The 57449-nt window shown below is 44.5% G+C and carries 60 protein-coding genes, 2 tRNA genes and 4 pseudogenes (2 of these 66 only partly in view); 27 read left to right on the top strand and 39 right to left on the bottom strand.

What is annotated here, in order from left to right; all coding sequences use genetic code 11:
- Window positions 1-282 carry the 5' end (the start) of a riboflavin biosynthesis protein RibF gene (ribF, locus tag DX073_RS13505; protein ID WP_115008588.1) on the bottom strand. The gene continues 684 nt to the left of window position 1, outside the view, so the window shows 282 of its 966 coding nt (coding positions 1-282); the start codon lies at window positions 280-282; the stop codon falls past the left edge of the window.
- 111 nt (window positions 283-393) lie between these two features.
- On the opposite strand from ribF, the gene DX073_RS13510 reads away from it, so the two are divergent.
- Window positions 394-774, top strand: coding sequence for a VanZ family protein (locus tag DX073_RS13510; protein WP_115008509.1), 381 nt, complete (start codon window positions 394-396; stop codon window positions 772-774).
- A gap of 130 nt (window positions 775-904) precedes the next feature.
- Here DX073_RS13510 and rlmH read toward each other — a convergent pair whose 3' ends face one another.
- On the bottom strand, window positions 905-1384 hold the full coding sequence (rlmH, locus tag DX073_RS13515; RefSeq protein ID WP_029103865.1) for a 23S rRNA (pseudouridine(1915)-N(3))-methyltransferase RlmH: 480 nt from the start codon (window positions 1382-1384) through the stop codon (window positions 905-907).
- Window positions 1385-1458: 74 nt separating this feature from the next.
- Here rlmH and DX073_RS13520 point away from each other — a divergent pair, with 74 nt between their 5' ends.
- From DX073_RS13520 to murA, 4 genes are all read left to right on the top strand, one after another.
- Complete coding sequence (locus tag DX073_RS13520; protein ID WP_115008510.1) at window positions 1459-1944, top strand: YraN family protein; 486 nt, start codon at window positions 1459-1461, stop codon at window positions 1942-1944.
- A gap of 28 nt (window positions 1945-1972) precedes the next feature.
- Entirely contained in the window at window positions 1973-2968 is a 996-nt protein-coding gene (locus tag DX073_RS13525; RefSeq protein WP_115008511.1) for a BON domain-containing protein, read from the top strand.
- Between the two features lie 259 nt (window positions 2969-3227).
- Window positions 3228-3470 carry a BolA family protein gene (locus tag DX073_RS13530; protein ID WP_029103864.1) on the top strand — a complete coding sequence of 81 codons (243 nt, stop codon included), beginning with the start codon at window positions 3228-3230 and terminating at the stop codon, window positions 3468-3470.
- 2 nt (window positions 3471-3472) lie between these two features.
- Complete coding sequence (murA, locus tag DX073_RS13535; protein ID WP_115008512.1) at window positions 3473-4735, top strand: UDP-N-acetylglucosamine 1-carboxyvinyltransferase; 1263 nt, start codon at window positions 3473-3475, stop codon at window positions 4733-4735.
- Window positions 4736-4930: 195 nt separating this feature from the next.
- Here murA and DX073_RS15100 read toward each other — a convergent pair.
- The 3 genes and pseudogenes from DX073_RS15100 to DX073_RS13555 form a co-directional block, all read right to left on the bottom strand.
- Window positions 4931-6025, bottom strand: a pseudogene (locus DX073_RS15100) (tRNA dihydrouridine synthase); the annotation flags it as partial.
- A gap of 17 nt (window positions 6026-6042) precedes the next feature.
- Window positions 6043-6624: an aminoacyl-tRNA hydrolase gene (pth, locus tag DX073_RS13550; protein ID WP_258556979.1), complete on the bottom strand. Its 582-nt coding sequence runs from the start codon at window positions 6622-6624 to the stop codon at window positions 6043-6045.
- 69 nt (window positions 6625-6693) lie between these two features.
- Entirely contained in the window at window positions 6694-7314 is a 621-nt protein-coding gene (locus DX073_RS13555) for a 50S ribosomal protein L25/general stress protein Ctc (protein WP_115008515.1), read from the bottom strand.
- Between the two features lie 11 nt (window positions 7315-7325).
- Between DX073_RS13555 and DX073_RS14575 the strand changes: the two genes are divergently transcribed.
- Window positions 7326-7547 (top strand): hypothetical protein, encoded by a 222-nt coding sequence (locus DX073_RS14575; RefSeq protein ID WP_220186772.1) that lies wholly within the window; start codon window positions 7326-7328, stop codon window positions 7545-7547.
- On the opposite strand, the pseudogene DX073_RS13560 reads toward DX073_RS14575, so the two are convergent.
- Window positions 7459-7785 (bottom strand): annotated as a pseudogene (locus tag DX073_RS13560) (RNA-guided endonuclease InsQ/TnpB family protein); the annotation flags it as partial. The gene DX073_RS14575 and the pseudogene DX073_RS13560 sit on opposite strands and share 89 nt — an antisense overlap.
- 7 nt (window positions 7786-7792) lie before the next feature.
- Window positions 7793-8071: pseudogene (locus DX073_RS13565) on the bottom strand (IS30 family transposase); the annotation flags it as partial.
- Window positions 8072-8426: 355 nt separating this feature from the next.
- On the opposite strand from DX073_RS13565, the gene DX073_RS13570 reads away from it, so the two are divergent.
- The 4 genes and pseudogenes from DX073_RS13570 (at window position 8427) to DX073_RS13590 (ending at window position 10127) form a co-directional block, all read left to right on the top strand.
- Window positions 8427-8675, top strand: coding sequence for an HNH endonuclease (locus DX073_RS13570; RefSeq protein ID WP_220186767.1), 249 nt, complete (start codon window positions 8427-8429; stop codon window positions 8673-8675).
- A 3-nt stretch (window positions 8676-8678) separates the two neighbouring features.
- Window positions 8679-9155 (top strand): annotated as a pseudogene (locus DX073_RS14845) (SMI1/KNR4 family protein).
- Between the two features lie 118 nt (window positions 9156-9273).
- Window positions 9274-9678, top strand: coding sequence for an SMI1/KNR4 family protein (locus DX073_RS13585; protein ID WP_115008520.1), 405 nt, complete (start codon window positions 9274-9276; stop codon window positions 9676-9678).
- A gap of 104 nt (window positions 9679-9782) precedes the next feature.
- On the top strand, window positions 9783-10127 hold the full coding sequence (locus tag DX073_RS13590; RefSeq protein ID WP_115008521.1) for a hypothetical protein: 345 nt from the start codon (window positions 9783-9785) through the stop codon (window positions 10125-10127).
- Between the two features lie 328 nt (window positions 10128-10455).
- On the opposite strand, the gene DX073_RS13595 is transcribed toward DX073_RS13590, so the two are convergent.
- Window positions 10456-10626, bottom strand: coding sequence for a transposase family protein (locus DX073_RS13595; protein ID WP_115008522.1), 171 nt, complete (start codon window positions 10624-10626; stop codon window positions 10456-10458).
- Window positions 10627-10833: 207 nt separating this feature from the next.
- On the opposite strand from DX073_RS13595, the gene DX073_RS13600 reads away from it, so the two are divergent.
- The 6 genes from DX073_RS13600 (at window position 10834) to DX073_RS13620 (ending at window position 16219) form a co-directional block, all read left to right on the top strand.
- Complete coding sequence (locus DX073_RS13600; RefSeq protein WP_115008523.1) at window positions 10834-11904, top strand: YiiG family protein; 1071 nt, start codon at window positions 10834-10836, stop codon at window positions 11902-11904.
- Window positions 11905-11913: 9 nt separating this feature from the next.
- Window positions 11914-12372, top strand: a complete 459-nt coding sequence (locus DX073_RS13605; protein WP_115008524.1) for a DUF3592 domain-containing protein — start codon at window positions 11914-11916, stop codon at window positions 12370-12372.
- 221 nt (window positions 12373-12593) lie between these two features.
- Entirely contained in the window at window positions 12594-12770 is a 177-nt protein-coding gene (locus DX073_RS14425) for a hypothetical protein (protein WP_181814464.1), read from the top strand.
- A gap of 19 nt (window positions 12771-12789) precedes the next feature.
- Window positions 12790-13062, top strand: coding sequence for a PrpF domain-containing protein (locus DX073_RS13610; RefSeq protein ID WP_115008525.1), 273 nt, complete (start codon window positions 12790-12792; stop codon window positions 13060-13062).
- Between the two features lie 683 nt (window positions 13063-13745).
- Entirely contained in the window at window positions 13746-15254 is a 1509-nt protein-coding gene (gene putP / locus DX073_RS13615; RefSeq protein WP_115008526.1) for a sodium/proline symporter PutP, read from the top strand.
- Between the two features lie 254 nt (window positions 15255-15508).
- Window positions 15509-16219: an SPOR domain-containing protein gene (locus DX073_RS13620; RefSeq protein ID WP_115008527.1), complete on the top strand. Its 711-nt coding sequence runs from the start codon at window positions 15509-15511 to the stop codon at window positions 16217-16219.
- A gap of 58 nt (window positions 16220-16277) precedes the next feature.
- Here the strand turns inward: DX073_RS13620 and DX073_RS13625 are convergent, their stop codons facing one another.
- The 3 genes from DX073_RS13625 to DX073_RS13635 all read right to left on the bottom strand — a co-directional run bounded on the left by DX073_RS13625 (window position 16278) and on the right by DX073_RS13635 (window position 19158).
- Window positions 16278-16676, bottom strand: a complete 399-nt coding sequence (locus DX073_RS13625; RefSeq protein WP_115008528.1) for a hypothetical protein — start codon at window positions 16674-16676, stop codon at window positions 16278-16280.
- A 104-nt stretch (window positions 16677-16780) separates the two neighbouring features.
- Window positions 16781-18082, bottom strand: coding sequence for a homoserine dehydrogenase (locus DX073_RS13630; protein WP_115008529.1), 1302 nt, complete (start codon window positions 18080-18082; stop codon window positions 16781-16783).
- Window positions 18083-18318: 236 nt separating this feature from the next.
- The gene (locus tag DX073_RS13635; protein WP_115008530.1) at window positions 18319-19158 is read right to left on the bottom strand and encodes a DsbC family protein; all 840 of its coding nucleotides are present in this window, start codon (window positions 19156-19158) and stop codon (window positions 18319-18321) included.
- 192 nt (window positions 19159-19350) lie between these two features.
- Between DX073_RS13635 and DX073_RS13640 the strand changes: the two genes are divergently transcribed.
- The 7 genes from DX073_RS13640 (at window position 19351) to DX073_RS13670 (ending at window position 28263) form a co-directional block, all read left to right on the top strand.
- A complete protein-coding gene (locus tag DX073_RS13640) occupies window positions 19351-20262 on the top strand; it encodes a DUF808 domain-containing protein (protein ID WP_115008531.1) in 912 nt (303 codons plus the stop codon).
- Window positions 20263-20418: 156 nt separating this feature from the next.
- Entirely contained in the window at window positions 20419-20634 is a 216-nt protein-coding gene (rpsU, locus tag DX073_RS13645) for a 30S ribosomal protein S21 (protein ID WP_029104045.1), read from the top strand.
- A 194-nt stretch (window positions 20635-20828) separates the two neighbouring features.
- Window positions 20829-21179, top strand: coding sequence for a hypothetical protein (locus DX073_RS13650; protein WP_115008532.1), 351 nt, complete (start codon window positions 20829-20831; stop codon window positions 21177-21179).
- 104 nt (window positions 21180-21283) lie between these two features.
- The gene (gene polA, locus DX073_RS13655; protein ID WP_115008533.1) at window positions 21284-24178 is read left to right on the top strand and encodes a DNA polymerase I; all 2895 of its coding nucleotides are present in this window, start codon (window positions 21284-21286) and stop codon (window positions 24176-24178) included.
- 24 nt (window positions 24179-24202) lie between these two features.
- Window positions 24203-25930, top strand: coding sequence for a SulP family inorganic anion transporter (locus DX073_RS13660; RefSeq protein ID WP_115008534.1), 1728 nt, complete (start codon window positions 24203-24205; stop codon window positions 25928-25930).
- A 409-nt stretch (window positions 25931-26339) separates the two neighbouring features.
- A complete protein-coding gene (locus DX073_RS13665; protein ID WP_065256738.1) occupies window positions 26340-26666 on the top strand; it encodes a protein tyrosine phosphatase family protein in 327 nt (108 codons plus the stop codon).
- Between the two features lie 91 nt (window positions 26667-26757).
- Window positions 26758-28263 (top strand): anthranilate synthase component I family protein, encoded by a 1506-nt coding sequence (locus tag DX073_RS13670; RefSeq protein ID WP_115008535.1) that lies wholly within the window; start codon window positions 26758-26760, stop codon window positions 28261-28263.
- Here DX073_RS13670 and DX073_RS13675 read toward each other — a convergent pair whose 3' ends face one another.
- The 4 genes from DX073_RS13675 to DX073_RS13690 form a co-directional block, all read right to left on the bottom strand.
- Window positions 28264-28521, bottom strand: a complete 258-nt coding sequence (locus DX073_RS13675; protein WP_115008536.1) for a YkgJ family cysteine cluster protein — start codon at window positions 28519-28521, stop codon at window positions 28264-28266.
- The gene (locus DX073_RS13680) at window positions 28514-30148 is read right to left on the bottom strand and encodes a DNA repair protein (RefSeq protein ID WP_115008537.1); all 1635 of its coding nucleotides are present in this window, start codon (window positions 30146-30148) and stop codon (window positions 28514-28516) included. Before DX073_RS13680 ends, DX073_RS13675 begins: the two co-directional genes overlap by 8 nt.
- Before the next feature lie 78 nt (window positions 30149-30226).
- The gene (locus tag DX073_RS13685) at window positions 30227-31096 is read right to left on the bottom strand and encodes a hypothetical protein (protein ID WP_115008538.1); all 870 of its coding nucleotides are present in this window, start codon (window positions 31094-31096) and stop codon (window positions 30227-30229) included.
- Between the two features lie 49 nt (window positions 31097-31145).
- On the bottom strand, window positions 31146-32021 hold the full coding sequence (locus DX073_RS13690) for a helix-turn-helix transcriptional regulator (protein WP_115008539.1): 876 nt from the start codon (window positions 32019-32021) through the stop codon (window positions 31146-31148).
- A gap of 138 nt (window positions 32022-32159) precedes the next feature.
- Between DX073_RS13690 and DX073_RS13695 the strand changes: the two genes are divergently transcribed.
- Window positions 32160-32399 (top strand): helix-turn-helix domain-containing protein, encoded by a 240-nt coding sequence (locus DX073_RS13695; protein WP_029104055.1) that lies wholly within the window; start codon window positions 32160-32162, stop codon window positions 32397-32399.
- 292 nt (window positions 32400-32691) lie between these two features.
- Here the strand turns inward: DX073_RS13695 and DX073_RS13700 are convergent, their stop codons facing one another.
- The 7 genes from DX073_RS13700 to DX073_RS13730 all read right to left on the bottom strand — a co-directional run bounded on the left by DX073_RS13700 (window position 32692) and on the right by DX073_RS13730 (window position 38024).
- The gene (locus DX073_RS13700; protein WP_115008540.1) at window positions 32692-33858 is read right to left on the bottom strand and encodes an AI-2E family transporter; all 1167 of its coding nucleotides are present in this window, start codon (window positions 33856-33858) and stop codon (window positions 32692-32694) included.
- 141 nt (window positions 33859-33999) lie between these two features.
- Window positions 34000-34458, bottom strand: a complete 459-nt coding sequence (locus DX073_RS13705; RefSeq protein WP_115008541.1) for a YaiI/YqxD family protein — start codon at window positions 34456-34458, stop codon at window positions 34000-34002.
- A gap of 3 nt (window positions 34459-34461) precedes the next feature.
- Window positions 34462-34701: a hypothetical protein gene (locus DX073_RS13710; RefSeq protein WP_115008542.1), complete on the bottom strand. Its 240-nt coding sequence runs from the start codon at window positions 34699-34701 to the stop codon at window positions 34462-34464.
- A complete protein-coding gene (locus DX073_RS13715) occupies window positions 34701-35057 on the bottom strand; it encodes a type II toxin-antitoxin system RelE/ParE family toxin (RefSeq protein WP_115008543.1) in 357 nt (118 codons plus the stop codon). Before DX073_RS13715 ends, DX073_RS13710 begins: the two co-directional genes overlap by 1 nt.
- A gap of 19 nt (window positions 35058-35076) precedes the next feature.
- The gene (locus tag DX073_RS13720) at window positions 35077-36240 is read right to left on the bottom strand and encodes a 5-(carboxyamino)imidazole ribonucleotide synthase (protein WP_115008544.1); all 1164 of its coding nucleotides are present in this window, start codon (window positions 36238-36240) and stop codon (window positions 35077-35079) included.
- A gap of 78 nt (window positions 36241-36318) precedes the next feature.
- Window positions 36319-36864: a 5-(carboxyamino)imidazole ribonucleotide mutase gene (gene purE / locus DX073_RS13725; RefSeq protein WP_115008545.1), complete on the bottom strand. Its 546-nt coding sequence runs from the start codon at window positions 36862-36864 to the stop codon at window positions 36319-36321.
- Between the two features lie 236 nt (window positions 36865-37100).
- Window positions 37101-38024: a metallophosphoesterase gene (locus DX073_RS13730; protein WP_115008546.1), complete on the bottom strand. Its 924-nt coding sequence runs from the start codon at window positions 38022-38024 to the stop codon at window positions 37101-37103.
- Window positions 38025-38165: 141 nt separating this feature from the next.
- On the opposite strand from DX073_RS13730, the gene DX073_RS13735 reads away from it, so the two are divergent.
- Window positions 38166-38624, top strand: a complete 459-nt coding sequence (locus DX073_RS13735) for a YcgN family cysteine cluster protein (RefSeq protein WP_115008547.1) — start codon at window positions 38166-38168, stop codon at window positions 38622-38624.
- Window positions 38625-38746: 122 nt separating this feature from the next.
- Here DX073_RS13735 and DX073_RS13740 read toward each other — a convergent pair whose 3' ends face one another.
- Complete coding sequence (locus DX073_RS13740) at window positions 38747-39826, bottom strand: hypothetical protein (protein WP_115008548.1); 1080 nt, start codon at window positions 39824-39826, stop codon at window positions 38747-38749.
- Between the two features lie 193 nt (window positions 39827-40019).
- On the opposite strand from DX073_RS13740, the gene DX073_RS13745 reads away from it, so the two are divergent.
- Window positions 40020-40883, top strand: a complete 864-nt coding sequence (locus tag DX073_RS13745; protein WP_115008549.1) for a transporter associated domain-containing protein — start codon at window positions 40020-40022, stop codon at window positions 40881-40883.
- A gap of 95 nt (window positions 40884-40978) precedes the next feature.
- On the opposite strand, the gene DX073_RS15105 is transcribed toward DX073_RS13745, so the two are convergent.
- The 5 genes from DX073_RS15105 to ampD form a co-directional block, all read right to left on the bottom strand.
- Window positions 40979-41877 (bottom strand): IS630 family transposase gene (locus DX073_RS15105; protein ID WP_404932928.1). Its coding sequence is split into 2 segments (ribosomal slippage): window positions 40979-41562 and window positions 41562-41877, totalling 900 coding nucleotides; the frame shifts between segments, so codons are not numbered across the junction.
- Between the two features lie 117 nt (window positions 41878-41994).
- Window positions 41995-43545, bottom strand: coding sequence for a murein biosynthesis integral membrane protein MurJ (murJ, locus tag DX073_RS13760; RefSeq protein WP_115008550.1), 1551 nt, complete (start codon window positions 43543-43545; stop codon window positions 41995-41997).
- 509 nt (window positions 43546-44054) lie between these two features.
- Window positions 44055-44411 carry an EamA family transporter gene (locus DX073_RS13765; protein ID WP_258556980.1) on the bottom strand — a complete coding sequence of 119 codons (357 nt, stop codon included), beginning with the start codon at window positions 44409-44411 and terminating at the stop codon, window positions 44055-44057.
- Window positions 44317-44931 (bottom strand): EamA family transporter, encoded by a 615-nt coding sequence (locus tag DX073_RS13770; protein ID WP_115008552.1) that lies wholly within the window; start codon window positions 44929-44931, stop codon window positions 44317-44319. The genes DX073_RS13765 and DX073_RS13770 overlap by 95 nt, the downstream gene beginning before the upstream one ends.
- Window positions 44932-45025: 94 nt before the next feature.
- Window positions 45026-45613: a 1,6-anhydro-N-acetylmuramyl-L-alanine amidase AmpD gene (gene ampD, locus DX073_RS13775; RefSeq protein ID WP_115008553.1), complete on the bottom strand. Its 588-nt coding sequence runs from the start codon at window positions 45611-45613 to the stop codon at window positions 45026-45028.
- 72 nt (window positions 45614-45685) lie between these two features.
- Here ampD and DX073_RS13780 point away from each other — a divergent pair, with 72 nt between their 5' ends.
- On the top strand, window positions 45686-47509 hold the full coding sequence (locus DX073_RS13780) for a DUF7840 domain-containing protein (protein WP_115008554.1): 1824 nt from the start codon (window positions 45686-45688) through the stop codon (window positions 47507-47509).
- A 15-nt stretch (window positions 47510-47524) separates the two neighbouring features.
- On the opposite strand, the gene DX073_RS13785 is transcribed toward DX073_RS13780, so the two are convergent.
- The 11 genes from DX073_RS13785 to DX073_RS13840 all read right to left on the bottom strand — a co-directional run.
- Window positions 47525-48313 (bottom strand): TrmH family RNA methyltransferase, encoded by a 789-nt coding sequence (locus tag DX073_RS13785; protein ID WP_115008555.1) that lies wholly within the window; start codon window positions 48311-48313, stop codon window positions 47525-47527.
- A gap of 20 nt (window positions 48314-48333) precedes the next feature.
- Window positions 48334-48762: a hypothetical protein gene (locus tag DX073_RS13790; RefSeq protein WP_147279740.1), complete on the bottom strand. Its 429-nt coding sequence runs from the start codon at window positions 48760-48762 to the stop codon at window positions 48334-48336.
- 68 nt (window positions 48763-48830) lie between these two features.
- A complete protein-coding gene (locus DX073_RS13795) occupies window positions 48831-49844 on the bottom strand; it encodes a class 1 fructose-bisphosphatase (protein ID WP_115008557.1) in 1014 nt (337 codons plus the stop codon).
- Between the two features lie 1047 nt (window positions 49845-50891).
- Window positions 50892-51839 carry a ribose-phosphate pyrophosphokinase gene (locus DX073_RS13800; protein WP_115008558.1) on the bottom strand — a complete coding sequence of 316 codons (948 nt, stop codon included), beginning with the start codon at window positions 51837-51839 and terminating at the stop codon, window positions 50892-50894.
- A gap of 163 nt (window positions 51840-52002) precedes the next feature.
- Window positions 52003-52078 (bottom strand) — tRNA-Gln (locus tag DX073_RS13805).
- A 37-nt stretch (window positions 52079-52115) separates the two neighbouring features.
- Window positions 52116-52191 (bottom strand) — tRNA-Gln (locus tag DX073_RS13810).
- 108 nt (window positions 52192-52299) lie between these two features.
- On the bottom strand, window positions 52300-53169 hold the full coding sequence (gene ispE, locus DX073_RS13815; protein ID WP_115008559.1) for a 4-(cytidine 5'-diphospho)-2-C-methyl-D-erythritol kinase: 870 nt from the start codon (window positions 53167-53169) through the stop codon (window positions 52300-52302).
- Window positions 53170-53173: 4 nt separating this feature from the next.
- Window positions 53174-53749 (bottom strand): lipoprotein insertase outer membrane protein LolB, encoded by a 576-nt coding sequence (gene lolB, locus DX073_RS13820; protein WP_115008560.1) that lies wholly within the window; start codon window positions 53747-53749, stop codon window positions 53174-53176.
- 359 nt (window positions 53750-54108) lie between these two features.
- Entirely contained in the window at window positions 54109-56130 is a 2022-nt protein-coding gene (locus tag DX073_RS13825; RefSeq protein WP_115008561.1) for a tetratricopeptide repeat protein, read from the bottom strand.
- A 337-nt stretch (window positions 56131-56467) separates the two neighbouring features.
- A complete protein-coding gene (locus tag DX073_RS15110; RefSeq protein ID WP_115008562.1) occupies window positions 56468-56674 on the bottom strand; it encodes a transposase in 207 nt (68 codons plus the stop codon).
- Window positions 56675-57022: 348 nt separating this feature from the next.
- On the bottom strand, window positions 57023-57449 hold the 3' end of the coding sequence (locus tag DX073_RS13840) for a CapA family protein (RefSeq protein ID WP_258556974.1). 869 nt of this gene lie beyond the right edge of the window; only the last 427 of its 1296 coding nucleotides appear in the window; its start codon lies beyond the right edge, outside the window; its stop codon occupies window positions 57023-57025.

The following is a 57449-nucleotide window of genomic DNA, read 5'->3' on the forward strand; positions in this document are numbered from 1 at the left end:
GAAATTTGCCTTGATGACAAAATCCACGCCATGACCGTCTAACAAGGCGACTTTTTCGGCAAAGTTTGTCAAGCGGGCAGGGGGGCTTTGTGGGCTAAAAAATTCCCTAGGCTGTGGCTCAAACACCATGACGGCAGTGGCAAGTGATTGCTTGGTGGCGTCTTTGATTAGGGCGTTAAGCATTGCCTGATGTCCCAAATGCACCCCATCAAAGTTGCCAATGGTCAAGGCGTGTGGGGGCAGGGCGGTGGGGGCATGTGGGTCTAAGTTGATGATTTGCATGAAAATGAACAATGGACGGACAAAGGGCATATTATAGGCGAAATTCATCATTTTTTCATAAAAAATTACCATAAAATTTGTTATGATGACCGCTTTGTGTGGTGATGATTGATGATGATAAAATTTTCTGTCAAATGGCTGTGGTTTGCCATATTGGTGTGGTTTGGGCTGTCCTGCTATGGACTTTTTTTGCGTGTGCCAAGCGGTCAAGTGCCAAGCGTGAGCCATTTGGATAAAGTGGCTCATTTTGTGATGTTTTTTGGGCAGTTTTATCTGCTATCGCTGTTATTTAACATCAATACCAAAACCAAAGCGCTCTACCTGTGGGCGGCGGCTTTGGGCTGGGCGGTGGCAAGCGAGCTGATACAAGGCTATTTTACCACACGCACCATGGATGTATGGGACGGCGTGGCGGATATGGTAGGGGCGAGTTTGGCGGTGGGGTGGGGGTATTTATGGCAAAGGGGGTGTTTTAAAGGTATTGTTAATTGACCGTGCTTTTAGATGCATTTGCCCTATAAACGCATTGATTTTTGGATGAATAAATTACCCTGCACGTCTAAATTTTAAAAACATCTCTTTATTGAACAGTACCTATTTCAAATGTGTGTACCCTGTCCACTCACGCCCGATGATAAGGGTGATTATTAATGATACTCATCGCCCGATAGAGTTGTTCTATCAGCACCACTCGCACCAAAGGGTGGGGCAGGGTCAAATCCGACAGCGACCATTTAAAATCCGCCTGCGTTAGTACGTCCGCCGACACCCCGTCCGCCCCGCCAATGACCAAAGCGATGTCGGTGCCGTCCGTCATGGCAGTCTGCAAGCGGTCGGCAAGGCGTTCGGTAGAGAGCATTTTGCCTTTGACTTCTAGCACCCAGAGCTTTTCTTTGGGTAGGCGAGCGGACAAAATGGCTTGTCCCTCTTGGGTTTTGTATTTTTCTATTTCGGCAAATGATGGATTTTTGGCACGTTTGGCAGGGGGTATCTCCACAATCTCGGTACTCATCATTGGCTGTATGCGTTTGGCGTATTCGTCCACGCCTGTCTGTACCCATGCAGGCATTTTGTGTCCGACACTTAGGATTCTTAATTTCATGGCGATTTATCAAAAGCAAAAAGCGTATTATAAATAAAAACCACAAATATTGGTAAAGTTTTATAAAATTTGTTATGCTAGCCCATTTGAGTGAGTACGCCATGAGAACTCTTGGAGATCATTATGAACAGCTCGCCCAAGCGTTTTTGAGACAGCAGGGGCTGACCATCATCACGATCAACTACACCGCACATCGCACAGGCGAGATTGACATCATCGCTTATCATGACGAGCCACAGAAGGCAGGCGGGGTGTGTCCGACGCTTGTGTTTGTGGAAGTCAAAATGCGTAAGATAAGCCCCAATGCTTACTATGGGCAGGCGGTGGAGACGGTAACACGTGCCAAACAAAACAAAATCATCAAGACGGCTGAGCATTTTTTGGCGTATGGCGATGAGTTTTTGCAAAATCTTGGACTCACTACCAGCCAAAAGCAAGCCTTGGCATACCGATTTGATGTGATTGCCTTTGATGTGCCACCAATAGGGCAGGCAGGACAAAAAAGTAATGAAAGTCAGACAAAAACCCATTGGCTAAGAAACGCCTTTTTGGTAGAATGAGAGCCAAACCGATTATTAGGAAGCATCCATGTCGTCTTTACCATCCATTAAAGTGCTTGTGGGCGTGATTGCCACCGCCATGCTCATGACTGCCTGTGCCACCCAAAACGCCAATACCAGCACCAACGCCAGCACAGGCTATTATGGCGTGCCTGCCATGTACCGCACCATCCCCGAGCGTATCAGCGATGAAGCCATCGAACGCACCAGTTATAAGAATCTGACCAACATTAGGGATGTGAGTGAGAACAATGTACGCATTGCCATTGACAGTTTTCGCCGTGAAGTACTGCTGACAGGCGAAGTGCCAAGCCAGCAGGTCAAGGCAGATGTGGCGAATATGGTGGCGTCGATTAATGATGTCAAGCAAGTGTATGACAATCTGACCGTAACCAATACGCCCAAGGCTCAAAGCCACACCCTGCACGAAAACTACCTAAAATCAAAAATCATCGCCAAAATCGTGAGTGCAGGCGGTATCAGGTCGTCGCAGTACAAACTGGTGGTGCGAGACAACATGGCGTATGTGGTCGGGTTTTTGACCGCTCAGCAAGAGCAGACGATTGTTAATATTATCTCATCGGTGCAGGGCATAGAAGGGGTGCGAATGCTCGGCACACGCATAGATGGCGATACATCAGCTCTGCTTGCTTTGACAGGCGAGAATGTCGCCATTGATGATAATCCCAACGCGGGGGGCATGGTCTATGGCGGTAATGCAGTCGTCAATACACCTGCCAGCCCTGTTTATCCGAACGTGCCTACTAACTCTGTACCAACCACGAGCTATCCGCAGAGCATGTACCCTAACACGCAAATTGCATCGACTGTGCCAACTCAGCCAAATACGGGTTATGCACCTGTCAATAATTATCCCATTAATGCCCCTGCAAATAACTATCCTACAAATAATTACCCTGTGAACAATCATGGCACACAAAATCGTGATGTTCCTGTGATCAGAATGGAAGGTAACCCAACATCAAGCTATGTGAATTTGTACAATAATACCAGCAAGCCCTAACCAACAAATTTTAACAATGGGGTGTGCTGCCTTTTGCATTTGTAATAAAAAATGCCTGTTTAAAAAAGCAGGTAATTGCTCATTTTTCATGCAAAAACATCATTTTATTTTTATAATATTTCTAAATTTTAAATTGTGTTATAAAGGTTCGCACGCCCTACTGTAAAAGCGGGAAATTTGATATAATGACCCGTTTTTACTTTTTTATCAGTAACATGATTTGACGGTGATAATACCGCCCAAAATATAGAGATTTTTTATGAATGCAGATGACCTAATCGCCTTATTACGCCCCCATTTTCCAAGTGCTGAGATTCAAGCGGTCAATCAAGGCAATAAATTTGAAGTGCTTATCGTGGATGACAGCTTTGACGGTAAACGTCTGGTGCAACGCCAACAGGCGGTATATGCCATTGCCAATCCACACATCCAAAGCGGAGCGATGCACGCCTTGACCATTCATGCCTTGACACCTGCCGAATACGAAGCCAAAAAGGGATAATCATGGATAAGTTTAAAATCATCGGCAAAACCCGTATCGCAGGCGAAGTTGCCATTTCTGGCTCAAAAAACGCTGCCCTGCCCCTATTGGCAGGTATGCTACTGCCCAATGATGAGACGGTGCTACACAACGTCCCTACCCTAAAAGACACCGACACACTCATCAAGCTTATCGCTGGCATGGGCGTTGCCATCAAAAAAGAAGGCAACACCGTCATCGCAGACGCTCGCCACGTTGCCAACTATTATGCTCCGTATGAGCTGGTGCGTACCATGCGTGCGTCTATCTTGGTGCTTGGGGCGTTGCTTGGGCGGTTTGGTGAAGCCGAAGTCTCCTTACCAGGGGGCTGTTCTATCGGTTCACGCCCTGTTGATCAGCACCTAAAAGCCTTTGAAGCCATGGGAGCAAGCATTAGTGTAGAAAATGGCTATGTCAAAGCCAAAGCCCCTGCTGGCGGACGTCTGATAGGTTGTGATTTTACCTTTGACATGGTAACCGTTGGCGGTACAGAGAATGTCATCATGGCAGCGTCTCTGGCTCGTGGTACAACTCGCCTTGAAAACTGTGCCTGTGAGCCAGAAGTGGTGGATTTGGCAAATATGCTTGTCGCCATGGGAGCAAAGATTGACGGCATTGGTACGCCGACCATGATTATTGAAGGTGTGGAGAGCTTGCACGGTTGTGAATACAGCGTGATTGCTGACCGCATTGAGACAGGTTCATATCTGGCTGGGGCTTTGATGAGTGAAGGCGATGTCTTGACCACCAACACATCGGCTGAGCTGTTGCACCCTGTCTTAAAGAAATTTGAAGCCATGGGGGCAACCATTACCACAGGCGATGACTGGATAAGAGCAGTAATGAAGGGCAGACCCAAAGCGGTGGACATTCGCACCCAAGTCCATCCCGGTTTTCCCACCGATATGCAAGCCCAGCTCATGGCGGTGTGCTGTTTGGCGGACGGCACCAGCACCATCATTGAAAACATCTTTGAAAACCGCTTTATGCACGTCCCTGAGCTAAACCGCATGGGGGCAAATATCCGCATTGACGGACATACCGCCATTGTAACGGGCGTGGATAGCTTTATGCCTGCTCCTGTCATGGCAACCGATTTGCGTGCGTCCATGTCGCTTGTCATGGCGGCGACGTGTGCCGATGGCGAGAGTATTATTGACCGCATTTATCACATTGATAGAGGTTATGATAATGTGGAGAGCAAACTTAAATCGCTTGGGGTGAATATTGAGCGGATTAAGGGTTAAAAACTGTAATTGCTAACAACTTTATTCTCAACTTAAAATAGTAACTTTTTGATTTTTCGGTAATTATTTTTTTGGTTGTAGGGGTGAATTATATTCGCCCTTGATAAATCAATCACTTATACAAAGTTGAGAATGGCGTAATAATAAAATAAAAGGGCGGTCTTGATGATTGCCCTTTTATTTTGGGTTTGTCAGCTAAGCAGGCACCGACTGGGATAAGTGCGAGATAATCTGTGCCTTGCCCTTTTCTTTTTTGACAACATCCCACAGTTTATCTGCTTCATCATAGCCTTTGGTGAGCATACCGAGCCATTGTTTATAGCGACCGATGAGTCCGCTTTGGTTGTCGGTGGTGTCATTCAAAAAAGCGATTTGGTGGGGGATTAGCTCCACCCATGTCAAGGTTTTGTCGGTGTTTTCAATATTTGCCACAAGGTCAGGGCGAGTGACCGCCCCACGCCCAAGCATGAGATGGGGCGTGTTTGCTTGACTGATACAGTCGTGGGCGTGAGCAGCGTTCCAAATCTCGCCATTGGCAATAATGGGCAAACCAAGCTCGGTAAAGGGGGCGATTTTATCCCAATAGGCAGGTGGCTTGTAGCCTTGCACTTTGGTTCGGGCATGGATAGTAAGCCAGCTTGCGTTTGCCTGTTTGACCGCTTGCCCGATGTCGCTCATTTTGCCCATGTCAGTATAGCCCAAACGGATTTTTGCCGATACAGGAATATGAGCGGGGACAGCCCCACGCACGGCAGAGATGATGTCGTACAGCGTATCAGGTTCATCAAGCAGTACCGAACCACCTTTGTGGTTATTGACCGTTTTGGCAGGACAACCAAAATTTGGTATTGTTAATTGAGTATACTTTTCTAGAAAGCCGTTCGTGGTGAGCTTGTCGAACCATAACGGTTTTCCTAGACTTCGACAAGCTCAGTCCGAACGGAAAACCTTAAAATCTATCTTTATTTAACAATACCCAAAATTTAAATCTATCGCACACGCCCCAAGCGATACCGCTGTAACGGCACTTTGGCTCATGGTGTCAGGGTTGTTGCCCAGTAGCTGAACATGAATGGGCGTGCCACTTGCTGTCTTACCGTCCGTGAGTAGCTCTGGCACATATTTATAGAACACATGGGCAGGCAAGGGATAATGCGTGACACGAATAAACTCACTCACTGACCAATCATAAGGGTGACCCAAATCATGAGCAATCTGTGTCAAAATCTGTCTCATGAGTGGGTCGGTTAAGCCTTCCATCGGGGCGAGCAGGCGAACAGGATGGGCGAACAAATGGGCAAAAGCACTCATGTTGGCAGTTTAAACCCATTGGCAAGACTGATGGCTTTTTGTTTATCGCCTTTGATGAGTAGCTCTAAGGCATCCATGCCACACTCTATCGCACTGTCTATATTGGTGCGGTCATCGGACGTGGGTTTTGACAGCACCCAACCGCTGACCTGTGATGAGTGAGCAGGTCTGCCAATGCCAACACGCAGTCGCCAAAAGTCCGCTCCGATATGGGGGACGATGTCCTTTAAGCCGTTGTGTCCGCCATGCCCACCGCCTTTTTTTAGGCGTAGGCTACCTGCCGAGATGTCAAGCTCATCATGAACGATGAGTATCTCGTGGGGGGCGATGTTATAGAATTTGGCAAGGGGAGCGACCGCCATTCCTGAGCGGTTCATGAATGTATCAGGGGTCAGTAGGCGGACATCTTGCCCGTATATCGTGCCACGCCCGACACTGCCATGGAATTTTTTGTCATGGGTGAGCGTGATACCAAATTTGTCGCACAAAGCGTCCACAAACCAAAAGCCTGCGTTATGGCGAGTGTCTTTGTATTCTGCACCGACATTACCCAGACCGACGATGAGTTTTATCATGATTGTCCCATAGATGATGAAATAAACAAAAAGCCAATAGATGACCCATTGGCTTTTGTTAAGAGTGATGGTTTATTCAGCGTCTGTGCTCTCTTCGCTTGCACTTTCTTCACTGTCAGCAGAAACAGTTGGTGCTTGTACGCTAACCACAACACGGTCGGTGGCGTTGCTGTCAAGCTCAACGATGGTAATGCCATCGGCAAGTTTGATGTCAGAGAAGCGTAGTAGGTCGCCGATTTCTAGGTCGGTCACGTCCACTTCGATGGCTTCTGGCAGTTGGCGTGGCAAGCAGTTGATGTGTAGCTCAGTTACGTTGGTTTGTAGGATACCGCCTGCTTTAACACCTTCGGCAGTGCCAGTGAAATGTACAGGCACGGTAAAGTGCATGGTTTGACCACGAACAACACGTTGGAAGTCTACGTGCAGTGGCGTGCCTTTTGAAGGGTGGCGTTGTAGAGCCTTAATGATGACTTCTTGGTCGTTACCATCGATGGCAAGTGTGGTCACGCTTGAAAAGAAGCTCTCGTCTTGTAGGGCTTTGACCAGTTCGTTTAGCTTAACGCTCACAGATAGTGGCTCAGCATCACCGCCATAAACGATGGCAGGGATAAGATTGGCTTTACGCAGGCGGCGGCTCGAACCTTTGCCCTGCTCGTCGGCAGCACGTGCTACCGTAGTTAGAGTATAGCTCATAAGGATTTCCTATGTTAAAAGGCTACAAAAATGATGATTTTCGACCAATCATCATACAAAAGTGCAAAATAGCGAACTATTATAAGCCAGTTTGGGCGATATGGCAAGTGGTTTTTGCAAATCAGCCAAAGCATTTGTTGGTACTCATTGACTTCCTCCCCTCCCTATCGTTCGGGGGATTGCTTCTACAAGACGGTCAAGCCCGACCGCAAGAATGTTCCGACTGGCATTGATATCTCTATCATGCCGTGTGCCACACTTTGCACAAGTCCATTCTCTTATTCCAAGACCTGCTCTACCTTTGGGACTACTGGACATATCGCCACAGCACGAACAGGTTTGGGTAGTGTATTTTTCATTCACGATTTCAAAACAACAACCTGCATTCTTGCATTTATAGGTCAGTTGCCGTTTGAGTTCAAACCAGCTAGCATCGTAAACCGATTTGGCGAGTTTGCCTTTTTTATTGCTTGAATCATCAAACCAACTGCAACACTTCATCAAAATAAACCTCATAAGGTGTTTTCCAGTTTAAACACTTTCTGGGTCTATGATTAAGTTCATTCACTTTACTGATAATATCGCTTTCATGCCACTTGCTTAAATCTTGATGCTTAGGGAAATATTCTCTAAGCAGTCCATTGGTATTTTCATTACTTCCCCTGCCCCAAGGATGTCTTGGTGGAGGAAAGTAAAACTCTACATTTAACTGCTGACTGATTTTTTCATGATAAGCAAACTCTTTTTCTCTATCAGGGCAATCGCACCACCCCTTACCAAATAACAACTGTTCAAGATAAGACTTATTCTGTGAAGCTCGTAGGCTGGGTTAGCGACAGCGTAACCCAGCATTTATGGTTTAACCAATTGAATTTATTGGGTTTCGTGCCTCAACCCAACCTACGGGCTGGGTTTTATGCCTTGTGCAAGCATTAACATTATCTTTTCTCGTTCATTTATGCTAAGATGTTTGTGGGTGTTCATGGTTACTTTTTGATTTGTGTGGTAACAATATTATAAGTAATTATGAACATCTTTTCATTTGTTGCGGTTGGATTGTATGTTTAAGGGTTTATCAATTAATGACGAGTAAGAAAAGGCGTGCAGAGAAGATGAGAAATGCAACTTTGCAATTAAGAAAACTGATTAACAGTGGGGCGATTGACAAAAAATTGTTTACACAAAAACAGCTCAATGACATTAACACAGATGTGGGTGGAAAAGCCAAAACCAAAATACATGGTTATGCTTGGCATCATAACGCTCAGTCTAGTCCCAATAATATGCAACTCATTCCAGATGAAATACACAACAAAGCTGTAAGACATACTGGCGAAGGCTCTTTAAGTGAAGGTAGATAAATCATGAAACAATTAAAAATTATTGATGACAATGGTCAAGCAGATATTCAATTAATTAGAGATTTTGAGAAAGAGTATAATATTACCCTTCCAAACTCTTATGTTGAGCTAATATCAAAACATAATGGCTTAAGGCTTTATAATAATAGGTTTGATTTTATAAATTTAGATGGTTTAATAAGTTCAACTGATATATATTTTTTAAGCTTTGGTGATGATTTTTCTGAAAACATGGCGGACTTTTAATGGTGTGGTGATTCTTACTCATACGAAAATCTTGTGCTATTTGGTATTAGTGCTTATGGAGATAGTATTTGTTTTGATTACCGTCCAGATTTAAGCACAAACAACCCTCCAGTTCGTCTAATGAGACACGAAGACACCTTTATCAATCAATACGGTCAAGACAAAAACATTGTTTTTCCTATCGCTAACAGCTTTGATGAGTTTTTAGATATGCTTTATGAAGAAAGTGAATAATCCCATAAATATCTAAAATGTAAAACATACTGGTGAAGGTGCTTTAAGTGAAGGTAGATAATTATGATTAAATTAAATATTGGTTATGATTATGGTATTTCTGATATTGAATGGATAAATGATTTTGGAAAAAAAATATAATATTTCTTTTCCAAAATCATATTGTGATTTAATGCTTAAACATAATGGCGTTAGATTTGAACAGGATACATTTCGGTATTTTAAAAATAATCAGTACTGGGTGGAAAGTAATATTTCTTTTCTTGCATTTGGCAACCCTATAGGTACCGAATTGATAAATGACAGTCAATATTATAGCGAAAAAAATCTAATTGCTTTTGGCTTAAATGAATTTGGCTATCTTATATGCTTCGATTATCGTCAAGACCGTATGACAAATGACCCGCCAGTAGTCATTATGTATCATGATGAATTTATGACTAATGAACACGGTCAAGAAAAGATGGTTATTTTTCCAGTTGCTAACAGCTTTGATGAGTTTTTAGATATGCTTTATGAATAAACTGAATAATCTCATAGCAAGTAAAAACCTATTTAGTTATAAATCCATTTCTAGAATTAACATCAAAGTTGCTGACAACAATCAAACCAAAAGTGAGACCAAATATGAATGATTTAAGCAATGCCTATTATGAGGTTTTAGACGACCTACTATATACTTATTTTGCATTTTGTAGGGATTTTCGTTCCGAAGAAAAAAATCATTTGGAGATTATCTATATACTAGATGATGATTTTGTAAGTATGGAACATCATCCGCTAGAGCTGTTGATACACTATACAGGTATATTGTCTTTATGTTCCAGTTGGCATCCAGATGCCAGCAATTATTTTTTAGGGAAAATCAATGAGATTATTTCTAATCATAATATCAATGATTTATTATCTCTGCTTAATGAAGGGTATTATGAATTCAAAAGGGACTTAAAATCATTTAATATTATAAGTTGATATTATTTTACTTTTTTCCATAAACCCATAGTTTGGATTAAGATACCCCCAACATCTTAATCCAAACTTTAACTTTACCACACACCCCATCCCTCATCACCCCTCCCAACAAACCCCAATCGCTCCAATATCGGACGATAAAAACTGGCTCTGTTTAGCCCGTAGGCTGGGTTAGCGACAGCTTAACCCAGCATTTATGGTGTAACCAATTGAATTTGTTGGGTTTCGTGCCTCAACCCAACCTACGGGCTTTGTTAAGGCGTTTAAAGACATTGCCAAAGGTGTCATGTGAGGGTATGCCATGAGTTAAGTCAAGAAATGTGGCAAATCATGTTTTGTTTTCATTGCCAAAGTCTTCTATATCTACCCAGTCATGATAACCACAGATAACTGCGGTTAAAGCAATGGTTAGAATGTTTTTAAGTGGGTGTAGCAGGCTTTTGTTTTGACGCCTTGGGTCATGAACCTGTGATAAATAGTCAATGGGGTTTGTGAGCATAAAGAATGTCCTTTTTGCTCACATTTTAATGATTTATTGTGGGTTTGTCGATGGTTGTAGTGCGATTGCTCTGCACAACAACGCACTTGCACGTCCACAAAAGTTGTGCTATGATTAAGATGTGTTACTTTATTGTAACAATCGTTGCATTTAGTACTCATCACACTTTTACTACCAATATTGGTGTTTTTTTAATAGGTATCTTTTATGACTATGTTCACCCCTCCCCTGCTAAATTTCAATAAATTAAATCAGCGAACTCATAAATTTAGCAAATCCATCCTAACCATCGCCATCTTGTCTAGCCTTGCCTTGGTCGGCTGTGGTGATAACAATAGCAACAAACCTGCCGAACAAGCCACTGCCCAAAGCACAAACACAGCTGACACCGCCAGCACGCCTCCCGACACACCCACTCAGCAAACCACCGATGCCACACAAAAACTCAACGCCTACATAGACTGTGGTAACCAAAACCAAATGGTACAACGCTCTTATCATCATTATAGTCGCTGGGTCAAAGATATGAATGCAGGTCCAACAGGCAAAGAACCTGTCATTAACGGCACACTAGAAATCATCGCCCCTATCATTGAACGCTGTACAACCAAGCTCACCGAAGCAGTCGCCCTTACCCCCGCCTTGCCTGAACTTGACAAGGCAGCCAGCGAACTTGCGACAACATTCACCGCCTTTACCGAGATTAACAACAAAGCCTATACTTATTATGAACAGCAGAATTACAAGGACGATGATTTTACCCAAGGCAAGGCGATGCACCCAGAATTTGTCAAAGCTTATGAAGCATTCAAGACTGCCAATGACGCATTCAATGTCGCCCTAGATGCCGAAAATAATAAAGTCCAAAACGCCGAACTTGCTAAGATTGAACAAACCGAAGGCAAAAAGTACGCTTATTGGTCGCTGGCGACATCAATGAAAGCTAAAACAATGGTTGATATGATTAGCCAAGAAAGCTTTGATGCCGAAAAAGCAAGTGCGTTACTGACCGAGTACGAAACCAGTATGACCGAGCTAAAAAATCAAATCAGTGCCAAAGGGGCGGATGTGCCTGCCAATGCCGATATTATGGTCTCTGATTTGGATGAACTGCTGAGCGCCGCCAAAAAACGCATCCGCCGTGTGCGTAACAACGAAGCCTACACCCAAGCTGAAATTCATCAGCTAAACGCAGGCAGTCCAATGGTAGATGGCTCAGAAGCCAATGTGGTAGAGATGTACAACCGCTTTGTCCAAAAAGCCAATATCGTCCAATAAGGTGTGCTAATGCAAAGCAAAGCGACTTATTTTATCTGTGCCTTAATCGCCATTGGCGTAGGGTTGTTTGGCGGTTGGTTTGCTTTTAATAAGTATTCACTACACAATCGCTATCCAAGCGAAGGCAAAATCGCCGAAGCCTATCCCACAAGCGACCACTACACCGAAACTCGCAAACGCTTTGGTATCAGGTCCTATGACACGGATTTGGCGTTTACGGCTGATGGCGGTCAAACCATCCATCTAAAAAATGCCAATATCAGTAAAGATGAATTGGCAATCTTACAAACAGGTAAGCCGATTGAGCGTGAATACTTGCCTGACGACCCACAAAATACCGCCCGTGCTAAGGGCGATATGATGGGGATTCGGATTGGTTTGGCACTAATGCTGGTTGGGCTTGGTATTGGCATTTATTATATGATGATTGCCCTTGCAAAAGCCAAGCCTGACAACCCATCTGATTGATTGTCTTCATTGTCTTTTTAAGAATTTACATCAATGCACCGACCTTGCCGTGGGTGCATTTTTTTGAGCCAAGAAAATTATAAACAATTGTAAATATTTTGCCATAACAATTTGCAAGACTACAAAAACTTTGTTATGATGGTCTGACGCTTGTAAAATTTTATTTTCACTGTACAAATGATTTCCAAAATCGCACTTTGACAATAAAATCACAACCGTGTATGCTAAGCATCTTTTCGGCATCTGCCACCAAAAGGGAAATTTTATTTTATGTCATATCTAGCTCCCCTGCGTTCCCACGCAACACCCTAATCCACAATTCCACCCCCATTGTCAGTCTGCCAAACGCTGTGTTGGCAGGCTTTTTTGTGCCTGTTTGTCGTGTCTTTGACCGCTAAGCGATAAGGAAAAACCACGATGAACCTAACCATTCCCGCCACCCTTATGCGTGGTGGCACAAGCAAATGCTGGGTGTTTGAACGAGAAGTTCTTAACAATCAGCCCCTTTCAATGGACGACATTTTGCTCCGCAATTTTGGCTCGCCTGATATCCGCCAGTTGGACGGTGTCTGCGGTGGCACTTCTACCACGAGTAAGGCCGTTATTTTGCACCTCTTGCACGGTCAAGAGATTGACGGACAAGCATTTGATGTCAATTATCTGTTTGCCCAAGCCCGTAGGCTGGGTTAGCGACAGCGTAACCCAGCATTTATGGCGTAACTCATTATGGGTTTTAAAACCAGCAGACAGATAAATCCTGCGTAAGCCATCAGCTGAGCATTGGCTTGGCTGGTGGTTTTTTATTTGCGGTTAGGTGAGGGGGTGTGGGCAGAATTATCCATATATGGAAAGAAATACGGTTCACAACCGCCTAAAAAAACCAAATACTCCGATATGTGGAAATATTTACAGTCTTTTTGATTAAATTAACGCACATGCCACTGATATGTGAAAGAAAATACGGTTAAAACACCTAAAATCCGAGCAAAAACAGTAAAAATCTTCCAGTTTAATTAAAATTTATCCATTTTTATCAAAAAAACCACAAAAAGACCGTATTTTTTACCACATATAAAACTTAAAATCGGCATAAATGAGCTTTAATATATGGAAAGATTTACAGTTCTAAGGGATTTTTTGACGCCAAAGAGGTCATAAAAACCCTTAAAATTCATCAAAATAGCCCCTTATATGGAAAAAATATGGTTAAACTCGCCTGCAGATCCTGTAATTATTGGATATATGGAAAGATTTACGGTTCTGAGATCTTAAAAATAACAAGTGTTTAAATGAGATACACCCCATTTGCAAATGAATTTAATTTTGTTATAATCGCTTGTTACTTTTTTGTTAAACAATGTAAGGAGTGTGTCATGGACGCTGTAACATCAGGCGGGGCGGGCGTATGGATTTCGCTGTCAATTTATTTTTTGGGCATGATTGCCATTGGAGTGTATGCCTATTTTAAACAAAAAAAAGATGTCGAAGGCTATATGCTCGGTGGGCGTAACTTATCGCCTGCGGTGACGGCACTCTCGGCGGGGGCGTCCGACATGTCAGGCTGGCTACTGCTGGGGTTACCTGGTTATATGTATGCGTCAGGCATTGTGAGTTTGTGGATAGCAGGAGGACTGACGATAGGGGCATTTGCCAACTACCTGCTCGTTGCCCCACGTCTGCGTGTGTATACCGAAGTGGCAGGCAACGCCATTACTTTGCCCGACTTTTTTGCCAATCGCTTTGATGATAAAACGCACCTACTTCGTATGGTTTCTGCCATTGTGGTCATCATGTTCTTTACGGTCTATACGGCGGCAAGTCTGGTTGGGGGCGGTAAGCTTTTTGAAAGCTCGCTCGGGCTTGATTATGGCTTGGGTCTGTGGGTGACGGCAGGCGTGGTCGTGGCGTATACGCTCTTTGGCGGATTTTTGGCGGTGTCCTTGACCGACTTTGTCCAAGGGGTGATTATGCTCATCGCCATGCTGCTGGTGCCGTTTGTCGCCTTTAATGAAATCGGCGGTATCAGTGCCGGCATGGACGTGGCACGTTCTGTGAACCCTGAGCTGTTTAACATCATGAGTGGCGTGAGTGTCATGGGAGCGATTTCGCTAGCAGCGTGGGGTCTGGGCTATTTTGGACAGCCACACATCATCGTGAGGTTTATGGCGATTCGCTCAGTCAAGGACGTGCCTGTGGCGTGCGGTATTGGCATGGGTTGGATGATATTGAGCTTGATTGGGGCTCTGCTTGTTGGCGTGTCGGGCGTGGCATATATCCATAATAAGGGCATGAGCCTAGATGACCCTGAGACGATTTTCTTGGTGTTCTCACAGCTTTTGTTTCATCCGCTCATCGGTGGCTTCTTGCTGGCGGCGATATTGGCGGCGATTATGAGTACCATTTCTAGTCAGCTACTGGTGGTGTCAAGCTCGCTCACTCGTGATGTGTACAAGCTGTTTTTGGACAAAGAAGCATCCGAATCCCGCCAAATCATGGTCGGGCGTATCTCGGTGGTACTCGTGGCGGTGCTTGCGATTATGCTGGCAGGGGACAAAGACAGTTCGGTGTTAAAGATGGTGTCGCACGCGTGGGCAGGCTTTGGGGCGGCGTTTGGTCCGTTGGTGCTACTCTCGCTCATGTGGAAACGCATGAACTACCAAGGGGCTTTGGCAGGCATGATTGTCGGGGCATTGACCGTTATCGTTTGGGTGTATGGGGGTATTACGATTGGCGGACAGCCTGCTAATGACGCCATTTATTCCATCATGCCTGGCTTTGTGTTTAGTGCCATTGCGACGGTGGTTGTCTCACTTTTGACCCCACCGCCCAGTGCCAAGATTATGGGTGAGTTTGATGAGATGGAACGCCAGTTAAAGGCTTAAAATAAAAATACCCTAATATTCTGTTGGGCATCTTGTGGTGTGATTTACCCAAAACCTAAAAAGTTTATCAGCTTTTGGGGTTTTGGGTATTTTTTTGGCAAAATGGCAGGCGAGCTTAATAAGTTTTGCCCTTAGATGACATGCGTTAAAAAATGTTACAATATTTTTATAAAAATTTTTAAAAAAATGATTATACTAAAAGTATTTCCCAAAAAATAAACAGCCAACCACAAACAACCATAAAAAGGTATTCTATGCCCCAAAGACCTTATAACAAACCAATCAGTCGTGAACAAAAAGTTCGTACGTCATCAGGGCTTATCAGCCTGCTTTGGATGTTTGTGGGGGCGGTGATTGCGGTGATGATAGGATTTTTCTTATACTTATCGCCTTTGTTTGATGGTTTTAAGACAGAGGTAGAAGTCAATCCGCCTACCAAAGTTGAGCCATTGCCACAAAAAGAGCAAGCAAATAACTATGAGTTTTATGAAGTGCTACCAACACGAGAATTTCATACAGGGGAAAATGTGGCGGGGGGTGAGCCGGTGACGGATGAGGCGACCATAACTGAGCAACCTGAGGTTAAGCCTGATGCGGTGGTCATTTCTGACAGTCATCAAGAGAATGACAATGTAAGTGGTACTAACGAGATGGAAATAGCCATCACCGAAGAAGATGCTACCTATGAAGGTGAGTCAACTTCTGGCAATATTGAGATAACGGCTCATAAGAATACTTATATCTTACAAATTCGCAGTTATGACAACCCCGATGAGGCTGACCGCATGCGTGCTGAGGTCATGATGTCGGGTATAGATGCTCGGGTCATCAAGCGTGTGGATGACGGCATGGAGCTGTATCAAGTCATCTCCAATACCATGAACTCTAAGGAAGAAGCACTGTCTGCCAGCAGAAGATTGAGTAATAACGGCATTGATTCGCTTGTGGTGGAGCAAAGACGTTAAGTTTATAAGAGAATGCCATAAAAATACCGCCTGCTTGTGACAGGCGGTATTTTTATGATTATTGTTTGGTTTCGGTGTCGGCAGGGGTGGTCTCTTCTGCTGTCGGTGCCTCAGTGGGGACAGGGGCTTCGGCAACAGCCATGGTCTCTGTTGTCTCTGTGCTTGCTGGCTTCGCCGTTTCTGTCGTCTCAGGAGTGGCTGTGGTGGTTTCTGCTACATCAGTAGTTGCAGTGTCGGTTGTGGTGGGGGCGACTGCACCTGACGCTCCACCAGCACCGCCCATTGTGGGCTGTCCGTGGTCATCAAATTTCACTTCTTCTGCTTTTGGGGCATTGGCTTTGGCATTTGCCTCGGCTTCTTCTAGTTTGTCCACGGCTTTTGGATGGGCGTGGTCGCCTCCGCAGGCACTAAGTAGTAGGCTCGTGCTGATGATGGCGGTAAATAATTTGGCTTTCATGAGAACTCCTAACGGATGACTATTCAAATAATGCTATTATGCCACAAATAGCAGGGAATTGACAATTTATAATCTTGCACTCTGCCATTTGTGGTTTGGCTTTATTATTCTAAACTTTCTAGGCGGATACGCACCACAGGCTCGGTGACCGCCCCAAGGACTTCTATCTCTTTGATGGCTTTGTTCATCTGTGATTCTAGTACGGGCAAGGTCAAGATGATGACAGGTACGAGTCCTGATTTGTGAGCGTCACGTTGCATGATGGCGTCAATGTTAATGCCGTTTTCACTCAGAATGCGAGTGGTGTCAGCCAGTACGCCCAGCTCGTCTTTGACCGTCAAGCGCAGATAGTAGCCACAGGTCATCTCATCGCTAGATAGGATGCGAGTGTCGGACAGCTCTTCGGGGACGAACGCCAGATGTGGTACGTCGCTTGGGGTGTTGGCATTGATGACATAAATCAAATCCATGACATCCGCCATGACTGCCGATGCTGTCGCTCCCGCTCCTGCCCCATCGCCATAATACAACGACTGCCCCAGCGGGTGAGCATCTACCATGACGGCATTTTTTACGCCATTGACATTGGCAAGTAGGGTGCTGTTGGGGATAAGCGTGGGATGGACACGTAGCTCAAAGCCGTGTTCACGGCGAAACGCAAAGCCGAGGTGCTTGATGATGTAGCCAAGCTCTTTGGCGTAGACCACGTCTTGCAAGTTAATTTTGGTGATGCCTTCACAGTACACTTTGTTAAACTGCAAGGGAATGCCAAAGGCAATCGATGCCAACAAGGACAGCTTATGAGCGGCGTCAATACCTTCAACATCAAAGGTGGGGTCAGCTTCGGCATAGCCTAGGGCTTGGGCTTCTTTTAGTACGTCACCAAAACGACGGTTTTTTTGTTGCATTTCGGTCAGGATAAAGTTGCCCGTACCATTGATGATGCCTGCCACCCAGTCCACTTTGTTGGCGGCTAGGGCTTCACGGATGATTTTGATGATGGGAATGCCACCTGCCACCGCCGCTTCGTAACGCACCTGCACGCCATGCTCTTCGGCAAGCCCAAAAATCTCATTGCCATGTTCGGCAAGTAAGGCTTTGTTGGCGGTGACGACGTGTTTTTTGTGTTTGATGGCGTGGATGATGACGTCTTTGGCGACGCTCTTACCGCCAATCACTTCGATGACGATGTCCACATCATCATCGGCGGCGATTGCCATCAAATCATCGCTTTGTTTGATGGTGGGGTCAATGTCATCTCGCTGCCTCCTTGTGCCGACGTGAGTGATATAGATGTCATGACCGCTACGGCGAGACAGCTCAACGGCGTTGTCTTTTAGTAGGTTGACCACGCCCGTACCAACTGTTCCCAGACCCAAAACCGCAATGTTAATTTTATCTTTCATGAATGCCCCAACTGGTTATCTATAACAAAAATTAACGGTAAAACCGAACTGCTTAACTTATCATAAGTTCATGGCTTATGCTAGGGGTTTGTAAAAATTTTTATGGGTTTTGTCAAAATTTTTTGTAAAAATTGTAACAGGTGATGGGACTTGATGAGTGTGGTGATTTGTTTTTAAAATCTTATAAAAAAGGGCTAAAAACCGAGCCCTTTTGTTTGTTATTTATAAATTAACCATCAACGATTGGCAATAGCCTCTTTGGCAAGCTCAGCCGATGGCAAATAGCCCCCAAGCTGTTGTCCGTTTTCGGCAAAGATGGCAGGCGTGCCTGACACACCCAGCTTGTGACCGAGTGCCATGTGTTTTCGCACGGGGTTGTCACAGCTTGGGGCGGTGACGTCTTTGCCTTGTTTGGCGTTGGTCAGGGCGGTTTGGCGGTCACTGCTGCACCACACGCTCTCGGTCAGACCTATCATAGACTCGCCACGGGGCCATGCCAGATAGCGAACTTCGATGCCAGCGGCGTTGGTTCGGTCAATCTCTTTGTGCAGAAGTTGGCAATAATGACAGGTAGGGTCTGAGAAAACATAGATGGACGCTTTGGTCTCGCCTTTGGCAGGGAAGATAATCATCTCGGATTTGTCCACGGCTTGCAGCTCGGAGACGACCGCTTTTGACATCATGGCACTACTGATGTCCACAGGTCTGCCATCGCCTAGCTTCATGACCGCACCTTGAATGACGTACGTGCCAGTTTTATCAACAAAAAATGGCGAAACACCATCCAAAGTCGCCCAGTACATCTCGGGCATGTCGGTTGGGATGACGGACTGAACCTGAGCGTTAAGACCTGATTTGTTTAGGTTGTTTTGTAGGGCAAGGGCGACATCGGGCTGATGGTTGGGGTCGTCATTTTGGGCAGGGATATTGTCCACTGGCTCGGTGTTTGTTTCTTGGGTTTGGTCAGTGGCAGTTGCCGTGCTGCCTGTTTTTTTGTCTTGGTTGCACCCGACCAGCAGTAGGGCGGTCATGGCAACAGTCAAAGCGGTGTGTGATAGGGTGGGTTTGATGGTCATGATGATAAATGATAAAAGGAAAAATGAGCTATTATACCAAATTTTGCCATGATTTCCCAATACTTTTATACAAATGTTCAAAACAATCGATGATGAGATGGGTGGATGATGGGGTTTGTGATTGTCAAAAAATTTTAATATTGTTGTGTTAAAATATACCTTTTATTTGAACAAATCAAAAGCAGGGCAATCATGGCAAGTTTACTTATTCTATTAGATGATATCGCAACGGTGCTAGATGATGTCTCGGTGCTGACCAAAGTCGCCGCCAAAAAGACGGCAGGTGTGCTGGGCGATGACTTGGCATTAAACGCCCAACAAGTAACAGGCGTGCGTGCCGACCGTGAGCTTGCGGTGGTGTGGGCGGTAGCAAAGGGGTCATTTATCAATAAATGTATCCTTGTGCCGGCAGCCCTCGCCATCAGTGCGGTGGCGGCGTGGCTAATTACGCCTTTACTTATGATTGGCGGACTATTTTTGTGCTATGAAGGCTCGGAGAAGGTCATTCATAAATTTGCCCCCAAACTCTTGCCCCATGACTTAGATGATGAAGACGCTCATCAGGCACGCCTAGAAGCCAACGCCAACGATGAAGATTTGGTGGTATTAGAGCAAGACAAAATCAAAGGAGCGATTCGCACCGACTTTATTTTGTCGGCAGAGATTGTGGTTATCTCGCTTGGGGTGATGACGGCGACGACCTTTATGACCAAAGCCTTAGCACTATCTGCCATTGCCATTTTGATGACAGTGGGGGTGTACGGACTGGTGGCGATGATTGTCAAAATGGATGATGTGGGTATGCATTGGGCGGCACAGTCTGACCCCACCAAACAAAAAATGGGTAACCTGCTCCTTGCCTTTGCCCCCAAACTCATGAAATTCCTATCTATCGCAGGTACGCTTGCCATGTTCTTGGTTGGTGGTGGGATTTTGGTGCATGGCGTGGACATGCTACATCATCAAGCTGAGCATTTGTCGCACTTGTCGGGCATGTTTGGCGGTCTGACCGAGACCATTTATAATGGCGTGGTGGGTTTTATCGCAGGCTGTCTGGTTGTGGCGGTGGTGGTGATGTTTAAAAAGATAAAATCTGGGGCATAACGGCTTGTTTTTGTGGTTAATATCTGCTATAATCGGCAGGTTTTGTAAAAAACACCTTGTTCCAATTTGAGCTGATGCCTACGCCAAGACCGTACCAGCTAATTATAATATACAGCCAAATTGATGTCTTAGTTGTCTTGATAATCGGAGTAAACCATGCCCTTAGTAAAGGTCAAAGAAAACGAACCTGTTGATATTGCGATTCGTCGCTTCAAACGTGCTTGCGAAAAAGCAGGCGTTCTGGCTGACGTACGTAAAAAAGAATTTTACGAAAAACCAACCCAAGAGCGTAAGCGTAAAAAAGCCGCTGCGGTCAAGCGTTATAAGAAAAAAGTATGGCGTGAACAAGCACGCACCGTGCGTAAATACTAATCGGTATTTCGCCACGAAAAGCACTCATATTTGGGCGCTTTTCTTTTTGGAAAAATTGGGAAGGGCTTATGGTTATAGAATAGAAAATTTTACAATTTGTTACATCTTAATTAAATTAACGACAGTTGTACTTTGTATAATAATCATCTTTAATTTGCTTAATTCCTATATTTTATTTTTCTAATGAGATTATCATGAAAACTTTTTTCTCCTCTGCTGTTATTTTATTAGCTTTATCATTATCTGCTTGCGTGACACCCATTGATGCCACTCATACGGGGGCGGTCATTGTACCTGTACCTGTGAGCGTACCCGTATCTGTACCTGTATCGGTTGGAGTGCCTGTGCTTGTCAAAGAAAATCCCGAGCCTGTCAAAGAAAATAGCAGTGTTCATGTCTGCAAGGTCAAAGCGTTTACTGACACCTACCGTTCTGAAAATACCAGCCGTGGCAAGGCTCGCCTTGATGTCTTAAAGCAGTGCCAAGCCAAGCACCATGAAATGTTTTGCCGTGATGAAGATGTTGAATGCACCCAATATAATTAAGCGGTAAATCTAAGCCCTGATTATCAGGGCTTTTTTTATGGGGAAATTTTCCAATCAGGGGTAATTTTAGGTATAATACCCCAAATTTTTACAAAAATCACATCATGACCTACACCGACATCCCCAACCTTGCCACTTTTGACACGTCCGCCATTGACAAAGACCGCCCGCCCGTCATTCTGGTGGACGGCTCGTATTATCTGTTTCGCTGTTTTCACGGCATGCCCCCCTTATCCAACCAAGACGGCTTGCCCACCAATGCCACTCGTGGCGTGCTAAATGCCTTGGGCAAGCTCATCAAAAAATACAAGCCCACCCACATGGCTGTCGCTTTTGACACCAAAGCCCCCACTTTTCGCCACGAATTATCGGACGCTTACAAAGCCCACCGCCCTCCTATGGATGATGATTTGCGAGTACAGATTCCTTATATTCATGACTTGATTGAAAAATTGGGCATTTCCCTCATCAAAATTGACGGTTTTGAAGCGGACGACATCATTGGCACGCTTGCCCGTAACGCCTGTATGCAGGGCTACCCCGTGGTCATCTCCACAGGCGACAAGGACATGGCACAGCTGGTTAATGACTGTGTGATTTTAGAAGACAGCTTTAAGGACAAGATCACGGACGTACAGGACGTATTTGACAAATTTGGCGTACACAACACCCAAATCGCCGATTATCTCACGCTCATGGGCGACTCATCGGACGGCATTGCAGGTATCCCAAAAGTTGGGGCGAAGACGGCAAGTAAGCTCTTGACCGAATATGGCGACATTGACGGCATTTTGGCAAATCTTGCCAATATCAAAGGCATGGTCGGGCAAAAAATATACGAACATCAGGGCGAAATCCCCCTAAATCGCACCCTTGCCACGATTGTTACCAATCTAGAACTGCCCATTTCATTTGACGAATTAAAATTAGATAATGACAAAGAGACACAAATAAAACGTGCCAAAGCGTTATATGAATTATTTAAGACATTAGAATTTAAAAAAGAAATGGCAGAGCAGTTGGCATTATTAAAAATGGCGGAGTTGCCTGTTACTGATGATTTATTTAATAATGATAATGCCGATAATGAATTAAACAATCCTTTTAATGATAATTTAGCCGATAACAGCGATGAATTAACCGTTAAACCCTTACCCATTAAACAAGGTACTTATAAAACCATAAATAGCCTTGATGAATTTCATAAGCTTATTGATAAATTAAAGAGCGTGCCTTATTTTGCCATTGATACCGAAACGACTAGCATTGATTGGCAAAAGGCAGAGTTGGTTGGGGTATCTGTCGCCACCGCTAATTATGAAGGCTATTATATCCCTGTCGGGCATACGGGCGATTTTGATATTTTGCTTGATAATCAATTAGATAGGGACTTTGTTTTAACTGAATTAAAACCCATTTTACAAAATCAGCGTATCGGCAAAATCGGACAGCACATTAAATACGACAGTCATGTTTTTAAAAAATATGGCATTGAGCTAAATAATTGGCATATGGATACGATGCTGGCGAGCTATGTCATCAATGGCGTGGCGACACGGCATAACATGGACGATTTGGCACGGCACTATCTGGGCGTAAATACCACCACCTTTGAAGACGTGGCAGGTAAAGGGGCAAAACAGCTTAGCTTTGATAAAGTGGACATGGATAAGGCAAGCGATTATGCGTGCGAAGATGCGGACATTACGTATCGCTTGTTTAGTGTGTTTGATGACTATTTGCAAAAAGATACCAATGCCAATAGCCTTTTGCACAAAGTAGAAATCCCCACCGCCCAAATCTTAGCCCAAATGGAGCATGACGGCATTTTGATAAAGACCGAATTTTTGGGTAAATTGTCGCTTGCTTTTGACAATCAAATCAGTCAATTAGAACAAAAGGCGTTTGAGCTGGCAGGCGAGAGCTTTAACGTGGCAAGCCCCAAACAGCTTGGCGAGATTTTGTTTGACAAGTTAGGCATAGCAGGCGGTAAAAAAACCAAAACAGGACAATATTCCACGTCCGAAGCAGTGCTTGCCAAGATTGACCACCCGCTTGTGGATGTGGTGCTAGAACATAGAAGTCTGTCCAAGCTCAAAAGCACCTACACGGACGCTCTTGCCAAAGTCGCCGACAAACAAGGGCGAGTGCATACCAGCTACCACCAAGCCTTGACGAGTACGGGGCGACTGTCGTCATCAGACCCCAACCTACAAAATATCCCCATTCGCACCGACACAGGGCGACTCATTCGTGAAGCCTTTATCGCACCGACAGGGCGTGTGATTATGGCAGCGGATTATTCGCAGATTGAGCTGAGGCTCATGGCTCATTTTAGCGGCGATGAGAGTTTGATTAACGCCTTTAAAAACAACCTAGACATTCACACCGCCACCGCTGCCGAGATTATGGGTAAGGAGCTATCAGACGTAACGCCAAACGAGAGACGTTCGGCAAAGGCGGTGAATTTTGGGCTGCTATACGGCATGGGCGTGTTTGGGCTTGCCAAACAATTGGGCGTAGAAAATGGCGTGGCAAAGGACTACATCAAGCGGTATTTTGCCCGTTATCCTGCCATACATGACTACATGGAAAATACCAAAAGTTACGCCAAATCAACAGGTTATGTTACTACCATTTTAGGACGAAAGCTCTACGCCCCCGACATCAATTCATCAAACGCCATGATAAGACAAGGGGCGGAGCGGGCAAGCATTAACGCCCCACTACAAGGCTCTGCTGCTGAAATCATCAAACTTGCCATGATAGCTGTGGATAAAGTCCTGCCCAAAGACCATGCCAAACTTTTACTCCAAGTGCATGATGAATTGGTGTTTGAAGTGGATAGCGACAAAGCAGACGAGATAGGCGAACTTATCAAAACCGCCATGCAAAACGTGCTGACCGACACCGCCAAAAGCTTAGGTTGGGACGTGGAATTTGCCGTGCCACTTGTTGTGGAGATTGGTGTGGGGGAGAATTGGGAGAAGGCTCACTAAACAAGATAACAGACAAGTACCGACATGGCATTCACCAAACGACCTGCTTTTAACATAATCCCCACATGGCTTGCCCCCTTATTGGCAGAGCCAAAGCGTGCCTTGCCTGAGCTTAGTACAGGGCTGATGATGGCGGTGCTGGTCATTCCCCAAAGTCTGGGCTATGCACTGCTGGCAGGGCTGCCGCCTATCATGGGGCTATACAGTGCCATCGTGCCAACGATGGTCTATGCCTATGTTGGTTCAAGCTCGGTCAATGCCGTCGGGCCTGTTGCCATTACCGCCATCATGACATCAGGGGCGTTGTCGTCCTATGCGTTGGGGAGCTTGCAGTATCAGGCGATGGCGGTAACGCTTGCCTTGATGGTTGGGGTGCTACTCATGCTCGCCCATGTGATACGTTTGGGCTGGATTATGCAGTTTGTCAGTCGTGGCGTGGCAGGTGGCTTTATCAGTGGGGCGTCTGTGCTGATTATCTTGGGGCAGTTAAAACATCTCATCGGCACGCCCTTGGCAGGCGATGGACTCATTGACATGATGGGCAAGATGGCAGGGCAGGAGCGACTGTTTCATGCACCCACCGCCATGTTGGGACTGGGGGCGTTGGGGCTACTCTTCATGAACCGCTACCGCCCCACACTCATGCACGGCGTGCTGTATCGCCTACTGCCTAAGTCCGCCCATGCTCACATCGCCCGTTTTTTTATCGTGGTACTCGTCGGCATCAGTATCATCATCGCTCGGCAGTATGATTTTGCCAATCTCGGCATTGCCACGCTTGCCCCTTTGCCGACACATCTGCCCCTGCCTGCCTTGCCTGTGGTTAGCCTAGACATCATCATCACGCTACTGCCGTCTGCTCTGCTTATCGCACTCATCGCCTTTATATCCAGTGCCAGTGTGGCGGGCAATTTGGCACGCATTCGCCATGAGCCATTTGCTCCCAACCATGAGTTAAAAGGGCTGGGGCTTGCCAACATCGCAAGTTCGCTCTTTGGCGGATTTGCCGTCTCAGGCGGTATCTCTCGCACCAGCATGAATGTCGCACTCGGAGCGAATACGCCCCTATCGTCCATGGTCTGTGCCATAGGCGTGCTGATTATTGCGTTATTTTTGGGGCAATTCATCACGGGGCTACCCTATGCGGTACTCTCTGCCGTCATCATCACGTCCGCCATTGCCATGATTGATGTGGCAAGTTTTAGGGTTGCCCACGCCCAAGACAAAAGCGAAGCCTTAACCCTTGCCATGACTTTTGTGGCGTGCGTGGGCTTTGGGCTGAACATCGGGCTTATCACAGGGCTACTGGTCAGCTTTGCACTCATCATCTACTGCTCGCACCGTGTACATATGGCGGTCGTGGGGCAGGTTGAGGGTAGCGAGCATTTTCGGAACATCCATCGCCATGACGTACAGACCTTTGATAACATGATACTCATTCGCATTGATGAGAGCCTGTATTTTGGCAATGTCGCCACCGTCCGCACCGCCCTAGATGACATCTGCCGTGAGTATCCTACCGCTCGCCACATCGTCGTCATCATGACGGCGGTCAATCACGTGGATTTGTCCGCCCAAGAAATGCTTGCCGACTTTAACCGTACACTCATCATGGATGACAAGCAATTACACTTTACCGAAATCAAAGGGCCCGTCATGGACGCTCTCATGCACACCCCTGTCATCACAGCACTAAGCGGTCAAGTGTTTTTAAGTACAGGTATGGCGGTAAACACCTTAAAAAATACTTGACAGCCTGCCAAATCCGCTGATAATCAATTGAAAAATTGAAAAATTGAAAAATTGAAAAATTGAAAAATTGAAAAATTGAAAAATTGAAAAATTGAAAAATTGAAAAATTGAAAAATTGAAAAATTGAAAAATTGAAAAATTGAAAAATTGAAAAATTGAAAAATTGAAAAATTGAAAAATTGAAAAATTGAAAAATTGAAAAATTGAAAAATTGAAAAATTGAAAAATTGAAAAATTGAAAAATAGTCTGATTAAATTTTAATCAATTTTACATCCCTTATTCCAAAATTTTTAAAAGCATCCCAAATTTTAAAATTTTTTCATAAGCTTATGTCAAAATAGCATTGAATGCCCGTCTGTTTTTGGGTAAGATAAGTTCCACGATAAATCACCAAGTATGGGGAATCACATGCACACGAACATCACATTGTATAAACAAATCCACCCTTGTCAATGCCAAGCCTTGTCCGAGCTGGGTTTTAAGAGTTTGATAAATTTGCGTTTTGATGATGAGATGGCAGGTCAGCCCAAGACTGCCGAGCTGTGCCAAAGTGCCGAGCAGGTTGGACTGTCCTATCGTCATCTGCCTGTGGATGGCGAGAGTTTGCATTTGGAGACGGTGACGGCATTTGCTCATCTGTTGTCTGATTTACCCAAGCCGGTCATGGTGTTTTGTGGGACGGGTAGCCGTGCCAAACGTTTGTATCAGTCGGCTGTGGTGAGTGGGCTGATTTGATGATGACCGCCAAGTGAGAGCTTAGGCGGTTTTTATTGTCTTTTGCCACGCATTTTGGGTTATAATAATAAAAATTTTTTTAGGACTTGTCATGCTATCTTTATCCGACTTCCACGCCCTTGCCGAACAAGGCTACACTCACATTCCGCTTATCAAAAAACGCTTAATGGACGATGCCACGCCTGTGTCGGTGTTTGCCAATTTGCGTAAATTTTTTGCGTCCGCTTATTTGTTTGAGTCGGTGGTGGGGGGCGAACGCTGGGCGAGATATTCTATGATTGGGCTGGGTTCGGACATTATTATCCAGTATCATGACGACAAGGTGGTGATAAAGGACACACGCAAGGACGAGACGACCACGCACGACACCAACCCATTTGATTTTATCCGCACCTTTATGGCGGAGTACAAAACCCCAAGCCAAGATGTCATGCCCGACCTACCTGCATTTAGTGGCGGACTCGTGGGTTATTTTGGCTATGACATGATACGAGTGATTGAGCCGTCTGTTGGCGTGTCAAACTCGCCCAATCCTTTGGCTTTGCCTGATATGTGGCTTACCCTATCATCGTCTGTGGTAGTGTTTGACAACCTAGAGCATACCCTATCTATCGTGGTCTATGCCGACACGCACGCCAAAGACGGCTACAAAAAGGCGGTCAAACAGCTTGATATTATTGAGAATTTGCTGTCGCACAAGCCTGATTTGACCGTCAAAAAACAGCCCTTACCGCATTTTGTCTCACAAACAGGGCAAAACAAATTCTGCACGGACGTAAACCGCATTAAGGAATACATCAAGGCGGGGGACGTCATGCAAGTTGTCCCTGCCCAACGCCTATCAGGCGAGTACAGTGGCGACCCGCTCGCGGTGTATCGGGCATTAAGATACCTAAATCCGTCTCCGTATCTGTTTCTTATCCAAGGTGAGCTTGCCAATGATGAACCGTTTCATATCGTGGGGGCGTCGCCTGAGATTCTCTCTCGCATTGAGACGGTGGGCGATGAGCGTAAAGTTACCGTGCGACCATTGGCAGGGACTCGCCGTCGTGGCGTGGACATGGCAGAAGATTTAGCGCTAGAAGCCGAGCTACTCTCCGACCAAAAAGAAATCGCTGAACACCTGATGCTCATTGACTTAGGGCGTAATGACATCGGCAAGGTGTGCGACATTGGCACGGTCAAGGTAACCGATAAGATGTTTATTGAACGCTACTCGCAAGTCATGCACATCGCAAGCAATGTAGAAGGCGTGGTGTCGGCTGATAAGGACGCTCTGGACGTGTTCTGTGCGACTTTCCCAGCAGGCACGCTGTCGGGAGCTCCCAAAATCCGAGCCATGCAAATCATCGATGAGGTTGAGCCTGTTCGCCGTAGCGTGTTTGGCGGAGCGGTGGGCTATCTGGGCTGGGCGGGCAACATGGATACCGCCATTGCTATTCGTACTGCTGTGCTAAAAGACGGACAAGTCCATATCCAAGCAGGGGCAGGCGTGGTGGCGGACTCAGACCCCGTGGCGGAGTGGGACGAAACCAACAAAAAAGCGTTGGCGATTGTCAAGGCGGTGGAAATGGCGTGTGGGGGGCTTTTGGTTTAATCACAGCTTTTCGCAGATTTCTAAGTTTAGCCGAACAAAATCGTCCCAAGCGATGTGTTCGGCTAAATGCTTTTTATAATAATTCTCTACCTGACAAATAAGTGGACGTTCATCATAAATCAAACATAGGTTGGTGTCATCATTAAAATGCCGACAAACACCATCGCCACGGTCTAAATAAGCAGTATGTTCACTCAGATTGACACGGCGACAGCATTTGCCACAGGATGTGCATGGAAAAGGCGTAAGATTATCCATGGAGCTTTTTGGCTTTGCTTTGTAGCCATGACATGGTACTGGCACTATTTCCCATTTCATAGGGTAATTCTATGCCACGCCTGTCTATTTCGGCTTGTAAGACTTGTCCTTTTTGGGTTTCATTGCTGGCATGGCTAAGAGCATTAGATAAATCTCTTAACTCTTGGGGGTTGAGATTAAACTCTATTTTGGCAAGATTGGTAACATAAGCATTTAGCTCAGCATTAATCTCTTTCATATGGTCCAAAAAGACATCATACTTATTTTTAAGACTGTTTAAAAACTCCCACACTTTTTTCATGATAGGACTGTAATCAATAAAATAAGCAGTGCCAACCATCAAAAGACCTGTAAATAATGCACTAACAAAAGCGGCAATCTCCGTGCCAAAAGGCATGGTTAAGACTGTCGCCAAATGCTGATTGAGCATCACGCCCAATATGGTAGAAACGCTTGCAAAAATAAGTCGGGTAATCTCTCTCATCAAATCGCCAAATGCCAACTTTTGGGGGTTTAATACCAGCAGTTTGATGACTTGTACCAAGTTATTCCAAGATTCACGAATAAGTTTCCCCATTAATTTGGTACTGGTTAAGAAAATATTTAAAATGGTGTTGGTAATGCTAGACAAAACCCCAGCAATAAAGCTGTCTTTAAAGGTGTTTAGTACATCTTTAAATCTTAATTTTACCCTTTCAAAAATATTGTTTAAGGTATTTTTTAGTTCCCTCCAAAACATTTCAAGGCTAAAATTTATTTGACATTTCCTTAAAAGATTTGGCAGAGCCTCTTTTAATTCAAACCAAATCTCCGCCAATAACAGACCAACGGCTTGCCTTACGCCCATGCGAAATCCCTGACTGGCAGCAGCTTTCCCTGTGTTTTTAAAAAATTTACTGCTGGTGTAATAAGCCATACCAATTTCATGATTGTATTCACCCCGTGCTTTTTTGTCAGTTTCAATCATGGCTTCTTTATCAATATTTTGCAAAGCCTCCAAATCTTCCTTGGCTTGGCGTAAATTCTGTTTTAAATCCAAAACATCTTGACCGTGAGCATCTTTTGGAAGTTCTGCCAGTTGTTGCTCGTAGTTTTTAATTTTGGCTTCATAATTATTAATACTTTTTGGCAAAACTTCATTCAAAAATTTTTCGGTAGAATGTTGCTTTTTGGCAATATTGATTTTGTCATAGGTGGATTGAAAGTTACTATTTTGATTGGCAAGTTCTGAGCCGTCCAATCCTGCCAAAACTCTACCTGCATCATCATGAATTTCTTTGGCGGAGATAATATGGTCTAAATGACGTTTCTCGCCGTGTTTCATTGTGGTGTTACGGTAGGCATCATGCAATTTGCCCGATTGGTATTTTTGCTTATCTTCTCTGCCTTTGTTGATATAATTTTCATGCGAATGATAAGCGTGTGAATTGTAATCGCCACGATTTTCATAGGCAGAACGAGCTTCATCAGTTGCCCATATGCCTTGACGGGCATTGTGAATGGTATCTACATCACCGCCTTTTTTATCTTCAAATAATAAAAAATCCAAACCAAAAGTGGTTACAAGGCTATGAGTAACGGTTTTGTTAAGCTCGCCTGTCCAATCAAATTTTGCTGTTGTTGTCATTGTTACCTGCCAAATAAGATGTCATCGGTCACTTTAATGTGATTAAAATGACCGATGAGCAACGGGTTTTGAGTTTTTTTATGATGTGTATGCCTTACTATCTAAGGCTGCTTGATCCATAACTTCTTGCATCTGCTTGTCATTTAGAGCATGACCCCCAGCTTCCTGTTGGAACATAGGAGTGCCATCTTCATTATAAACAGGCTTGCCGTTGCTTGTTTCAATCTTAAATATGGGTGTGGTCATAACATCTGTTAGTATTGCAGCCAGGGCATAACCATTTTCAATTTTGCGATGAAGCTCTGTTTTATGTTCTATTATTTTCACTTGATTGGTTTTTACCAAAGAAGATGTTTGTTTTAAAATATCCAAGTAGTCTTTAAATTTCTCATGCAGATCGTTGATGTTAATTATAATAACTTCAAGATAGTTAGATAAGTCTTTTAAATAAGTACGAGTTACGTTGGCATTTTTAGTAAATTGTGCAACATTGGACTGAATGGATTTTGCTTTTTGTAGATTGTCTTTGGCATGATTGGAAAAAATCCAAGTTCCCCATAATCCAAAAATCATCACCCCGCCTAAGTAAGCAGCGGAGTTCATGGAAATATTCTCAATCTTTTCCATTTCAATCTTTTTTGGATGTTTTATCTCTATATGTTTTTGGCTCCCCTGATTCAATTTGTCAATTAGAGCCTCGGAAACCTCCCTAAATTCATGAAAGTCTTGTCCGATTTTAAAATAAAGTTTGTCTAAATCAGCGAGTTTCTGTTCAGCGAGCTTCTGGGCGTTTTCTAGGCTTAGCTTGGTCTTTTCATATTCTGCCTGTGCCATTCTTGTAATATTTCTAGATTTTTTGCTGTCTTGGTAGGCATCATAGGTTTTTTTAGTCGTGGCGGCACTAACAACCACACCAGCAACACCAGCTACAATAATTGGTAAGGGCATAACTTTACTCCTTTAAAAATGCTGATATTCAGCGGGGTTAAAATAAATTCTAATCTAAATAAGACCTCAATTCACCCTCCAACCTATCCTGCCATTCTTTTGGCTCGATAATGGTCAAATGTGGTATCCAACACCGTATAATGGGCGATAATTCATCATAATGCCAAACTGTGCTTTGTATAAGCCAGTCGCCATTGGCTTGCTTGGCGATAATGGACTGTTTGGGTAAAATCTGTCTTTGTTTAAAATATGAAATGACCTTTGAGCTGACATTGATAAGAACGGTTATTTCTTTTTGTCCTAGCCAAATGCTATCATTATTATTGATGAGTGTGTCAATTTTATCATTGCTATCAAAGTATTCTTTATTGATAATCAAATCATTAATTTTGCTTAACCGATAACTTTTTAGTTGGTCATTTTCCACACCCACCAAATACCAAAATCCTTCTTTAAAAATCAGTTTGTAAGGATAAATGGTGCGTTCTTTATTATCATAACGGCAGTGTATGATTTGGCGATTATTGATAGCACTGTCTAACTGCTTCATCATTTCATCAAATGCTTGACTGTTTTCATAGGTATAATGATGAATATGATATGAGCTGTCCGACTTTTGTTTAATTAGCTCCCTTAAAAAACCAATATCCATATTTGGCAACAAATGATGAATGCCGATGAGTTTAATCAGTTCGCCAAATTCTTTGTGGGTTAAATCAAACCGCCGAGTATTGTCCAAATACACAGCCCCACGTTCACGCACCAACGGCAGATAGCACTCCATGCGAGCCAAATCACGGCGAATGGTTTTGTCGCACACGCCATATTCGTCCGCCAGTGCTTTGGTGTTCAGCGTCTCGTTGCTGTTTAGGCGGATAAAGATGTCGGCAAATCTGTCCGCCAGTCGTTCGTGCTTGTTGCTCATAAGTTGTCAAATAAATTCCTTGTGGTGCGTTATCACTTTATGCCAAGAGCAATGAGCGAATAAATGTATTGTACCTATTTTGGGTAAATTCGTCAATATGGTGTAAATAGGTCTATTATTTTTCATAAGTTCATGGTGATGACCAGAAGTATTCACACCACCCAGATGATAGCCTTGCGAGCGTGGCTGTATGACGCACGCACCGCCCAAAACTTACCCATGCGGACGCTTGCCGAGCGACTTGACCGCCCGCATTCGTTCGTCCAGCGGGTGGAGAATGGCGACCGCCGTCTTGATGTGGTGGAATTTATCCAGTATTGCCAAGCACTAGGTATTGACCCAAAGGTGGGGCTTGACCTAGTGTTGCAGACAGAATAAGTCATGACATGGACAGGTTGTGTCCATATTGATGGCAGATGTGTGATTTGTGCTGTATTTTTGGGTATAAAATCCCCAAAAACATCTGGATTTTGGGGTATGGTTAATAAATGCTTTTTGGCATAGATGTGCAAAAATAGTCGGTCTATATATCTAAAACTGGCTCTGGTTCAAAAGTATGCTACAAAGAAAACCGTTCGTGGTGAGCTATGCCTGCCCATAACGGTTTTTCGACCCGCAGGCATAGCTCAGGGCAAACGGAAAACCTAGTTTTTTAGGAAGTTTAATTTACCTAATTTTCCAATTTCTCCGTATCCAAGACAGGTTTTGGTGTTGGGGTATCGGCAAGTAAGGCTTTGCCGTCCGCTACGGGGACAATGCTGTCTTTGGGGGCGAAAATCTCATTTTTGTGCTGACTTATCCACTCACGCCACACCGCAAGCCCAATCGCCAACACCACAGGCCCGATGAATAGCCCCACAAAACCAAATGCCGTCAAGCCCCCAAGCACGCCGATAAAGATGATGATAAAGGGAATTTTGGTCGCCCCACTAATCACAATCGGACGAATGAGATTATCCACCCAACTGATGACAAGCGTCCCCCACAGGGCAAGCCCAATACCTTCTGCCGTATGCCCTTGTGAGAGTAGCCACACCGCCACACCGCCCCACGCAAAGGGCGTGCCAAAGGGGATAAGTGCCACGACAAAGGTAAGAAGTGTGAGCAAAATGGGGTTTGGGGCGCTGGCAAAAGCATAGCCCACTCCTGCCAAAATCGCCTGAGCCAAAGCGGTCAATCCAATGCCATACACCACCGCTTGCGTGGTCGCCCCCACCGAGTCGATGTAGTCGTCAATGCGGTCGCCGATGATGTTTTTCATGGCTTGGCGGATTTGGCGAATCAGACTTTTGCCGTCCCGATAAAAGAAAAACAGGGTCATCAGAGCCATGCCGAGTTTGGCAAGGTTTTTTAGCACCGCATCAAACGCCATTTTGCCATAATACAAATGCGACTGCACCCACGTTCGCACCGTCTCCATGGTCGCTTCAGGGTTTTTGTTAATCTCCCAAAGCGTGTCCTTAATCGTCTGCCCGATGACAGGTAAGTCCTTGATTTGACTGGGTAAATCCAAATAACCTGCTTGCAGACGGCGAATTGCCGTACCAACAAAACTCACCACTTCATGTTGCAAATAAAACACGCCCACAATCAGTGGAATGCCAATCATGAGCGAGATACAAAAAGTCATCAAAAACGCACTAAAGCTGGGGCTTAGGCGGACTTTGGTGTGAAAAAAAGTATAAACAGGAAAAGTAACGTACGCCAAAATCCCTGCCCACAACGCTGGCACGATAAAAAATTGCACCACTTTAAAGCACAGTACAATCAAAATAACAAGCAAAGTCAAGGCGAGCAGGCGTTGTAAGACGAGTTCTTTATTCCATTGTTCAATCATAGTTTTGGCGTAAAAATGCGTAAAAAGGTGCTTGTAAATGGGGATATTATGCCAAAATTTTGACAAAAACGCATGGGAATTTTGTGGTGTTTGCGTTGCGTAAGTTTAAGGGAAAATAATTTAGAAAACCGTCAAAATCGCTTAGGGTAATGCACGCACAAGCCGATTTAGTCCGTTGGCAAAGGCTTGTTTTTCTCTATCCCCATACGGCTTTTGCCCGCCCATTTCTCGTGGGTCAAGCACGCCTGTGCCACGAAGCGTTTCCACAAAGTCCCGAGCGTTTAGTTTGGGCTTGATGTTGTCTATGGTAAATTCCTCGCCCCGTGCGGTCAAGACTTTTGCCCCTTTTTGTAGTACGTCATTGGCAAGGGGAATGTCGCTTGTGATGACCAAATCCCCTGCTTGGGCGTGGTCTGTGATGTAGGTGTCCGCCACGTCAAAGCCTTGGGCGACCACCACCGACTTTAAATAAGGCGATGGCGGTAATTTGATATAAGCATTTGCCACAAAAATCGCTTGCACCTGTGTACGGTTGGTGGTTTTGATGATGAGTTCTTTGGCGATGGTGGGGAGGGCGTCTGCGTCTATGTAGATAATCACGGTTTATAAGACACTCTTTAAGGCTTGTTGTTGCACATTCATCACACCACGCACCATATCATTGACATAGTGTTTGATGTCGTCATTTTGGGTTCTAAGCCACGCCACAAGGTCGGGTTCAAAATCGCTTTGGCTGTTAATTTCTGCCAACATTTTTTGAAATTGGCGTTCGTTTTCTGCTCGTTGTTCTGGACTTAATTTGTCGTGCAACTGCTCTTGTAAGATTTTAAAAGATTTTGCCATTACAATAATCCTTCATTTTGAAGTTCAATTAAATGCTGGTCGTACAAATCATCAGCAATCGGAATGTGGGTTTCGTACCAGTGTTTGTCGCCTGTTTTGTCGCTTGCAATGAGTAAAATTGCCGTGCGTCTTGGGTCAAAGGCGTATAAGGTGCGAAAAGGGTGACCGCCAATTTGTGTGCGTAATTCTCGCATATGGCTATGGCGCGAGCCATAAACATCGCTACTGTGCGGATAGCCCAAATTTACGCCTTTGGTCATCAAAAGTTTGACGGAGCGTTCAATGGCGGACTGTTCATCTATGGACAAACCCGCCCACCATTCGCCAAATTCATCGGTATATTCCACTTCCCACATTGTAAAATTCCTTTGAAGATTAGGCAAGCCCCAATTTATTCGGCAACAGCCCCACCACCTTTTCTACCGTCTCGGTAAGTTTCTCGCTATCGCTTGGCATTACGGTAATGTGGGCGATTTTGCGTCCGTGTCGCTCTTCTTTGTCGTAGCCGTGATAATGCACGCCGTCAATCGCCAAAATATCAGCAATCTTTGGATAATTACCAATGACATTGAGCATAACTGACGGCTTAACAATGCTGGTATCGCCAAGTGGCAAACCCGCCACCGCCCGCATATGGTTTTCAAATTGGCTACATACCGCCCCCTCAATGCTCCAATGCCCAGAATTATGTACACGGGGGGCGATTTCGTTGGCAATCAGGCCCTCATCGGTTACAAACAGTTCTAAGGTCAAAACACCGACATAATTTAAATGCTCCAAAAGTTTTTTGATATTTTCTTGGGCTTGTTCGGTTAAATTGTCCACATTGGGGGCGGGGGCGGTCGTTTTGGCAAGAATGCCATTGTGATGGACATTTTCCACCAAAGGATAATAGCGGATTTCGCCAGCTTGCGAGCGGACGGCGATGATGGACACTTCACGGCTAAAATGGATAAACCCTTCGGCAATTAAGGGAGCGGTTTCACAAGCCTTGCCTAATTCGTCCCAAGCCGTCTTAATGTCATTTTCACTTCTAATGACAAATTGCCCTTTGCCATCATAACCACCCCGAGTGGTTTTTAAAACAAGGGGTAAGCCTAATTTATCGCAAGCTGTTTGTAAGTCATCAAACGTACCCACTGCCAAAAATGGCACGGTGTCAATGGCGAGCGTATTAAACAAATTCTTTTCATTTAAACGGTCTTGGGCGATAAATAGGGCGTGAGCAGGGGGAAATAATCCGACCGTTTGCTCCAAAATTTTGGCACTGTCTAAGGGCGTATTTTCAAATTCTAAGGTATAAGTGTCGCAGGCTTTGGCAAATTCATCAAACTGCTCGGTGCTGTATACCTTACCCAAAAGGCGGGCAGGACAGTTGGGAGCGTCTTCTAGGAACACACAGCGAATGCCAAGTGGCAAGGCACTTTGGGCAAGCATTAAGCCTAATTGCCCACCGCCCAAAATGCCGATGGTTTTGATGGGGTGTTTGGAATGATTGACGCTATAAAAATTGGCAATGGAGAGGGGGGTGTTTGGCATAGGGGTTCTCAATTTGGCTTTTGGGTGTTTTGGGTTGTAGGGGCGAATTGCAATTCGCCCTTATGGACAACGGATAATTTATGAATTGACAATGCCGGGAACAGGATTGTCTAAAATGCTTTGGGTTTGTTTGGCACGAAATTCAGAGACTTTTTGCCCCAATTTGTCATCAGAAATGGCAAGCATTTGCACCGCCAAAAGCCCTGCATTGTACGCCCCTGCCGTACCGATGGCAAGCGTTCCCACCGCCACGCCTTTGGGCATTTGTACGATGGATAAAAGGCTGTCCCAACCGCTTAACATACTGGATTTGACAGGCACGCCAAGCACGGGCAAATCGGTCTGGCTAGCACACATTCCTGGTAGATGAGCCGCCCCACCTGCTCCTGCGATGATGACATTTAGCCCACGAGATTTGGCACTTTTGGCATAGTCAAACAGACGGTCAGGCGTGCGGTGGGCGGAGACCACTTCGCATTCAAAGGGGACACCAAACTCAGCCAAAATCTGTGCTGTTTCACACATGGTCGCCCAATCGGACTGTGAACCCATGATGATACCGACTTTTGGGGTGCCGTCTGGCGATGAAATGGGGGCAGGGTTTGGGGCGTGGGCGTTTGACATGATAATCCTTAAATGGCTAAAAATGGTTGAAAAAAAGGTATTATAGCAAATATTGGGGCGAATGCTAAGGGTGTGGGGAAATTTAATCTTTAAAAAATTTGGTATGGTTAATCTAAATAAAATTGTTAAAGTAAATTATAGATTTTGGGGTGAATAAATCATTATTGTATGTCTGTATTTTAAAATAAATCCATTAAAATTATTAGGATAATTTTAAATAAAATCCCCCAAATCATTTACCCCACAAATTGCACAAAATTATCATCATCTAATATCGGATTGTTGGTGTCAAATTGATAAGCGGTTAAATGTCCGCCCCTGCCTGCCGAATAATCAATACACACGACTTTATCGGATAAAATGGTTGGTTTATCATGTAGCCAATAATGCCCGATAAATATTGGTTTGTTGGTTGTAACACTAAATGCCAATAATTCATCGGACAAATCATTGAGATAAATCTCGGGTAAATCATTGGCAAATAGCGTTTTGTCAATGGATTTATTTTGCCAATCGTCTATCCACCATTTGACACGAGCATTCGTGCGGACTATGCCTGTTTTGTCGGTCATGGTTAAGCCAGTCGGCAGGGGGCTTTCTATGCCTTTTAATAAATGCTCTATGGCATAATAAGGCTTGGTGTTTCTTTTGCCTGTCAGCTGTACGGCATTGGGGGTTAATTTATTATTATCAAGTAGGGGCGTTAATATCTGTATGCTATATTTATCATAGCAGGCGTGAATACAAATACAGTCGTCAAATTCAAGCCAAAGGGGCAATTCATAAAATCGCTGTATCCAATGGTGATGTAATGGGCTATCAAATCCTACTTCATCAATAAAGGCTTTGTGCTGAAAGTTATTATTTTCGGTATGCGGACGCAGATATTTGCCATTGTCATTTTGGGTAGCGTAGCATATGGCGTTGTATTCGTGATTGCCCATGACGGCAAGAGCCTCATTGTTATCAATCATATCAAAAACGATTTTGAGTGTGGCTAATTGCTGATTGCCCCTATCAATAAAATCGCCCATAAAAATCGCTTGATGACCTTGTGGGGCGATATGGCTTGTGCCGTTATGAACATAGCCCAATTTGTCAAGAAGTCCTGTTAATTTGTCGGCGTGTCCGTGAATGTCGCCAATGATGTCGTAAATCATAAAGTTATCCTATGTTAATGATTTTTTGTAAAAGTTAAAAACTAATTTTTAAAATCCACCGATGATTATAACAAAAATTTTTGGCAAATTTGCCACCAAAAACCTCCAAATTTGTTACAATAAATATTTTTGGAAAATGCCGTGTCCGATTTACGCCCCAATTTTTGGCAAAATTATCCCCTATCCGCCCTAACCGATGACGAATGGGAAGCCTTGTGCGACGGCTGTGGCGTGTGCTGTTTGGTCAAATACCTAGACGATGATGATGTGCGACAGACCGAATACACGGACGTGGCGTGCAAACTGCTTGATACCGCCACAGGACATTGCTCGGACTACCTCAATCGCAAACGCTTTGTGCCTGACTGCATTCGTCTGACGGTTGATATGATAGCGGAGATGATGTGGCTACCCCACCATTGTGCGTACAAACGGCTCTACTTGGGGCAGGGCTTACCACATTGGCACCGCCTTATCGCAGGGCAAGACAGGCATGACAAACAACTGGATAAAGTGGGCGTGCGTGGTCGCTGTGTGTCCGAGATACAGTTTGATGATGAAGAGATAGAAGAGCGGGTGATAAAGTGGGTGAAGATTTAGGGAATGATAAAAATGCCAATTTATAATAATTGTATTTAGGGTGTGGAAAGCACGCCCCTACAAAAGCATTTTTCAAGATTTAACATTGTTGCAAATTGGGGTTAATTCATTATAAATAAAAATCACCCCTTACTAAACCTACCCCCAATACATACTTTATCCAATTCATCAAAAGACACCCTTACCATACCAAGCGTATCGGTAATGGTAAGTTTGCCGTCTGATTTGATATTGGTTTGGTGTTTTTGGCATTCGATATAAAGCGGTTTTTGTTTGTAGTCGGTTTGCCATTTACCCCCTTTAAAATCAAAATCGACATCATATTTTTTGCCAACCATAGGCGAGATAAATAGCATGATACTAAATAAAAACAAAGTCGCCATTGGCACAAATATAATGAGCGATACAGTGCCGTCCAATCGTTTATTTTCGCTGTATGTATAATAACCGCCAAGCACAAAAACCGCAATCGCCACTCCCATATAAATGTTGTCCATATTGCCAAAATCTAGCGTGATAAATTTATCAAAATAAAACAACACCCCCAATGCAATAAATAACCCAAAAGACGAATACGCCAAATGCCCCGAGCGTTTGCCCAAATCATGCTGTTCGGACAAAAATGCCTTGGCATAACTGTCATCATTAAAATTTTGTATATCAAAACCTTTTTGTTTAAATATCGCAATCACTTCATCAAAATCATCTATTTGCCATATATGCTCATGAATGGCAAATCTTTTGGTTAATGCACCAACCACACCGTTTGAATGACCATGAATTAGCAAAAAATTGGGGTATTTTTCTAATTCTGCTGGTTTATTTGAAAAAATAGCATCAGTTACGATTTTGCTTTTATCATGACAATAAGAAACTGCCTGTATGTCATGCCAATGGATTGGTTTAAAGTGTAAAATTTTACTTAAATACTTACTGTTTGTATAAATGCCTGTTTCGTCAATGATTAGGCGTATGCCATTGATTTTATCTTTAAAAAAATAAGCAACAATAAAATCAATCATCAAACTAATAATCAACAAAACACCCGTTACCAAAAAATAATTATATTTGGTTATTTGGGGGAAAAATATAATAATAATGGGTGTGATAAAAAAGATGACTGGCTTACTAACAGTCTTGGGAAAGTTCCAAAACAATGCTTTGGCTTGTTTTGGGCGAAGTGGGTAGCTTTTTGGGGTCATGAGGCGTCCTTTTTTGGTTTTTGATAATGTAGCAAAAATCTTGGTATGGTGCAATCGGTATCAAGAAGCTGTGCGTTGCCCGACTTTTTTGGGCTTTGCTTTGGACTTTGCCAAAAAAGCACACAAAACCCCTTGAATAACCCTTATAAATCCACTATATTAGGCATAAATTTTTAAAAAGGATACACCGCTCATGTCTGATGACCACAGTTGGCGACGTGGCTTAAAACGTTGGCTCTCTACCGCCCCCGAAACCCGTGATGACCTGCTTAACCTTGTCCAAGACTCTCGGCGGTTCTTGGATTCGGACATGGTTGATATGCTTGAGGGCGTGCTTGATTTGCCTGCCATGGCGGTCAAGGAGATTATGACCCCACGTCCTGATGTGAGAGCCATTACCAGTAGTGATGACATTGAGACGGTGCTTGCCACCATTTTTGAGTCCAATCATTCTCGCTATCCGGTCATTGATGAGGCAGACGATAATGCGGTCTTGGGTATTTTGCTCGTCAAAGACCTAATTCCCTATCTTGCTCAAAAATCGGCAGGGCAAAACCCCCCATTTTTGCTCAAAGACCTAGTACGAAAGCCCCTATACATCTCGGAAACGGCACGCTCGGATACCCTGCTACGCTCACTGCAACGGGCTCAGGTGCATATGGCGGTTGTGGTTGATGAGTTCGGTTCGGTGTCGGGCGTGGCGACATTGGAGGATTTGTTAGAGGAGATTGTCGGCGACATCGTTGATGAGCATGATGACATCGATGAGGACAGCACCATTAACAACATTATCACCCACCCTGAAAAAGACGGCGTGTGGCTCGTCCAAGCGTCCACGCTCATCGGCGATTGTAACGAGGTGCTGGGGACGAGCTTTGATGATACGGACGTGGATACCATGGGCGGTCTGGTCATGCAGGCGTTGGGGGCGGTGAGCAACTTAGAGGGGCAGAGCGTGTCTATCAATGACTGGCAAATCACGGTTGTGGACGTAGAAGGGCGGTATATTCATCTGCTTGAGCTGACCTTAGTGCCACAATTAAATGATGAAAATTAAGAAAGGTTAAAAAGGGCGAGCAATCGCTCTTTTTGTTGGGGAATGTGTGGTTTTGTAAGGTGCGTACCGCACACCAATATATTTTGATTTTATACTCACCAAACCCCAAAATAACACTTCAAACCTTCTTCGATTGTATCAAACTCTGACAAATGACTTCTAAGCCATCTTTTAATCGTTGCCCAAGTTTGCTCTATTGGGTTTAGCTTGGATGAGTAAGGTGGTAATGGTAAGATGATGTGTTTGTATGTTGTGTTATTGATAAGCTCTTGCAAGTGTTTCATTCTGTGAAATCTTGCATTGTCTAAGATGATGATACAAGGCTTGCCTGTTTGTTTGGTGTGATTGTTAAGACAAGGCAGTAGCATTTGTTCAAACCACGTTTCAAACAAAGCACTTGTCATTGTATTGTTGTAGATGAGTGGAGCAATCAAGTTTTTGGCTTTGCCCCCTATTTGTCCTGCCACTAAGGAGACTCGTTGATAGCGTCTGCCACTGACTTTATCATAGGCTCTTTGACCTTTTAGACTTCTTGCATGAGTACGGTGTAGATAAGTGCCAATGCCTGTCTCATCTATATAGACAAGCTCATAACCGTGTTTGGACGTAGCTTGTAGTTGTGTTAATTTGTCTTGGAAGTCTTTGACTTTATTTGGGTCTTTCTCGAAGTAAGTTGTGGTCTTTTTTTAAGAGTAATGTTCATTGCTTTGAGTGCTTTATGGATTGCCATATCACTACACCCAAATACTTCACCAATTTCACGTAGGTATTTGTCAGGATTTGCTTCTACGTAAGCAAGAAGCTCTTTTCTGTCAAACTTTCTGGGTCTGTTGGTGGGTTTTTTACAAGACAAATTGCCTGTTTCTTTAAGTTGTCGTCTCCAACGAAACACGGTGTGTCTTGATACACCAAAAGCTTCCATAACAAGGTCAATGTTCTTGCATTTGTCATAATAAGCCAAGGCTTTTTGTCTGATTTCTAGTGAATAAGCCATTTGAAGTAGTGATTAGTGAATGGTGATGGAGATATGGGGATGATTGGTGTTGTTTCAAGGTTTGTTGGTTATAAAAGATGAATATTGTACACCCCCCCCTTTTTTTTTCTTTCAATCTCACCCATGCCGTAACTGTCTTGGTCTAAACCCACTGGCAAGTAGCACCACGCCATACACCACCGCACCTGTCACGCAGATAGCGATTAGCACGGCAAGTTTTGCCCATGCCGAGCCGTCTTGGGGGTAGTAGGGTAGCACCGCATATAGGCTTACCGTCATGGCAAGCGTGGCGATGACAAACTGCATACCCATTTTGTACCAATGTTTGCCAAAGTGCCAAATATCCCGCTTTTGCAAAAAATAATACAAAAGCCCTGCATTGACAAAGCTCGCCCCTGTCGTGGCTAGGGCAAGACCGCCATGCAAGGGCAGTTTGGCAAGATAAAAAATCCCAATAAACACCACGCTAAATAGCATATTGGCAAACACCGAGACGATACCGATTTTGACAGGGGTTTTGGTGTCTTGTCCTGCAAAAAACGCAGGGGCGAACACCTTGATAAGCATAAAGCCCAAAATCCCACCCGACAGACAGCGTAGAGCAAGAGAAGCCATGTCGCCGTCTGTGGTACTAAATTCGCCACGCACAAACAGGGCATTCATCAGCACGTCCGACAGCACAAACATCGCCACAGACGCAGGCAGACCGATAAGAATAATGAGACGCATTGCCCAGTCTAGGGTTTTGCCAAATTCTGCCATGTCCGCTTTGGCACGGCTCGCCGACAGGCTAGGCAGAATGACCGTACCGATTGCCACGCCGATGAGACCGAGTGGCAATTCGCTCAACCGCTCGGCAGAGTAGAGCCACGAGACCGAGCCGTTTGCCATTTTGGACGCAAAAATGGTGTTGAGTAGCAGGTTGATTTGCGTTACCGACACCCCAAAAATGGCAGGGAGCATGAGCGTCAAAATGCGTCTGATCCCTTCATGTTTAAAGTCAATGCTTGGAGCGACCAGTAATTTTTTGCGATATAAATCAGGCAGTTGTATTACAAGCTGTAACGCACCTGCCACCGCCACCGCATAGCCTAGTGCCATGATAGATTTGTCAAGCATGGGAGCGATAAGCCACGCCCCGACTATCATGGAGATGTTGAGTAAGACAGGGGCGAAGGCAGGCGGGGCAAATTTACCATAGCTTTGCAAAATACTGCCAAAAAACGCCGTCATGGAAATAAAAAACAAATAAGGAAAGGTTAGGTATAGTAGTTCGGTTGCCGTGTTAAATTTGGCAGGGTCGTCCACAAACCCGGGGGCAAAAAGCTGTATCACAAAGGGGGCAAGGGCAAGCACCGCCACGGTAAGTGCAAGCAAAATCACCCCAAGCACGCCCGAGACACGGCTAATAAGTAGCTGAATTTCGTTAAAGGTTTTTTGTTCTTTATATTCGGTCAAGACAGGCACGAAGGCTTGCGAGAACGCCCCTTCGGCAAAGAGCCTGCGTAAAAAGTTGGGGATTTTGAAGGCGACCAAAAATGCGTCCATAAGACCGCCTGCCCCAAACACGCCCATAAGGACGACATCACGCACCAAGCCTAAAATGCGTGAGAGCATGGTCATGGAGCTAACGACAAGGGTAGAGCTAAGCAGACGAGATTTTGCCATGATAAATTGCCAACAAAAATTTGTGCGTATTATAAAGGATTTGGGCGATGAGTGGATGAATTTTTTGTGAATTTGTGGGGTGTGGGCGGATTTGTTAAATCAAAATTGGGGTTTTTTAAATTAAAAATAATAAAAAAAGCAAATGATTTTTTAAAATTTGCGTGATTTATTTTATGATTGTAAGGTGTATAACACGCACCTTTTATTTATATAAAAAATGATTTTGACCAATTTATTTTAAGTATTTTTAAAAATAGGTTAATTTAAAAATAATATAGTATAGTAGGGTGCGTACCACGCACCTTTTAAATGAAAAATCTTATTGGTGCGCAATACGCACCTTACTACAATTAATTTAAATACAACATTTTAATGGATAAAATATTGAATAAATTTGTGGAAAAATCATATTTGCCTTTTGATAAAATATTTATTTTGGGCAAACGTCATTCGCCCCTACACATCAAATTTTAAAATACATCTTGATTTAAACATACCAAAACGCAACATCAGCCCCTTTTATCAAACCACCGTCCGCCCAACAAATGCACCCCAAGCCCAAACAATACCGTCAAAATCCCCACATAATGCCACAAAATAAGACGTTCTTTTAACGCCACATAGCCCACGACCAACGCAATGACAGGCACAAGCATGATAAAGGGCGTAACCTTGCTTGCCGAATGCCGAGCCAGCAAATACCCCCAACCCGTATAACCGACAAAGCTCGCCACATACGCCAAAAACATCACGCTAAGCACCCCTGACAGGCTAAAATTTGCCAAATGGCTCATCACACCGCCCACGCCATACGCCACGAGCGAGCCTAGCGTAAAGGCGATGAGTGCCGAGATATTGCCCCAGATGACGAGTGATAAGGGATTGACTTGTCCGATTTTTTTTGACGATGACATTGCCAATCGCCCAGCTGAACGCCGCACCCAGCACAGGGAGCATACCGATGAGCGAAAATCCGCCTTGATATTGCCCCACGCCGATGAGCGTGAGCCCAACCCCTGCCGTTATCATGCCGACAAGATGATTGGGCTTGACCGATTCTTTTAGCAGTATGCACGAAAACAGCACGGTTAAAAAGACTTGTGCTTGTAAAATCAGTGCCGACAGCCCTGTGGGAAAGTGCCATGACAATGCCAAAAACATGAGGCTAAATTGTCCAAAGCTAATGGTTAAGCCATATAAAATTAAATAAATCCACGGGGCATTGGGTTTTTTAAAAAAGAAAACAGCAGGCAATAAAATCAATAAAAAACGCACCATGCCTAATATCAAAGGCGGTACATCATTTAAGCCGATTTTCATTGCCAAAAAATTGACACCCCAAATCAAAACCACGCTAAATAAGATGAAATAATCTTTGGTGTGCATAGTAATTCCTTTTAAAAATTGGTAATAAATTTGGGGTATTTTTTAATTAAATTTTTAATAAATCTCCTAAAAATTTTTTAAAAAATTAAATCCATTATTTTTTGCATAAATCATCGACCAGTTGTCTTAATTTTTGCCAATCAAAAAATTCTCCAGGGTCGGTTTTGCGAGCAGGAGCAATATCGCTATGCCCCATAAGGTGTCTCTTTGTGGTAGGATAGGCGGTATAAATGGCGTGGATAATATGAGCAAGGGCGGTATATTGTATCTCGGTAAAGGGCGAGAAATCATCGCCTTCTAATTCTATGCCAATGGTAAAATCATTGCAATTTGACCGCCCAAGATAAGCGGACTTCCCTGCGTGCCATGCCCTGTCATTAAAATTGACAAATTGACTAACAGACCCATCTCGCTCAATAAATAAATGAGCCGACACTTCTAAATCGGCAATGGTTTTAAAATAGTCATGGTCATTGGCATTTAGGTTGTTTTGAAAAAAGGCTTTGACAAAATGCGTGCCAGTCTTATCCGTTTTGCCAAATTCGCTTGGGGGCAGGCTGATATTATGAATGACAATGCCCGTAATGGGGCAGTCGGGGCGGGCATTAAAATTGGGGGACGGCACAAAGTCCGCTCCGTGTAATATGCCGTCTTTGATAAAAAAAGTGGTGAATTTTGTCATGATGATTTATACTTGTCAAAAGTCTATTCTATCAATTTTTATTTAAATTTAACACTTGATTTAACACTCGTTATGAAAAATTTTTACCAATCTACCCCCACGCTACTAGCCCTTAGCCTAACCGCCTTGATGAGCATGCCAGCGTATGCCGTCTCATCTAGCAATGCCCTAACGGACGGCACTAATGTGGCGTATCGAGACAGTCGTGTGGTTTTTGATGAGATTCAGCATTTATTTTTAACAGATAATTCTCAACCGAATACCGCCTCAACCGCCAGCCAATCTGACTCTTTGGCAGACGTGGCAAGCTCCCCTGCATGGCGAAAATTGTTACTGCTCGACAAAAAAGGCAAACCCACTGCCAAAGACCCTCATTTTTTACTGGCAGGGGGTGACACCAGGGCCGAGCTTGACGCTATCATCAAGGCGATAGATGAACGTGATGATAAGGTGCTGTGTGCCTTTCCTGCTCGCACGCACTATGTGGCAGAGCAATTGGGCTTGGCGTTAGATGACAGCGGTTGTGATGAATTTCATGCGTGGGCGAAACAGTATGACGCTTGGGCGTTGTCGCTGACCTTTGCCGATGAACACCCCAATTCGCTCGGCTCGGCGTTCGCTCATGTGATGATAAAGGCGGACACCGAGCAAAGTTTGGCAAGTGGACGTGATGATGATGCCTTTGCCATTAACTACACCGTTGCCCGAGACAGGGCGGACAGCGAAGCCGAAGCCAGTGCTCGCTCGCTGGTGGGCGGTTATGCAGGGGTCATGGAGTTTTATGATTATGATGAAAAGCGAGATGTGTACTTGCTTGATGATGAGCGAGACATTTGGGAGTATCGCTTAAATCTCACCACTGCCGAAGTCGCCCAAATCATGCGACACGTGTGGGAGACCAAAGATTTAAAACGTCCGTATTTTTTTACTCATGACAACTGTGCCAGTGAGATATTACGCCTGATTGATGTCGTGCGTGGCAGTGAGTTGCGTGAAGCGGTTGGCAAAGTCGTTATTCCTAACGAAGTGGCACGAGTGCTGACCGATAAGGGGCTGGTGCTTGACACCAAATACCTACCGTCCAAGAGCAGTACCGCCCAAGCGGTGCAAAACGGCACAAAGGGGGTAATTACAAGCCCCAGCAACCCCGCCCATGCCAGTCCCACGCACCGCATTGGCGTATCGGTCGGCTATGACGACAATTATCATGGCACACGCACGGGTGATAATGACGGCACAACTTTTGGACTGTCGTTACGCTCGGCATATCATGATGTGCTAGATAGACCTGTGGGCGTACGCCAGTATCTTGATGTCGAAATGCTCTCGCTCGATGTGCGATATGATGATAGGCTAAAAGTGGATAAGGCAACGGTGTTTAGCACACGCAGTTATAACCCAACCAACACCGCCAAAGCCCATAACGGCATGGCATGGGGTCAGCACGCACGGCTCATGCAGGTCATGGACGGCTCGGATAGGAATAATGATGACCATATGGTCTTTGATGTTCGTCTAGAAAAGGGCAAATCATGGACACTCGGGCAGGGTGAGCTAGGTACGGGCAGGCTTGCCGATACGCTCTGCTACGCGTTTGGCGGTTATGGCGGACAAGTGGGGCATATCAATAAGGGCTATCGTGTGGGGGCAGGCGTGAATGTCGGCTGTATTCATCATGCCAGTGATAAGGTGCGTGTCATGGGCGAGCTTGCTCTGCCAGTGTGGTATCATCACAATCAAGGCGAGACCCGCTCGGCATATGTTCAGCCTGCTATCAATGTCGGCGTGCAGTACGACATCAGCCCCACATACGCCCTACGCTTGACAGGTAAGGCGGAGCGTGGGCGTGATGACACGCATGAGCAAGTGGCGTTGGCGGTATTGCGGTATTTTTAGATTTCAAGTTTGTGCCTAGCGAATGCTGTGGGTGTTTTTAAACCTTCTCTGCCTTAAAATCTCATACAAACACACGCTCCCCGCCACACCGACATTTAGGCTTTCTTGTCCGTATTGCGGTAGGGTTAGGGGCGTGCATTCTTCTAATAAAATTTTATCCACGCCTTGCCCTTCGTGTCCCATAATCAGAGCAAGCGGTTTGGTCAAATCCTCATGATAAATCAAGCCATCAGCGTGCGAAGTTGTGGCAAACATTGGCACTTTAACGAAGTCAAAAATCTCATCAATGCTGATATTTTCATAAATAGTTAATGAGAAATTTGCCCCCATACCAGCACGCATTGTTTTGGGATTATAGGCGTGAGCGGTGCCTGTGGTGCAAATTATGGTATCAAAGCCTGTGGCACTGGCGGTGCGAAGTAGTGTTCCCAAATTGCCCGTATCTTGAATACCATTGATAATTAAGCAGTCATTTTCAATGGCTTGATTTAAAATCAAACTTGGCATCTCAATGATTGCCATTATGGGCAAACTTTCGCCAAGTGTGCGAATGTTTTTATAAAGCGTATCGCTAATGATAATGGGATTTTTATTTAATTTGGCAAGTAAACTTTGAATTTCAGCATTTGTCATTCCACTTTCGCTGACAATCACGCTGATGGGCATTTTGCCTGCTTTTAAATAAGCGTCCAATAAATGTGTGCCTTCAATCACCGTTTGCGAAAGTTTTTTGCGTTTTTTGGGGTCGGTTAATAAGGCGTGGGCGGTTTTGATTAGAGGGTTGTCTTTGGAGGTAATAATCATAGGAAGTTTTTTAAATGGGTTTATAAAATTAATTTTTTGCCACTATATTTCATCGCATATTCATTAAAAACTTTTTGAATATCGACATTCTCATTGTTTTCAAAATATTGCATATCTATTTTGTGCTTGTTTGTTTTTGTATGAATAATCAATGTCGGTATATTAAACATAAAACTAACATCGACCATTTGAATGTCTTGCCATTTGATTTCAAACCCTTGTTTTGGGTGATTAAATACCATGCCAATTTCATCAAAGATAAACATTGGCATGGGTCTTTGATTGTCTTTGTCATGCAATTTGTTAGGCATGATTGCCTTATAAATCATAAATAAAGGCACGGCAACAATAATCAAATCTTTAATGATTGAAAAATTGTCTTTATTGGGATTGAGTAAATTTAAATATAAGACACAGAGTAAAATGGCACATACCAAAACGCCAAACACCAAAAGTCCCCATAAAAAATAATTGACGGATTTTGAAAGCGTTTTTGGTTGATAATAAAACTCTTGTCTCATTCGCTCGACTTATCCCCATTCGCCAAAATCCCTGCCGTCTCGTGCAACGCCTTGACATACGCCACTTCTTCTTTTGCTCCTAGCACCACAGGAATACGCTGATGAATGGCGGTCGGATTGATGTCCATAATACGCACCACGCCGTCCGTACTTGCTCCGCCCGCTTGTTCAATGACAAAACTCATCGGATTGGCTTCGTACATCAGGCGAAGTTTGCCCGCCTTACCTGCAATTTTAGTGTCGTACGGATACATAAACACCCCGCCACGAATCAAAATACGATGCACATCGGCAATCATTGCCGCCACCCAGCGTGTGTTGTAGTCTTTATTGCGTATGCCTGTGTCGCCTTGTACCAACTCTTCAATGTACTGCTGGATTGGTGGTAGCCAATAACGGCGGTTGGAGGCATTAATCGCATACTCGGCAGTCTGCTCGCTGATACGCACATTGTCGTTAATCAAAATATAAGTTTGGGTCATCGGGTCAAAGCTAAACATGGCAACGCCCGCCCCAAAAGTTACCGCCAGCATGGTGGACGTGCCATAGATAAAATAACCTGCCCCAAGCTGATTTTCGCCTTTTTGCAAAAAGTCGCTCTCACACGCCTTTTGTCCTTGATTGTGATAAGGCAAAATAGAAAAAATCGTCCCCACCGTCATATTAATGTCAATGTTGGACGAGCCGTCAAGCGGGTCAAAGGTGACGAGCAGGGTGCCGTCATCATTGGCAGGGCTAATCTCATCAAGCTCTTCCGATGCCACCCCTGCACAGTTGGGGTTGTGGATTAGGGCGTTTAGTAGCAGGTCGTTGGAAATCACGTCCAGCTTTTTTTGGGCTTCGCCTTGCACATTTTGTCCACCTGCTTCGCCGTGAATGCCTGCCAATGCCCCTTTGTCCAGTAAATGACTAATAGCAACGCTTGCTGTGGCAAGCGTGGTCATGGTGCTGGCAAGCTCTGGCGTGGCGTGGGATTCTAGGTATTGGGCGAGCGTAGTTTGTGCGGTCATGGCAAATCCTTAAAGTCATAAATGCCCTTATTTTATCATGAAATGGGTAAGATGTCAGAGATATTTTATTTTTTGATGATGGGATAAACTCATAAAATACTGAGAGTAAAAAATGAATGATGAGTAAATATTCATCCGTAAAACCATTTTTTATAGGCATGCCATAACGGGCTGTTTTGTCAGCCCATGGGGATTTTGATGGAATTAACCAAATTTATTGATGAATTACTTAACGTCAATCAGATAAAAAAGAAAATCTCATTAAAATTTTTCATGTATTTTTTATCATCTCTTTTATTTTATGTTCTTTAACCGCTTATATTTTTGGTGGTGTTGTTGAGATGGTTTTATTTGTTTTATTTTGTAATGGAATACTTGTTTATATAAATTAGAATAAAAAATGCAAAAGAAAACAAAGAAGTAATTATAGAAGACTTAAAATTATATTTATTATCTCTCCCACATCAATCATTGTACTGATAGCAATTTTTAATTTTTTGCAATTTCCTTATTATATGACAGATTTTAATAAGGATAAAAAGAATTAAATACCATAACTGGGGTGGTTTCTTCGTCACTTATGGGCGGTAACCATAAAAAACTGAAAAATATTTTGTTGTAAATAATCATAAATCAAAAAAACTAGCTAATGACTAAGCCTCCCAATTAAATTATCCATATCATAAATTTATGAATAAAAAGATAGAGCTACACCCAAGAAACTTTAAAATTACTACAAATACAATGATGTGTGGACGTAGGGGCGTGCTGAGCACGCCTTGTATAGTAATATCATCAAAGGGTGTGCAGAGCCGACCCCTACAAACCCGTGGTAAATATCAAGTTGGTTGGGTGTACCAATGGGCGAAAGTATTGAAGTTGTTTATCACACTTATAACAGCCCATTTGATGGTAGGCTGACAACGTTTTAAAAACGTGTGATTTTCCTATTTTTGAAAACACAAAAGGGGCAGACTTGATGGATAAAGTCATCACGCCTGCCCACGTCAGTTAAAGTAACGATAAGTGATTGCTTTTTGATGTCAATCAATACTCAAACATCGCACTGATGGATTCTTCGTTATTGATACGACGCAGACTCTCAGCAATCATTGATGCGATGGTGACTTGACGGATTTTTGAGCAGGCTTTGGCTTCATCGGTCAAAGGAATGGTGTCAGTAACCACAATCTCATCTAGGGCGGAGCTTGTGATGTTGTCTAGTGCCTTGCCCGAGAGTACAGGGTGCGTGATGTAGCCGACCACACGTTTTGCCCCTTTGTCTTTTAGGGCTTGGGCGGCTTTGCACAGTGTGCCTGCGGTATCCACGATATCATCGACGATGATGCAGTCACGCCCTGACACGTCGCCGATGATGTGCATGACTTCGGATTCATTGGCTTTGGCACGGCGTTTGTCGATGATGGCAAGGTCAACATCACCCAGTGATTTGGCGACGGCTCTGGCTCGCACCACGCCACCGACATCAGGGGAGACGACCATGATATTCTCATAATTTTTTTGTTTTAGGTCGCTAAGTAGCACGGGCGTGGCGTATAGGTTGTCCACGGGTACGTCAAAGAAACCTTGGATTTGGTCAGCGTGCAAGTCCACCACCATCACACGGTCAATGCCAGCGATGGACAGCATGTCTGCCACCACACGAGCCGAGATAGGCACACGAGCCGAACGGGGGCGACGGTCTTGGCGAGCATAGCCAAAATAAGGAATCACGGCAGTGATACGTCCTGCACTAGAACGGCGTAGAGCGTCCGCCAGTAGCACCACTTCCATCAGATGGTCGTTGGTCGGGGCACAGGTCGGTTGGAGGATAAAAACGTCTTTACCACGCACGTTCTCTTTAATCTCAACGGCAATCTCGCCATCAGAGAAGCGGGTAATATCAGACTTACTTAGGGGGATGTGAAGATGGTTGGCGACGGTTTGAGCAAGTTCAGGATTGGCACTTCCTGAAAAGACGGCCATATATGACATGAAAAAATCCTATGGTTGGGACAGTGGGGTTAGCAAGATTATTTTACCATTTTTTACCATCATTGCAAAGACTCAAACGCGGTAAAATAGCAATGTGTAAACAACAAACGTAAAAAAACCAGTCTTTCAACTGGCTTTTTTACTCTTCTCAACCAAAAGAAGATGGCAGAGGCGGCTGGACTCGAACCAACGGATGTCAGGATCAAAACCTGATGCCTTACCAACTTGGCGACGCCCCTATAAAGTGTGATAAATTTTTTAAAAATTTACAAAAAATGGCAGAGGCGGCTGGACTCGAACCAACGGATGTCAGGATCAAAACCTGATGCCTTACCAACTTGGCGACGCCCCTATATAGGCGGACAATTATACCGAAAAATTAAAATTATGCAAGGGCTAATTTTTAAAATTTTAAAATAAATTGCTAAGTATCTGAAATTTATCAATTTAAAATGCCCATTTAGTAAAGCCCCCGAGCAAAGAGTGCAAGGCAGGGGGTATTGTCTATCAAGTGGTTGATGGCGGTGTCATTGAGCTTATGGGGAATGGGCAAAAACACCGCCGAACCTGTACCACTCATGCGTGCCTTGGTGCCAATCTTGTGCTCTAAGTCACACAGATAGCCAAAGGCATGGGCGACTTTGGCAGAGCGTGCCAGTACCAGCGGGGTAAAGACGTTGGTAAATAAGGCATTATCGCCAAAGAAGTTGGCACCCGATAGGGCGTGATGGCTATACACAGGGCAGTCCCGTTTGAGCTCATCACAGCCGAACAGCGTGGCGGTGCTGACGTGTTCATCAGGCAGTAACACCAAATAGCCACAGTCGGGTAAGTCAATGGCACTTAGTATCTCGCCAATGCCCGTGGCGATGGCGGAGGTTTTGTGAAAATGGGCAAAAATAAAAAACGGCACGTCCGCCCCAAGGCTCGCCCCAATCTTGATAAGCTCATCGGCAGAGAGCCGAAGTCCCCACAGCTCGTTGATGGCGATGAGCGTGGTCGCACAGTTGGACGAACCCCCGCCCAGTCCTGCCCCTGTGGGGATGTGCTTTTCTAGGACGATTTGGACGGATGAGGCATAAGCAGGATAGCGTTTGGCTAGGGTCTCGACCGCCTTGACGATAAGGTTATCATTGATGTCGTCGGTCAGCTCATCTGCCCCTATCAAGGTCACAAGCTTTTGGCTCGTGGACGTGCGAAAAGAGAGCGTGTCACCAAAATCAATGGCGGTAAAGATGCTTTGCAGATGATGATAACCGTTGTCCGCCCTGCCAGTGATGTGCAAAAACAAGTTGAGTTTGGCAGGCGAGAATAAAGTAAGCTGACTCATGATATCAATTCGGGTAAACGATGGTCATCACCACACGATGTCCGTCGGTGTGATTGATGATAAGACGGCTGGGACGTGGGCTGTTTTTGGGGTATTCAAAACTGGCTGTCCAGTCGTCATTGGTACTTTGGGTGAGCCTGCCTTGCTCGTCCTGCTGACTGTCGGTGTCGCCTTGGGCGGTTTTGCCGACAATCCAGTGGGGCAGATGACTGATGGGGGCGTGCCATCCTGTGGCTTTTTGGAGCAACTCTTCGGGGCTGTCTGCCTGTATCTCGCCCTTGTCGTTGGTGAGTGTGGCTTGCTGTCCGTCATAGCGGATTTGGGTCGCCCCCATGCCAAACGCCCCTGTTAGGTCAATGGCAAACCGCTCGTCTTCTTGTCCCCAGTTATAAAAAGCACTGCCTGCCTGTTTTCCGTTGGCGGTGTTTGTGGTAATACCGATTTTACCCGTGATGGCAAAGCGTAGGACATCATCATGAACCTGCTCGCTGATGACAGGGGCGGTCTTGGGCAGGGTTTGGCAAGCGGTGAGCGAGCCTGTGGCGATTAGGGTAAGGATAAGGGGGCGGATAAATTTCATGAGCTTCCTGATGAATAATGAGTGTTAAAGAGTTTTTAAAAATTATTTAAAACAAAGATTGGGCTAAATCCAAGATGTTACTTAATTCTCCACTTAAAATGGTAACTTATTGACTGCCCCATAATTATTTTTTTGGATTGTAGGGGTAAATCGTATTCGCCCTTGATAAATCAATCATTTATATAAAGTTGAGAATGGGACATAAGTTGTCTTTTGGTTAAATGATGGTTAAAAAGATTTTTTTAAAGTTGTTTAACAGTTGTTTAAGAGTTAATTTAATAAGGCATTGTCAAATAAAAATACATGTTAAAATTTGGATATATAGGGCAAATCATTTATCCAAAAATCATTCCCAAACCCTAATATTCCTGCACTTCATGCCCTGTCCGATTTTGCCCAAAGGCAAAGCGCTTTTGTAGGTCGGCAAGCAGGCGATTGACCTTATCAGACTCGCCAAGCCCTTGGTAGGCACGCAGTAGGGCTATGCCTGCGTTTAGGTCGGGGGCGACTTCATAGGGCATTTCTAGGTAGTCCAGCACCGCCCGATAGTTGCCCTGTGATAGGGCGTGATTGCCAAGTACGATAAGAGCTTCAAGCTGTAACTGTGGGTCGTAATTGGGGTCGTCCGAGCTGATTTGGGCAAGGCTCATCGCCCCTTCGAGTGCTGATAGGTCGTTGGGGTTTTGGCTTAGGCGAAGTTTGATGTCGGCTAGGCGATACGCAGGGTTCATGCGGTCAAGCTCCAAGAGCTTATCGATGGCAAAGCGTTTGTCATCATCGCTAAGCTCATTTTGCAAAAGCTGAAAACTGGCAAAGAGCAGGCGGTCATCATCGGGATATTCACGATTGGCGACGGTAAGCAGGTTTTGGGCTTCGGTCTTTTTATCTTGACGTAGCAAAATCTCGGCATGGAGTAAATAGCTGTCAATGGCATAAATCTCAAAATCATCACGCAGTCGCACCAAAGTGGCAATCGCTTTGTCCACGTCATCTTTGGCAAGATAGTAGCCGACCACTTTGGTGCGGGCGTCTAACACATGCTCGTAGTCTTTGACCTTTTCATAATGCTCTTTGGCAAGGGTAAGGTTGCCCGAGCGTTCGTAGCTGATGGCAAGGTAGTAATTGGCACGGCTATTAAAGGCAGGCACGTCAAGCAAGGGGGTCAAGACCATACGGGCATTTTCATATTTGCCGATGTCTAGCCCGACCAAGGCGGTCAGCAGGGCAACATCGGGGTCTTTGGTTTGACGGTTTGCCACTTGCAGTAAATCCCACGCCCGTCCAAGCTGACCCATGTCTATCTCATGGCGAATCTCGTACAGGTGTAGCTCTTTGATGGTGGGCAACTCCTTGACTTTTTGGCGAATAAATGCCCACATGGCGGACTCTTGCCTACTCTCTTTTAGGATGTCGATTTTTAGGGTGATAAAGGCAAGGTTATCGGGTTCATCTTCTAGGGCTTTGTTGATGTAAGCCAAAGCAGGGGCGTAGTCTTGTAGGCGTAGCAAAAGACCTGCTCGCAGTACTGACAGCGATGGATTGTCGTCTTCCATGGTTTGCAAGGCGGTAAAAAGCTGTCGCTGTTCGTCAGGGTTTTGTGGAAAAATCCCCGTCAAAATCCCCGTCAAATCTGCCTTTTCATCATAATCCAAAATCATCGCCAGCATGGTGCTGGCTTCATGATAGTCGCCTGCTTTTAGGGCAAGATGGGCGACATAGAACCACGCAGGGATATGCTCAGGGTTTTGGCGTTGCCATGCCCGAGCAAAGGCAAGCGACTGTTCGGGGGTCTCGTACTCGATGGACAGTGCTAACGCACGCTCAAAGACGGCTGTGGCATTGGCGGTAAAGCTCTCAGCTTTATAAATGGTCAAAGACTCGCCAATCTGCCCCCTATCCACGCCAAACTCCGCCGACAGCAGGGCGTACAAATCAGGATAGCCAAGCATGGGCGTGCTGTCATGGGCGTTTAGGGTGTCATCAAAGATGATGTCGGGAATGTCTGCGGTGTCGGCATTGGGCAGGTAATCATCATCGGTGCCGTCATCGATATACTCGCCATGCTCGCCCATGTCAGGCTCATCAAGCTCATCGGGGGTGGATGGAGCGATGGGTGCAAAGGCAGGTTCTACCGTCTGTGGCGTGTCTTCACTGGTGCCTTCATCGCTGTCTTGGGGTGGATTATCGCCAAGACTGCTGTCATCATCATAAAAGGGCAGGAGAATTTTTAGCAATGAGTCAAAAACCCCTGCCTGTGCCGTGGACATGGTTTTTTCGGCAAGGGGCAGAAGTGCCAACACGCACAGCACTAGGATGAGGCGTTTTTTATAAGTGGGCTTAGTTCTCTGATGAGACCGCTCAATATTTGGCGTTGCACTCATGATAAAAATCGATGGATAAAGTGCCTTATTATAAGATGAAATGCCAAAAAGTTGCAATGTTTTGAAACAACTTTAATGTAAAAATTACCAAAAAACATTGGCACAAATTAAGTGCAGTATAGCAATAGAATAAATCTGTACAATAATTCATCAATTTATATGCAGGCAAAAAAAGACCCACTGAAGGAGGGGCAGTGGGTTGAGGAAAGGGGTTGTGATTATTATTGTTACGTTATTCTAAATGGGGATGGGGTGGATTTTTTCAAGGATAAAAGAAGGAAAAAAAATGATAATTTTTAAAAAAAACTCATCATGCCAAGACTCATCATGTTCCAACCTAGGATTTGACGAGCATCATCACTTGGGGTAATCCAAGTATCAGGGTGGGTTGCCGTCCCATATTTGGCAAGGATGATACTGTCTTTTTATCGGTCTTTTGTCTGACCCCTAAGCCATCAGCATGGTGTTTGATAAAAGCAGGATTGATGATGCTGACTTTAAAGCCCAAATCGTGTAAGTGATAGGTTAAAGGTTCGTGATACACGTCTGTGGCTTGTAAAATGAAATGAATGTCGTTAACGTTGACCTCATCACTAAGATTGGTGTTAAGTCAATTAGTCAGGTATGCAAAGTCATCTGGTTTGTTATTAAAGTTTTTGGTTTTAACTTTCATTGAAGTTAAGTCTTTTAACTAAGCCACATCAAGTTTGTGTTTGCTGACATCTACGCCAATATAATACACCCAACCAACTTGATGTTTACCACGGGTTTGTAGGGGTTGGCTCTGCACACCCTTTGATGATATTACTATACAAGGCGTGCTCAGCACACCCCTACCAAAACCTGTGGCGAATATTAAGCCTGTTAGGGTCATGAGATGATTAACCATGCCTTATTTTGATGAGCGAGTAATCTTATTATCACGAAATACCAAGCCACTATTAGGAAAATCAAGTTCGGTTAAGCGTTTTAATTCACCAAAAGCACGGTGTTGGTTGTCTATCATCAGTCCCTGCTCTTTGGTCTGATAAATGGACACCACATCTGCCGAGACAAATTTACCGTCAGTTTGCATGGTAACATTGACAATGGGGGTAATGCCGTTTAGTCCACGCACATTAAACGCCCCATAAGTATTAAAATTCCCCAAACTATACGCAATAAAGCGGTCTTTATAGACTTCTACCGCCCGCGTAACATGGGGGCCATGACCGATGACGATGTCCGCCCCCACATCGATGAGACTATGGGAGAATTTATAAACATCGCCCCGATTTTCATTTAAATACATCTCAGTGGTTTTGGGGACACGCACATGA

Origin of the sequence: Moraxella lacunata, assembly GCF_900453205.1 — a bacterium.
Taxonomy (GTDB): Bacteria; Pseudomonadota; Gammaproteobacteria; order Pseudomonadales; family Moraxellaceae; genus Moraxella; species Moraxella lacunata_B.

Coding starts and splice junctions, on each gene's coding strand:
- DX073_RS13825 (WP_115008561.1), bottom strand. CDS start 56,130: ATGAGTGCAACGCCAAATATTGAGCGGTCTCATCAGAGAACTAAGCCC.
- ampD (WP_115008553.1), bottom strand. CDS start 45,613: ATGACAAAATTCACCACTTTTTTTATCAAAGACGGCATATTACACGGA.
- DX073_RS13625 (WP_115008528.1), bottom strand. CDS start 16,676: ATGAAAGCCAAATTATTTACCGCCATCATCAGCACGAGCCTACTACTT.
- DX073_RS13600 (WP_115008523.1), top strand. CDS start 10,834: ATGACTATGTTCACCCCTCCCCTGCTAAATTTCAATAAATTAAATCAG.
- rpsU (WP_029104045.1), top strand. CDS start 20,419: ATGCCCTTAGTAAAGGTCAAAGAAAACGAACCTGTTGATATTGCGATT.
- DX073_RS13780 (WP_115008554.1), top strand. CDS start 45,686: ATGAAAAATTTTTACCAATCTACCCCCACGCTACTAGCCCTTAGCCTA.
- DX073_RS13595 (WP_115008522.1), bottom strand. CDS start 10,626: ATGCTCACAAACCCCATTGACTATTTATCACAGGTTCATGACCCAAGG.
- DX073_RS13635 (WP_115008530.1), bottom strand. CDS start 19,158: ATGACCATCAAACCCACCCTATCACACACCGCTTTGACTGTTGCCATG.
- DX073_RS14575 (WP_220186772.1), top strand. CDS start 7,326: ATGTTAAAAGGCTACAAAAATGATGATTTTCGACCAATCATCATACAA.
- DX073_RS13555 (WP_115008515.1), bottom strand. CDS start 7,314: ATGAGCTATACTCTAACTACGGTAGCACGTGCTGCCGACGAGCAGGGC.
- DX073_RS13715 (WP_115008543.1), bottom strand. CDS start 35,057: ATGTGGGAAGTGGAATATACCGATGAATTTGGCGAATGGTGGGCGGGT.
- DX073_RS13640 (WP_115008531.1), top strand. CDS start 19,351: ATGGCAAGTTTACTTATTCTATTAGATGATATCGCAACGGTGCTAGAT.
- DX073_RS13740 (WP_115008548.1), bottom strand. CDS start 39,826: ATGACCCCAAAAAGCTACCCACTTCGCCCAAAACAAGCCAAAGCATTG.
- DX073_RS13585 (WP_115008520.1), top strand. CDS start 9,274: ATGATTTTGGAAAAAAAATATAATATTTCTTTTCCAAAATCATATTGT.
- DX073_RS13610 (WP_115008525.1), top strand. CDS start 12,790: ATGAACCTAACCATTCCCGCCACCCTTATGCGTGGTGGCACAAGCAAA.
- murA (WP_115008512.1), top strand. CDS start 3,473: ATGGATAAGTTTAAAATCATCGGCAAAACCCGTATCGCAGGCGAAGTT.
- DX073_RS13660 (WP_115008534.1), top strand. CDS start 24,203: ATGGCATTCACCAAACGACCTGCTTTTAACATAATCCCCACATGGCTT.
- DX073_RS13620 (WP_115008527.1), top strand. CDS start 15,509: ATGCCCCAAAGACCTTATAACAAACCAATCAGTCGTGAACAAAAAGTT.
- putP (WP_115008526.1), top strand. CDS start 13,746: ATGGACGCTGTAACATCAGGCGGGGCGGGCGTATGGATTTCGCTGTCA.
- DX073_RS13695 (WP_029104055.1), top strand. CDS start 32,160: ATGACCAGAAGTATTCACACCACCCAGATGATAGCCTTGCGAGCGTGG.
- DX073_RS13690 (WP_115008539.1), bottom strand. CDS start 32,021: ATGAGCAACAAGCACGAACGACTGGCGGACAGATTTGCCGACATCTTT.
- DX073_RS13800 (WP_115008558.1), bottom strand. CDS start 51,839: ATGTCATATATGGCCGTCTTTTCAGGAAGTGCCAATCCTGAACTTGCT.
- DX073_RS13525 (WP_115008511.1), top strand. CDS start 1,973: ATGTCGTCTTTACCATCCATTAAAGTGCTTGTGGGCGTGATTGCCACC.
- DX073_RS13680 (WP_115008537.1), bottom strand. CDS start 30,148: ATGACAACAACAGCAAAATTTGATTGGACAGGCGAGCTTAACAAAACC.
- DX073_RS13730 (WP_115008546.1), bottom strand. CDS start 38,024: ATGATTTACGACATCATTGGCGACATTCACGGACACGCCGACAAATTA.
- DX073_RS13685 (WP_115008538.1), bottom strand. CDS start 31,096: ATGCCCTTACCAATTATTGTAGCTGGTGTTGCTGGTGTGGTTGTTAGT.
- DX073_RS13520 (WP_115008510.1), top strand. CDS start 1,459: ATGCTAGCCCATTTGAGTGAGTACGCCATGAGAACTCTTGGAGATCAT.
- DX073_RS13745 (WP_115008549.1), top strand. CDS start 40,020: ATGTCTGATGACCACAGTTGGCGACGTGGCTTAAAACGTTGGCTCTCT.
- DX073_RS13770 (WP_115008552.1), bottom strand. CDS start 44,931: ATGCACACCAAAGATTATTTCATCTTATTTAGCGTGGTTTTGATTTGG.
- DX073_RS13530 (WP_029103864.1), top strand. CDS start 3,228: ATGAATGCAGATGACCTAATCGCCTTATTACGCCCCCATTTTCCAAGT.
- ispE (WP_115008559.1), bottom strand. CDS start 53,169: ATGAGTCAGCTTACTTTATTCTCGCCTGCCAAACTCAACTTGTTTTTG.
- DX073_RS13510 (WP_115008509.1), top strand. CDS start 394: ATGATGATAAAATTTTCTGTCAAATGGCTGTGGTTTGCCATATTGGTG.
- DX073_RS13700 (WP_115008540.1), bottom strand. CDS start 33,858: ATGATTGAACAATGGAATAAAGAACTCGTCTTACAACGCCTGCTCGCC.
- DX073_RS14425 (WP_181814464.1), top strand. CDS start 12,594: ATGCTAAGCATCTTTTCGGCATCTGCCACCAAAAGGGAAATTTTATTT.
- lolB (WP_115008560.1), bottom strand. CDS start 53,749: ATGAAATTTATCCGCCCCCTTATCCTTACCCTAATCGCCACAGGCTCG.
- DX073_RS13720 (WP_115008544.1), bottom strand. CDS start 36,240: ATGCCAAACACCCCCCTCTCCATTGCCAATTTTTATAGCGTCAATCAT.
- DX073_RS13590 (WP_115008521.1), top strand. CDS start 9,783: ATGAATGATTTAAGCAATGCCTATTATGAGGTTTTAGACGACCTACTA.
- DX073_RS13605 (WP_115008524.1), top strand. CDS start 11,914: ATGCAAAGCAAAGCGACTTATTTTATCTGTGCCTTAATCGCCATTGGC.
- murJ (WP_115008550.1), bottom strand. CDS start 43,545: ATGGCAAAATCTCGTCTGCTTAGCTCTACCCTTGTCGTTAGCTCCATG.
- DX073_RS13785 (WP_115008555.1), bottom strand. CDS start 48,313: ATGATTATTACCTCCAAAGACAACCCTCTAATCAAAACCGCCCACGCC.
- DX073_RS13675 (WP_115008536.1), bottom strand. CDS start 28,521: ATGGATAATCTTACGCCTTTTCCATGCACATCCTGTGGCAAATGCTGT.
- DX073_RS13650 (WP_115008532.1), top strand. CDS start 20,829: ATGAAAACTTTTTTCTCCTCTGCTGTTATTTTATTAGCTTTATCATTA.
- DX073_RS13710 (WP_115008542.1), bottom strand. CDS start 34,701: ATGGCAAAATCTTTTAAAATCTTACAAGAGCAGTTGCACGACAAATTA.
- purE (WP_115008545.1), bottom strand. CDS start 36,864: ATGTCAAACGCCCACGCCCCAAACCCTGCCCCCATTTCATCGCCAGAC.
- polA (WP_115008533.1), top strand. CDS start 21,284: ATGACCTACACCGACATCCCCAACCTTGCCACTTTTGACACGTCCGCC.
- DX073_RS13670 (WP_115008535.1), top strand. CDS start 26,758: ATGCTATCTTTATCCGACTTCCACGCCCTTGCCGAACAAGGCTACACT.
- DX073_RS13795 (WP_115008557.1), bottom strand. CDS start 49,844: ATGACCGCACAAACTACGCTCGCCCAATACCTAGAATCCCACGCCACG.
- DX073_RS13570 (WP_220186767.1), top strand. CDS start 8,427: ATGAGAAATGCAACTTTGCAATTAAGAAAACTGATTAACAGTGGGGCG.
- DX073_RS13630 (WP_115008529.1), bottom strand. CDS start 18,082: ATGAAAGATAAAATTAACATTGCGGTTTTGGGTCTGGGAACAGTTGGT.
- rlmH (WP_029103865.1), bottom strand. CDS start 1,384: ATGAAATTAAGAATCCTAAGTGTCGGACACAAAATGCCTGCATGGGTA.
- DX073_RS13665 (WP_065256738.1), top strand. CDS start 26,340: ATGCACACGAACATCACATTGTATAAACAAATCCACCCTTGTCAATGC.